The 57,671-nt window shown below is 53.5% G+C and carries 41 protein-coding genes and 2 tRNA genes (1 of these 43 running past the window's edge); 23 read left to right on the top strand and 20 right to left on the bottom strand.

The features are described from left to right. The 4 genes from fabF to CX651_RS07325 form a co-directional block, all read left to right on the top strand. Positions 1 to 661, top strand: the 3' portion of a protein-coding gene (fabF, locus tag CX651_RS07340; protein WP_101055156.1) for a beta-ketoacyl-ACP synthase II. It extends 578 nt beyond the left edge of the window; 661 of the gene's 1,239 nt are visible here — the last part of the coding sequence; the start codon falls outside the window, past its left edge; the stop codon is at positions 659 to 661. A 160-nt stretch (positions 662 to 821) separates the two neighbouring features. Next, positions 822 to 1,190, top strand: a complete 369-nt coding sequence (locus tag CX651_RS07335; RefSeq protein ID WP_101055154.1) for a hypothetical protein — start codon at positions 822 to 824, stop codon at positions 1,188 to 1,190. 70 nt (positions 1,191 to 1,260) lie between these two features. After that, a complete protein-coding gene (locus CX651_RS07330; protein ID WP_101055152.1) occupies positions 1,261 to 1,740 on the top strand; it encodes an acyl-CoA thioesterase in 480 nt (159 codons plus the stop codon). A gap of 254 nt (positions 1,741 to 1,994) precedes the next feature. Next, positions 1,995 to 2,873 carry an NAD(P)-dependent oxidoreductase gene (locus CX651_RS07325; protein ID WP_101055150.1) on the top strand — a complete coding sequence of 293 codons (879 nt, stop codon included), beginning with the start codon at positions 1,995 to 1,997 and terminating at the stop codon, positions 2,871 to 2,873. Positions 2,874 to 2,953: 80 nt separating this feature from the next. Here CX651_RS07325 and CX651_RS07320 read toward each other — a convergent pair whose 3' ends face one another. Together CX651_RS07320 and CX651_RS07315 are read right to left on the bottom strand one after the other, a co-directional pair. Further along, positions 2,954 to 6,253, bottom strand: a complete 3,300-nt coding sequence (locus tag CX651_RS07320; protein WP_101055148.1) for a DUF748 domain-containing protein — start codon at positions 6,251 to 6,253, stop codon at positions 2,954 to 2,956. Between the two features lie 280 nt (positions 6,254 to 6,533). Further along, positions 6,534 to 6,920, bottom strand: a complete 387-nt coding sequence (locus CX651_RS07315; RefSeq protein ID WP_101055146.1) for a VOC family protein — start codon at positions 6,918 to 6,920, stop codon at positions 6,534 to 6,536. 595 nt (positions 6,921 to 7,515) lie between these two features. Between CX651_RS07315 and abiEi the strand changes: the two genes are divergently transcribed. The 6 genes from abiEi (at position 7,516) to CX651_RS07285 (ending at position 11,792) form a co-directional block, all read left to right on the top strand. Next, on the top strand, positions 7,516 to 8,040 hold the full coding sequence (abiEi, locus tag CX651_RS07310; RefSeq protein ID WP_101055144.1) for a type IV toxin-antitoxin system AbiEi family antitoxin: 525 nt from the start codon (positions 7,516 to 7,518) through the stop codon (positions 8,038 to 8,040). A gap of 241 nt (positions 8,041 to 8,281) precedes the next feature. Continuing rightward, the gene (gene uvrY / locus CX651_RS07305; protein ID WP_025009635.1) at positions 8,282 to 8,926 is read left to right on the top strand and encodes a UvrY/SirA/GacA family response regulator transcription factor; all 645 of its coding nucleotides are present in this window, start codon (positions 8,282 to 8,284) and stop codon (positions 8,924 to 8,926) included. A gap of 91 nt (positions 8,927 to 9,017) precedes the next feature. Then, entirely contained in the window at positions 9,018 to 10,847 is a 1,830-nt protein-coding gene (gene uvrC, locus CX651_RS07300) for an excinuclease ABC subunit UvrC (RefSeq protein ID WP_101055142.1), read from the top strand. Positions 10,848 to 10,894: 47 nt separating this feature from the next. Then, a complete protein-coding gene (gene pgsA / locus CX651_RS07295) occupies positions 10,895 to 11,443 on the top strand; it encodes a CDP-diacylglycerol--glycerol-3-phosphate 3-phosphatidyltransferase (RefSeq protein WP_039033280.1) in 549 nt (182 codons plus the stop codon). Between the two features lie 163 nt (positions 11,444 to 11,606). Beyond that, positions 11,607 to 11,682 (top strand) — tRNA-Gly (locus CX651_RS07290). 36 nt (positions 11,683 to 11,718) lie between these two features. Further along, positions 11,719 to 11,792 (top strand) — tRNA-Cys (locus CX651_RS07285). A 215-nt stretch (positions 11,793 to 12,007) separates the two neighbouring features. Here CX651_RS07285 and CX651_RS07280 read toward each other — a convergent pair. Further along, on the bottom strand, positions 12,008 to 12,286 hold the full coding sequence (locus tag CX651_RS07280; protein ID WP_101055140.1) for an HU family DNA-binding protein: 279 nt from the start codon (positions 12,284 to 12,286) through the stop codon (positions 12,008 to 12,010). Between the two features lie 215 nt (positions 12,287 to 12,501). Here CX651_RS07280 and CX651_RS07275 point away from each other — a divergent pair, with 215 nt between their 5' ends. Further along, complete coding sequence (locus CX651_RS07275) at positions 12,502 to 13,956, top strand: L,D-transpeptidase family protein (protein WP_229839770.1); 1,455 nt, start codon at positions 12,502 to 12,504, stop codon at positions 13,954 to 13,956. Between the two features lie 212 nt (positions 13,957 to 14,168). Continuing rightward, a complete protein-coding gene (locus tag CX651_RS07270; RefSeq protein WP_101055135.1) occupies positions 14,169 to 14,717 on the top strand; it encodes a DUF882 domain-containing protein in 549 nt (182 codons plus the stop codon). Here CX651_RS07270 and CX651_RS19960 read toward each other — a convergent pair. Next, positions 14,605 to 15,108 (bottom strand): hypothetical protein, encoded by a 504-nt coding sequence (locus tag CX651_RS19960; protein WP_165564994.1) that lies wholly within the window; start codon positions 15,106 to 15,108, stop codon positions 14,605 to 14,607. The genes CX651_RS07270 and CX651_RS19960 overlap by 113 nt on opposite strands. A gap of 298 nt (positions 15,109 to 15,406) precedes the next feature. Here CX651_RS19960 and rplY point away from each other — a divergent pair, with 298 nt between their 5' ends. Beyond that, the gene (gene rplY, locus CX651_RS07265; protein WP_039033277.1) at positions 15,407 to 15,694 is read left to right on the top strand and encodes a 50S ribosomal protein L25; all 288 of its coding nucleotides are present in this window, start codon (positions 15,407 to 15,409) and stop codon (positions 15,692 to 15,694) included. A gap of 164 nt (positions 15,695 to 15,858) precedes the next feature. Here rplY and tamB read toward each other — a convergent pair whose 3' ends face one another. Beyond that, on the bottom strand, positions 15,859 to 19,857 hold the full coding sequence (gene tamB / locus CX651_RS07260) for an autotransporter assembly complex protein TamB (protein ID WP_101055133.1): 3,999 nt from the start codon (positions 19,855 to 19,857) through the stop codon (positions 15,859 to 15,861). Further along, positions 19,854 to 21,653: an autotransporter assembly complex protein TamA gene (locus CX651_RS07255; RefSeq protein WP_101055196.1), complete on the bottom strand. Its 1,800-nt coding sequence runs from the start codon at positions 21,651 to 21,653 to the stop codon at positions 19,854 to 19,856. Before CX651_RS07255 ends, tamB begins: the two co-directional genes overlap by 4 nt. 183 nt (positions 21,654 to 21,836) lie before the next feature. Here CX651_RS07255 and CX651_RS07250 point away from each other — a divergent pair, with 183 nt between their 5' ends. From CX651_RS07250 to hrpA, 3 genes are all read left to right on the top strand, one after another. After that, positions 21,837 to 22,871, top strand: coding sequence for an isoaspartyl peptidase/L-asparaginase family protein (locus tag CX651_RS07250; RefSeq protein ID WP_101055131.1), 1,035 nt, complete (start codon positions 21,837 to 21,839; stop codon positions 22,869 to 22,871). Positions 22,872 to 22,966: 95 nt separating this feature from the next. Beyond that, positions 22,967 to 23,383, top strand: a complete 417-nt coding sequence (locus tag CX651_RS07245) for a CBS domain-containing protein (protein WP_101055194.1) — start codon at positions 22,967 to 22,969, stop codon at positions 23,381 to 23,383. Between the two features lie 109 nt (positions 23,384 to 23,492). After that, positions 23,493 to 27,368, top strand: coding sequence for an ATP-dependent RNA helicase HrpA (gene hrpA / locus CX651_RS07240; RefSeq protein ID WP_101055129.1), 3,876 nt, complete (start codon positions 23,493 to 23,495; stop codon positions 27,366 to 27,368). A 202-nt stretch (positions 27,369 to 27,570) separates the two neighbouring features. Here hrpA and CX651_RS07235 read toward each other — a convergent pair whose 3' ends face one another. Continuing rightward, positions 27,571 to 28,881 carry an ammonia-forming cytochrome c nitrite reductase subunit c552 gene (locus CX651_RS07235; RefSeq protein ID WP_226564080.1) on the bottom strand — a complete coding sequence of 437 codons (1,311 nt, stop codon included), beginning with the start codon at positions 28,879 to 28,881 and terminating at the stop codon, positions 27,571 to 27,573. 622 nt (positions 28,882 to 29,503) lie between these two features. On the opposite strand from CX651_RS07235, the gene CX651_RS07230 reads away from it, so the two are divergent. The 5 genes from CX651_RS07230 to CX651_RS07210 are packed head-to-tail and all read left to right on the top strand — an operon-like array spanning position 29,504 to position 33,539. Then, positions 29,504 to 29,665, top strand: coding sequence for a nitrate reductase (locus CX651_RS07230; RefSeq protein WP_039033272.1), 162 nt, complete (start codon positions 29,504 to 29,506; stop codon positions 29,663 to 29,665). A gap of 38 nt (positions 29,666 to 29,703) precedes the next feature. Beyond that, a complete protein-coding gene (locus CX651_RS07225; protein WP_101055127.1) occupies positions 29,704 to 29,961 on the top strand; it encodes a chaperone NapD in 258 nt (85 codons plus the stop codon). Positions 29,962 to 29,963: 2 nt separating this feature from the next. Then, positions 29,964 to 32,453, top strand: coding sequence for a nitrate reductase catalytic subunit NapA (napA, locus tag CX651_RS07220; protein WP_101055190.1), 2,490 nt, complete (start codon positions 29,964 to 29,966; stop codon positions 32,451 to 32,453). 13 nt (positions 32,454 to 32,466) lie between these two features. Next, positions 32,467 to 32,943 (top strand): nitrate reductase cytochrome c-type subunit, encoded by a 477-nt coding sequence (locus tag CX651_RS07215; RefSeq protein ID WP_025888064.1) that lies wholly within the window; start codon positions 32,467 to 32,469, stop codon positions 32,941 to 32,943. Positions 32,944 to 32,951: 8 nt separating this feature from the next. After that, a complete protein-coding gene (locus CX651_RS07210; protein WP_025009645.1) occupies positions 32,952 to 33,539 on the top strand; it encodes a cytochrome c3 family protein in 588 nt (195 codons plus the stop codon). A gap of 111 nt (positions 33,540 to 33,650) precedes the next feature. Here the strand turns inward: CX651_RS07210 and CX651_RS07205 are convergent, their stop codons facing one another. From CX651_RS07205 to rmuC, 11 genes are all read right to left on the bottom strand, one after another. Continuing rightward, positions 33,651 to 34,043, bottom strand: coding sequence for a VOC family protein (locus tag CX651_RS07205; RefSeq protein ID WP_101055125.1), 393 nt, complete (start codon positions 34,041 to 34,043; stop codon positions 33,651 to 33,653). 133 nt (positions 34,044 to 34,176) lie between these two features. Continuing rightward, entirely contained in the window at positions 34,177 to 35,187 is a 1,011-nt protein-coding gene (locus CX651_RS07200) for a D-alanine--D-alanine ligase (protein WP_101055123.1), read from the bottom strand. A 215-nt stretch (positions 35,188 to 35,402) separates the two neighbouring features. Further along, positions 35,403 to 37,406, bottom strand: coding sequence for an exodeoxyribonuclease V subunit alpha (gene recD, locus CX651_RS07195; protein WP_101055121.1), 2,004 nt, complete (start codon positions 37,404 to 37,406; stop codon positions 35,403 to 35,405). Further along, positions 37,403 to 41,068 (bottom strand): exodeoxyribonuclease V subunit beta, encoded by a 3,666-nt coding sequence (recB, locus tag CX651_RS07190; protein WP_101055120.1) that lies wholly within the window; start codon positions 41,066 to 41,068, stop codon positions 37,403 to 37,405. Before recB ends, recD begins: the two co-directional genes overlap by 4 nt. Before the next feature lies 1 nt (position 41,069). Next, positions 41,070 to 44,699 carry an exodeoxyribonuclease V subunit gamma gene (gene recC, locus CX651_RS07185; RefSeq protein WP_101055118.1) on the bottom strand — a complete coding sequence of 1,210 codons (3,630 nt, stop codon included), beginning with the start codon at positions 44,697 to 44,699 and terminating at the stop codon, positions 41,070 to 41,072. Between the two features lie 51 nt (positions 44,700 to 44,750). Next, positions 44,751 to 46,814 (bottom strand): transglutaminase TgpA family protein, encoded by a 2,064-nt coding sequence (locus tag CX651_RS07180; RefSeq protein ID WP_101055116.1) that lies wholly within the window; start codon positions 46,812 to 46,814, stop codon positions 44,751 to 44,753. Beyond that, the gene (locus CX651_RS07175) at positions 46,811 to 47,911 is read right to left on the bottom strand and encodes a DUF58 domain-containing protein (RefSeq protein WP_229839771.1); all 1,101 of its coding nucleotides are present in this window, start codon (positions 47,909 to 47,911) and stop codon (positions 46,811 to 46,813) included. The genes CX651_RS07180 and CX651_RS07175 overlap by 4 nt, the downstream gene beginning before the upstream one ends. Beyond that, positions 47,799 to 48,701, bottom strand: coding sequence for an AAA family ATPase (locus CX651_RS07170; protein WP_101055114.1), 903 nt, complete (start codon positions 48,699 to 48,701; stop codon positions 47,799 to 47,801). Before CX651_RS07170 ends, CX651_RS07175 begins: the two co-directional genes overlap by 113 nt. Positions 48,702 to 48,714: 13 nt before the next feature. Next, on the bottom strand, positions 48,715 to 49,431 hold the full coding sequence (locus CX651_RS07165; protein ID WP_101055112.1) for an EAL domain-containing protein: 717 nt from the start codon (positions 49,429 to 49,431) through the stop codon (positions 48,715 to 48,717). 170 nt (positions 49,432 to 49,601) lie between these two features. Beyond that, the gene (locus CX651_RS07160; protein ID WP_229839772.1) at positions 49,602 to 51,551 is read right to left on the bottom strand and encodes a transglycosylase SLT domain-containing protein; all 1,950 of its coding nucleotides are present in this window, start codon (positions 51,549 to 51,551) and stop codon (positions 49,602 to 49,604) included. Positions 51,552 to 51,595: 44 nt separating this feature from the next. Continuing rightward, a complete protein-coding gene (gene rmuC, locus CX651_RS07155; RefSeq protein ID WP_101055110.1) occupies positions 51,596 to 53,092 on the bottom strand; it encodes a DNA recombination protein RmuC in 1,497 nt (498 codons plus the stop codon). Between the two features lie 279 nt (positions 53,093 to 53,371). Here rmuC and msrP point away from each other — a divergent pair, with 279 nt between their 5' ends. Continuing rightward, entirely contained in the window at positions 53,372 to 54,367 is a 996-nt protein-coding gene (msrP, locus tag CX651_RS07150) for a protein-methionine-sulfoxide reductase catalytic subunit MsrP (RefSeq protein ID WP_101055108.1), read from the top strand. Then, the gene (msrQ, locus tag CX651_RS07145; RefSeq protein WP_101055106.1) at positions 54,364 to 54,978 is read left to right on the top strand and encodes a protein-methionine-sulfoxide reductase heme-binding subunit MsrQ; all 615 of its coding nucleotides are present in this window, start codon (positions 54,364 to 54,366) and stop codon (positions 54,976 to 54,978) included. Before msrP ends, msrQ begins: the two co-directional genes overlap by 4 nt. Before the next feature lie 39 nt (positions 54,979 to 55,017). On the opposite strand, the gene CX651_RS07140 is transcribed toward msrQ, so the two are convergent. Together CX651_RS07140 and CX651_RS07135 are read right to left on the bottom strand one after the other, a co-directional pair. After that, positions 55,018 to 56,343, bottom strand: a complete 1,326-nt coding sequence (locus tag CX651_RS07140; RefSeq protein ID WP_101055104.1) for a GGDEF domain-containing protein — start codon at positions 56,341 to 56,343, stop codon at positions 55,018 to 55,020. Further along, a complete protein-coding gene (locus CX651_RS07135) occupies positions 56,340 to 57,338 on the bottom strand; it encodes an ABC transporter substrate-binding protein (RefSeq protein WP_101055102.1) in 999 nt (332 codons plus the stop codon). The genes CX651_RS07140 and CX651_RS07135 overlap by 4 nt, the downstream gene beginning before the upstream one ends. Positions 57,339 to 57,671 lie beyond the last annotated feature (333 nt).

Raw genomic sequence — 57,671 nt, 5'->3', positions numbered from 1 at the left:
TGTCACCTGTCCACTGGGCGTTGGGGGCTTTGCTGCAGCCAAGGCTTTGTCTACCCGTAATGATGACCCTCAAGCGGCCAGCCGCCCATGGGATAAAGACAGAGACGGTTTTGTTATCGGCGACGGCGCCGGGGTACTGGTACTGGAAGAGTATGAGCGCGCCAAGGCTCGCGGTGCCAAGATTTATGCCGAGCTGGTTGGTTTCGGTATGAGCGGCGATGCCTTCCATATGACCTCACCTCCAGCCGATGGCGCCGGCGCTGCGGCAGCCATGAAAAATGCGCTGAGAGATGCAAGCCTGGCACCCGAAAGCATAGATTATATTAACGCTCACGGTACTTCTACGCCGGCGGGCGATAAGGCCGAAGCGGCGGCAGTGAAGTCCATCTTTGGCGATCATGCCTACAAGCTGATGGTGAGCTCCACCAAGTCGATGACGGGTCATTTGCTCGGTGCTGCCGGGGCAGTGGAAACCATTTTCTCTGTATTGGCCCTTAAAGATCAGGTAGTTCCGCCTACCATCAACCTGGACAATCCGGATGAAGGTTGCGATCTGGACTTTGTTGCCCATACCGCACGTCAGACCAAGGTAGAGCATGTGCTATGTAACTCTTTCGGGTTTGGTGGCACCAATGGTTCCTTGTTGCTGAAGCGAGTTTAAGATTCAACGACTTGAAAAAGCGCCTGATGGCGCTTTTTTTAGCTTTAAAATCAGTTAGTCATATGCTCAAGGTAAACCCAGAATTAACCTTTGTTCATCTCTATTGGCATTCTTTGAATATAGCGCCAGAATCCCGCCAAATGATTCTGGAGTTTTCACTATGCTCAATCCTGCAATGTTTCCTGTTATGGCTATGCTCGGGGCGATTGCTGCCAATTTGACTGAGTTGGTACGGGGAGAAAACAGCCGCTGGCAACCGGCGATGGAGATTGGTGTTCGCACTTTCAGTTTGGCCATCGCCGCCTATACAGTGCTCTGGTTTGCCTTACTGACAGCGGCGGTTTATGCCGGTGGTGATGCCGATGTGATGGCCGGGGTAGAGGTGCTGGGTATCTTCCTGCTGGCGATGGGAATTTACTCACTGTTTCATCTGTCCCGTTTTATCAATAGCAAAGTGCAGCTGTGGATCTATCGGCTGGCCTTACTTCTGGTGATTGGCGGAAGTTTCCTGGTATCTAAGTTTGGGTGATCGCGAAATTTTCGCGTACACTTTCAGCCAAGAGCGGTCAGCAGACCGCCAAGCCTGATGAGAGGATCCTATGGCAGGAACAGAGAGACAGATAACCCTGAGGTTTTTGGCCGAGCCCGCAGACGTCAACTTTGGTGGCAAGGTACACGGCGGCGCAGTAATGAAGTGGATTGACTTGGCAGCCTATGCCTGTGCGGCCGGTTGGAGCGGTAAATACTGCATCACGGTTTACGCCGGTGGGATCAGGTTTGTCAAACCTATTCATGTGGGCAATATAGTGGAGGTGAGTGCCAAGGTGATCTATACCGGCAGTACCTCCATGCATATAGGTTTAGATGTCAAAGCCGGCGATCCCAAGGATTCAGAGCGCCAGTTAACCACTCACTGTATCGTCATCATGGTGGCGGTAGACGATGAAGGTAAACCAACGCCTGTACCTGAATGGCAGCCGACATCGGCAAGAGACATAGAGCTTAGGGATTCGGCAATCAAATTGATGGAGATGCGCAAGAAAATCGGTGCGGAAATGGAAGCACACGTTCATCCTTAAGTTTTGATTTCAAGAGCCACATTCGTGGCTCTTTTCTGTATGCGGGATGCTGAGTTTGCCTGTATCAACTTCTCCTTTACGCTGCCCCATGGCAAAATGCGGCTTAAACATCGGCTCGAATTGTCACTCTCGGCTTTGGTTTAAACTAAGAATTTTGCTTTAAACCAAAACCTTGGCTTTACGCCAAAGGTTTTGAAGCATGGCCGGCAATCGGGCCAGCCTGTTCCCGCACTTAAAACAATCAAGGAAATATCATGGCGAATGTCGCATTTCTCGGTCTAGGTGTTATGGGGTATCCCATGGCTGGGCATCTGCAAAAACAGGGACACCAGGTCACTGTTTACAACCGTACTTTCTCCAAGGCTGAGGCCTGGGCGGTAGAGTTTGGTGGGCGCTGCTGTGCAACTCCGGCCCAAGCTGCCGAGGGGCAGGACATTGTTTTTGCCTGCGTCGGCAATGATGATGACTTACGCCAGGTTGTGCTGGGAGAAGAGGGCGCTGTGCATGGTATGGCTCCGGGCAGTATCTTTGTCGATCACACTACAGCCTCATGCGATGTGGCGCGGGAGTTGGCCGCTTTGCTGGCCGAGAAGGAAATTGCTTTTATGGACGCACCTGTCTCCGGCGGTCAGGCCGGTGCCGAGAATGGGGTATTGACCATTATGGCCGGCGGCTCTGAAGCGGTATTTGCGCGGGTAAAACCTGTGATGGCTGCTTATGCCCGCTGCGCCGAACTATTGGGAGATGTTGGCGCCGGGCAGTTGACCAAGATGGTCAATCAAATCTGTATCGCTGGGGTGGTACAAGGTTTGGCCGAAGCCATGCATTTTGCCAAGAGCGCCGGGCTCGATGGCGAAAAGGTGGTTGAGGTGATCAGCAAAGGCGCGGCCCAGAGCTGGCAGATGGAAAATCGTCACAAGACCATGCTGAAGGGGGAGTATGATTTTGGATTTGCGGTGGACTGGATGCGCAAAGATTTAGGTATAGCCCTCAATGAAGCCAGACGTAATGGTTCGCATCTGCCGCTGACTGCCATGGTTGATCAGTTTTACGCAGAAGTGCAGGCTATGGGCGGCAATCGCTGGGATACTTCCAGTTTGATGGCGCGTCAGGAAAAGTGTCGCAACAAGTAATCCCCTGATAAGAAAGTCTGATCTCAGATCTGGATAAAAAGGCGCGCATGCGCGCCTGGTTCCGGGGATATCGATATTGATTACTCGGCATTCAGCGACAAAATTGCCTGAGAAGCATCCTGTTTCATCTCTGTTTTACTGTCCAGCAGGAAGACTCTTTCCGGGGCGACGGCTGCGCTGTCCACCAGGAAGGCTTTAATGGCCTGGGCCCTGGCCTGAGCCAGATTAGCCAGCTCGTTATTGCTGATCTCCTGAGCGCTGAGCAGTTGGTTGTAAAGGCCCATATGCCAGACGGTGAGCAGGGTATCTTCATCGACTTTTTCACCGTCGGCCTTTTCGGCAAGTCTTTGCTTCAATTTGTCTTTTTCTGCATCGGCGTCCAGTTTGAGCTGCTGTTCAAACAGCTCCACCAGGGTATCTGCCAGCTTACCTTGGGTAGGGAATCGACTGGCGCTCAGCTTGTCCGGTAGGGCTGTAAGCTTGCTGGCCTTGAGTAGTTGCAGCTGCAGTTTTTGCTCTGCCAGCGCCTCACTGTCTTCCCGCTGCGCCACGCTGCCTTCAATGCTCAATTGCAGCTTGGGCCTGTCATCCAGCGCCTTGGCCAGCTTGCTCAGCTTATCTTCGGCGTCAGCGTCCAGTGTGGCTATACCGGGTTGGAAAGCGACCAGGTTCAGCTCTTCATCACTGCCAACCAGACCGGCCAATAAAGAGAAGGGGGCGGTGACCGCCTTGGTGATGACATTGGTGATGGCGGTCATCACTATACTGCCGAAGCTGAAACTTGGACTGTCGAGATCGCCTGAAACCTGTAAGCCAAGATCTATCACCCCATGTCTGTCCTGCAAAAGGGCGATAGCCAAGGTAATCGGCAAACTGGTGGCCAGATCGGAATCACTGGGTTTACCCAGCTTAAGTTGATCTATCACCAGATGATTGTCTCCCTTCAGCTGGTTGTCTTCCAGTTGATAGTTGAGTGCCAAAGACAGCTGTCCCTTGTCTATATAGTAACCGGCATAGGTGCCCGAATAGGGATTCACCGAGGTCAATTCGACACTCTTGAATACCAAATCCAGATCCAGATAAGGTTTTTCCAGCAGCGGGTTCACTTCCCCCCTTAAGGTGACTGGAGCATACTTGTCTATCTTGCCCTTGATATCGACACTGGCCTTTGTTCCCGGAGTAGAGGACAGCTGGCTTATCTTGCCTTCAAGCCGCTCGATACCTGAAGCAAAGTTAGGAGTGAGGGAGTTATCGGCGAAATAGGCCGAGCCGTTGTTGATGGCAATGCTGCCGATATCCAGTTTAAATGCCTTATCAGCCGAGGCTTTGGCGTTGGTTTTTGTCTTGGCGGCCGTTTGCTGCGGCGCTTCGATTGTTTGGCTTTGCTTTGTCTGCGACTGAGCCACTGAGTTTTCACCAAGAGGTTCGGCGCGGATCAGCTCGCCGATATTAGTGCGCTTATCTTCGGTGATCATCACCTTGGCATATGGCTTATCCAGCAATATATTACTGATTTTGAGGCTGTTTGCTTCGGAATCAAAGCTCATCTCATCTATGGCCATATTCTGGCATTTCAGCAGAGGCTCAAATGCCAATCCATCCTTGATAAGCAGTTTGCCAATTGCGGCTTGTCCCTGAAAATGGGCCTTACCCTCAGCGTTGGCAATGAACTTGCCCTGAGTGCTCAACTTGCCGCTTTCAAGCTGCATATTGAGATAGGGCGCCAGATAGGGTTGGAACTGCTGTAGCTCCAACTCAGTCAGCGCCAGCTCGCCATTGACAGTGAATGCCTTGGCATCTATCGCGCCTGTGGAGCTGAACTGGCCTTGGCTGGTTTCCGGTGGGTTTTGGGCATCAGAACTCAGCGCCAGCTGCAACTGGTAGTTTATGTTTCCTTCGAAATTGGAACGCACTGGACCTGTGGTGATATCCAATGGATAGACACGCCAGTGGACACCATTGCTTTGCTGCTGCTCAAACAGATTGAGATCTGTATCTTTGAGACTGATTTTGCCAATAGTCAGCAGCCATTGCTTGTCTTGCTCCAGGGCTTTGTTTGTCTCTGAGGCTTTATGCGCTGTGGCTTTCTCTCGCGCTGTAGCATTATCTTCTACTGTGGCTTTTTCTTTCGCTGTGACTTTTTCTTTCGCTGTGACTTTTTCTTTCGCTGTGGCCTTATTTTGCGCCTCGGTTTCAGTTGCCGCCTTTGGTTGGGCTACCGCTGGTTCCACTTGAGCCTTGGCCGCGGTGTTATCTGGCTTGGCATTTGTGGCTGGCATAAAGAGCTGCTGTAGATCCAGCCCTTGCTTATCCAGGCGGGCATCGGCCCATAGGCCTTGCAGCGCCAGTTCGTCGATATCGACACTTTGGTTGTCGCCGTCCACCCGAATGTTATCCAGCGCCAACAGCGGTAACTTGACTCTGGCTCGCTGTTGGTCGGAGAACAGCAGATTTTCCAGAATAAACCGACCCTTGTGGGTACTGTAATGCAGTTGCTCTTGTTGCTGTTTCAACTGGTACTGACTTTGGAAGCTGAGTTCGCCGTCACTGAGTTTGGCAGCGATAAGCCCATCGGCAAACGGCCAGAAGGGTAGCAGGGAAATTTTGGCCAGTTGCAGCTCGCCGGTGATTTCAAGTGGCTGCAGTTGAAATTGTCCCTGAGTCTGCAATTGTCCGTTGTCGCTGCCGGTCAAGGATAGGGCATAGCGGTTGGCATCTTTCGCCAGTACAGGTTTGTTCTCGTCTTCCGGCAAACTGAGGCTATAAGCCTTGGTATCCAAAGCTTGCAGGCTGAAATTAAGCTCGTCGTAACTAAGCTCTGTATTGGCGACCTTATCCATATAAGCGAACTTACCCTCTGTTACCCGGATGTCCCGGGCAATAACTCTGGGCGGTTCGGTGGCGTCTTCTGTTGCCTCGGCTTGCGGTGCTTGATTGACTTCAAGGTGGGCAAGCATATCGCTGAAGTTGAATTGAGCTTGGTCATCCTCTGACGCAAGCCTTTGCACATTCACTTGTGGTTCAACGAGATAGATATGATCTATGGCGATGGCCCCTTGGGTCAGTGAGCGCCAAAATGCCAGTTCCAACTCAAGCTGTGTGAAAGACATAAAGACTTGCTGTGGGTTGCTCTCCTGCAGGACGAAATTATCCAGGCGGACTCTGAGAAGGAAGGGGTTGATGCTGATATCCTTCAGGCTGGCCTGACGGCCGAGCAGTTGTTGCAGTTGCTTGGGGGTTTGCGACTTTATCACCCATGGAGCAAGCCCACCAAGCAGCAGGGCGTAGAGGCTATACCCGAGGAGAAGATAGATGCTTGTCTTGATGGCGAGCGGCGCCTGGCGAAAGCGGGAAAAGAGCTGAGTCAGCACATTGGGCATAGCGGTGTGAGATCCCTTGAAGCAGGTTTGCAGCAAAAATTTGGCGTTATTCTAACGCGTATTCGGCATGCTTTGTAAGTCACTTCTGAACCTATAATCTTTGTTATCCGGCCCTGATACATATGTCATACAAAAAAGAAAATATTGCTAATTCAAGTTGCAATAATTAACAATTTTTTGCTGAACATTTCATCTGTAAGAGGGCGATACCCCAGGCCGGAAAAGTCCGGTATGTTCCGGGTCAACATAGCAAACCCAAACCATAGCTGCTGTTCGTTACTTATGCTTTGGGGCTGCTGTAAGTGATGGCAGCGATAATGGCTCCGCAGGGATCCTTTATCCAGCAAAATCGGCCTACTTGGGGAATATCTTCCGGACCAAAAAGAATATCGCCTCCTAACTCTTTGGCCTTGATAGCGACGGCGTCGATATCCTTCACGGTAATATAGCCGGTCCAGTTGCTAGGCATGGCTGGCGCCGGACTGTCAGTAATACCGCCTATGCTGATGCCGTCATTTTCTATAATGTGGTAGGGGCCTTGTGGTAACTGCATTTTTTTGAAACTCCATCCAAAAATCTCACCGTAAAACCGCATTGCCCGTTCGGAGTCACTGGCGGTTAGTTCATGCCAGCTCAAGGCTCCATGGGTGGTAAAAGGGGAGTTCATAGATAGGTTCTCCTGAAGCAGGGAGGTTGAAATCGCGCTTTTTTAGCGATTTGGTCTGGTTTATCAAACCCGTGGTGAGTTCAGTTTTGAGTTTAGCCGAATCAACCGTGTTTTGCGGTTTTCTTCGAATTGAAGTCGTAAATGTACAAGGCATCAGTGTCTTTAAGGCGTGTAATAGTGGTCGTGATATGAGTCCTGAAAGCAGATTTGAACGTGTTGGTTTTCCTGCCTGGGACGATATTTGAGACTTGGCATCAAAACATCTGTGGACCAATGTCTGAGCCAGTATCTTTGGAATTGATCAAGTGCAGCCCTTGGCCTTTTCTTGCTTTGAGGATCATCAACTGAGCCTTGATCAGCAAATAGCTGTTTGTTTTCGGGTGTCGGCTGGGATATCTATCGTTTTTGCTGCGCGTATACGCTGGGGGATTCCTGCACCATTATTCAAAGGCTGATTTAGACTGCTCCGGGCAAAGGATTGCAGCGTTCAGCGTTATAAAGAGGGCTGTTTAGTCAGGCAAGGTCAGCTACCAATAGATCTTAAGTGGACAGTTAGGTATTCTATCATTAACTTTTAAGTTGACTTGATGGCGTTATGGATATCAGTACTGCTTTGCAACGGCTACATCGTTTTGACCGTCAAGGTATCTATGTTTACACCAAAGGGAATCTTAGGCGGGTGTTTTTCGATGATACCCAGGAAGCATTTAAACAAAGCCTGCCTAGGTTGATAAAGCAGGGGATCCTGGAAAGACCCTGCCGCGGTGTATACCTGTTTGCGCTGAGCCGACGAGATTGTTTTGCGGTGGAGCATATCGCCTGTGCGCTGCGGCGTGGTGAGTATAACTATGTTTCGCTGGAATCGGCCCTGTCTGAATATGGTGCGATTTCGCAGATCCCTATCAGCTACCTTACTGTGATGACCACAGGTCGAAAGGGGGTATTCAAGACTCCCTATGGCACTATCGAATTTACCCATACCAAGCGCGATGACATGGATATTTTGCACAATACCATCAAAATTCCGCAAAGACCGCTGCGTATTGCTACAGAAGCGGCTGCCTTGAGAGACCTGAAGCGGGTTGGTCGAAACTTACATATGTTGATAGAAGAGGATTGAAGCTGGCTATGACGCTGTTTTGGATGGTATTTCATTGCATTTGCAAGCAAATTCCTCGGCAACAAAAAACAAGATTGTTGCACACTGATGACAAATGGTACCGATATACGAATGAGTTTCTTTTATAATCATAAAGTTAACTTGCGCTTTTCTATTGTTGGCAGATGGGCTAAATTATCCCAAAGGCTTCGAAGAAACAGGGCTACACAAAAAGGCCGACAATAATTAAGGTGGGTTGAAGTTGATATCCGTATATTTGGTGGATGACCATGAGTTGGTCAGAACCGGGATCCGCCGGATCCTTGAAGATGAAAAAGGCATTAAAGTTGTAGGAGAAGCTGGTGATGGTGAAGCTGCTGTGCAGTGGAGCCGGCAGAATGAAGCCGATGTGATTTTGATGGATATGAATATGCCCGGAATAGGGGGGCTTGAAGCAACCCGGAAAATTCTGCGTTATCAGCCTCATGCCAGAATCATAGTATTGACAATCCACTCAGAGGATCCCTTCCCGACCAAGGTGATGCAGGCCGGAGCTTCCGGTTATTTGACCAAGGGAGCCAAGCCGCCGGAGGTGATCCAAGCTATTCGACAGGTTGCTCACGGTCAGCGATATCTGTCACCGGAAATTGCCCAGCAGATGGCCTTGAGCCAGTTTGATCAGACGGATGAAAACCCCTTCAAATCTCTGTCTGAGCGGGAACTGCAGATCATGATGATGATCACCAATGGTGAGAAGGTCAATGATATCTCCGAGCAGTTGAACCTCAGTCCCAAGACAGTTAACAGCTACCGCTATCGCTTGTTTGCTAAACTGGGGATCAGCGGTGATGTGGAGCTGACCCGGTTGGCGATTCGTTATAAAATGCTCGATACCGGGCAGTTCTGATTTACACAGGGAGCCATGGCTCCCTCTTTCTTTTGTTGTTTTCTGTCCCTGAAATCTTTATCTCCTCAGCCGTTATTCATAGAGTGGGTTCATGCCGCAGGAATTCAATCCCAAGCTTTTTCTTAAAAATCTGACCTCGGCACCGGGCGTCTATCGTATGTACGACAGTGCCGGTAGTGTGATTTATGTGGGCAAGGCCAAAGATCTCAAGAAACGGCTATCGTCTTATTTTCGCAAGAATCTTCCTAATGTGAAGACTCAGGCGCTGGTGTCTCATATCGCTAATATCGATGTGACACTGACTCACAGTGAAACCGAAGCGCTGATCCTGGAAAACGATTACATCAAGCAGTACTTGCCGAAATACAATGTGCTGCTCAGGGATGATAAGTCTTACCCCTTTATTTTGCTGAGCCAGCACAGGCACCCCAGGCTCGCCTACCACAGGGGACCGCAGCGGGAGAAGGGGCAGTATTTTGGGCCTTATCCCAATGGTGGTGCGGTGCGTGAAAGCCTGCATTTGATGCAGAAGCTGTTTCCTATTCGTCAATGTGACGATCTCTACTACAAGGCGCGCTCGCGTCCCTGTTTGCAATACCAGCTCAAGCGTTGTAGCGCTCCTTGTGTCGGCAAGGTCTCTGATGAGGAATATCAGGAGCAGGTCAAGCTGGCAACTCTGTTTCTCAAGGGCAAGGATCAGCAGGTGCTCAGCGCCTTGGTCAAGAAAATGGAACAGGCGGCCGAGTCCATGGCTTATGAACAGGCGGCACGCTATCGGGATCAGATCATGGCGCTCAGGCGGGTGGCTGAGCAGCAGGAAGTGTCATCCAGCCATGGTGATCTTGACGTGATTGGGGTGCACTACGCCTCAGGGGTGGCCTGTTTCCATCTGTTGTTCATTCGCGAGGGTAAGATTTTTGGCAGTCGCAGTTATTACCCCAGCGTGCCGGCGCAGACCGAAATGGCTGAAGTACTCAGAGCCTTTATGCTGCAGTTTTATCTCAATGTTGATATTCAGCGTACTATCCCGCGGGAAATTCTCCTGAGTGACGGCTACGAGGAGTTGGAAGAGTTGGAACAGGTGCTGATGGAAGCGCTGAACAAGAAAGTGGCCATCCGCACCCGAGTCAGGGGTGACAGAGCCGGTTATTTGCGCCTGGCCAAGACCAATGCTACCAATGCGGTCAATACCAAGCTGGCCCACCGCAATACGGTGGAGCAAAGATTTCTGCTGCTTGAAGAGGCGCTTGAACAAAGCACCCCGATTAAACGTATGGAGTGCTTCGATATCAGTCATACCATGGGGGAGAGCACTGTGGCTTCCTGCGTGGTGTTCAATCGCGAAGGGCCGGACAAGAGCGAGTATCGGCGTTACAACATCAAGGGTATTACCCCCGGAGATGATTATGCGGCGATGAAGCAGGCCTTAACTCGCAGGTTTGATAAGGTCAGTGCCCAAGGCAAGATCCCGGATATCGTTTTTATCGATGGCGGCCTTGGGCAACTCAGAATGGCTCAGGAAGTGGTTAACGAGAAGTTTGTCGGCATAGAGGCCGTACCTACGCTTATTGGGGTCGCCAAAGGCGAAAGCCGCAAACCCGGCTTGGAAACCCTTATCTTCGGTGATACCGAAGAGAGCTTTTCACTGCCGGATGATTCGCCGGCGCTGCATCTTATTCAACATATTCGTGATGAATCCCACAGGTTTGCGATTACCGGTCATAGAAATAAACGTCAAAAGACCCGCAACACCTCAAGCTTGGAGTCTATCCCGGGGATTGGTCCCAAAAGACGCAAGGCTTTGCTGCAATATCTGGGCGGATTACAACAAGTGAAGGGGGCAAGTGTGGCAGAATTGGCAAAAGTGCCAGGGATCAGTCCAGAAATGGCTCAAACGATACACGATGCATTGCGGGGGTAGTAAAAATCAGGCAAGATTGGCGCTGCTTTTGATTATTTGGTTTTATCATGCCGTTTAATATACCCATCGCCCTTACCTGGTTTAGGTTGTTCTTACTGCCTGTTTTTGTTCTGGTATTTTACTTTCCGTACACTTGGGCGCCGTTTGTTGCTGCATTTGTTTTCTGGCTTGCAGCTATTACCGACGCCTTGGATGGGTATGCGGCCCGTAAATTGGAGCAGTCCACTCGTTTCGGTGCCTTCCTTGACCCAGTAGCCGATAAGTTGATGGTGACCACGGCTTTAGTGCTGTTGGTCGAAGATTACAACACTATCTGGCTGACCTTGCCGGCGATGTTCATGATAGGACGTGAGTTGGTAATATCAGCACTGCGTGAGTGGATGGCAGAGATAGGTAAACGCGGTGCTGTGGCGGTATCCTGGATCGGTAAATACAAGACTGCTGCCCAGATGGTGGCAATTATCGGCCTTATCTGGAAGCAAGGTGATTGGATGATATATGCCGCTTACGCCTTACTCTATGTGGCAGCTTTCTTAACCTTCTGGTCGATGATCAGCTATATCAAAGCGGCCTGGAAGGATCTGATAGCCGGTTAAAAGGCGCTAATTTGTACCTGGTTGCACAATAATGTTTCGATAAGATTATTTAGTGTCCAAGCAAACAGTTAAGCACTAATTCTTCGTTGACAGTCAGGGTTAAAAGCGTAGAATGCCAATCCGTAGTCAGGGCAGGCTCTGAATACGAAGCAAGAAAAGTGACGCGACATTAGCTCAGTTGGTAGAGCGGTACCTTGCCAAGGTACAGGTCATCGGTTCGAACCCGATATGTCGCTCCAATCTTACACGGCACTCAGATGCTGTGACCTCAAAAAGGCGCGATGGCAGAATGGCTATGCTGCGGATTGCAAATCCGTCGATCTCGGTTCGACTCCGGGTCGCGCCTCCAAATTTAATTCTCCTCATTGAATTCCCTTAAAGTCACTCCAAGCAAACTTAGCCTCTGTTCTCATGCCAAGCATACGTCTGTACCAGTTTATGTCCGTAATAGCGGCTGATTTATATCAGATCCAATCCCAGCCCCAAAGTCAGATACAAGCGTCAGTATCGTTGAAAATAAACATCGCCTTTGTGAAGGGGCAGAGAGCCTGCCCCGAGAACGGATTAATCTTGCAGCAGCGCTTGTTTCAGTGATGGGGAAGCCTTAAAGCTTGGCTGATTGCCGCCGGCAATCTCCAAGGGTTCGCCTGTTTGTGGGTTACGACCGTTGCGGGGAAGGTGGTATCTGAGCTCGAAAGTGCCGAATTGTGGCAGATAAACCTTTTCGCCTTCTCTGAGAGCCTGGGTAAGGCTGGCGAGAATATATTGCAGTTGTACTTTGGCCTGAGACATTGAGATCTGTTGTCTTTCGGCCATCTGCCGAATGAGCATTTTTCTGTTCATTATATTGCCTGTTGCTACTTTGGCAGGATTTTATATCAAAATAATCTCTATAATCACAGTCTTACGCTGATAACTGGTTGATTATCAATCGCTAATGATAAGTTGTCAGTTAAAGTCCTATATTAATCTACGGCTATTCAGCCAGTTGTCTGCAAAATATCATCGAATCACAGCGCATATTTGCCATAATTGAATTTATGTCCCGGGAGGCCGATATGACAAAGTGCGTGTTAATGCCTTTACTGATCATTCTGCTCCTCTGCAGCGCGGTCTTTACAGTGAAAGCCGATGATGCCGCGCTCAGGATCCTGAATAATCAGTTGCAGTTGCTGGCGCTGCTGCCTGAAGGGCAGGAGTTTGCCGAAGATTTACGTTCTATGAGCCGTGGAGATCTCAATTTACAGCTGGAATTGCGTGAGGGGATAGAGCAGGATATTGCCTATTTCTGGAAGCGCCACGGCGTTCCTTTGACCTTCAACACGCTACCTCCTGATGCGGATTCGCTCAGCCGAGCGCTGGCGCTGGAACCTCAGGGGGATGACTATCTGGCCACCAGCAGCCGGATACGCTATTTGATCTGGCTCGCTGAGCGGCATCAATGGCCCAGGTTGGACCCAGGTGGTTGGCTGAGCCCAGGTGACAGCCATCTGCTGATCCCGACGATTGCCAGGCGTTTATATTGGCTTGGTGATCTTGGAGAGACTCCGGGAAATGACAAGCTTTATTCACCGCAGTTGGTTTCGGCGGTAGAAGCGTTTCAGTCCCGCCACGGGCTTAAAACCGATGCCATCATTGGTCCAGATACACTGCGTTGGCTCAATACTGAACCATTGCAACGTGCCCGCATGCTGGCCGGCAACTTTGTCGCTCGCACCGTTTACAAACAGCAACTGGGGAAGCGTTACTTGTTGGTTAATATCCCGGCGTTTGAGTTGACTCTGGTGGATGACAACCAGGTGCAGTTGCGCTCCCGGGTCATAGTCGGTAAACCCTATCGGCAAACCCCACTGCTCAGCAGTGAGATAACCAACATAGTTTTGAATCCAACCTGGACTGTGCCAAGGGGCATATTGAGGCGCGACTTACTGCCGCAGATCCGTAAAGACGGTGAATATCTGCAGCAGCGGCATTTCAATGTCTATGATTATCAGGGCAATAAAGTTGAAGAGAGTGCCGAAGCCTGGCAAAAAGAGGCGAGTGGCCGTTTCCCTTATCGGTTGGTGCAGCAACCGGGTGCCGATAATGCCCTGGGGCGTTACAAATTTCACTTCAGCAATGGCTTTAATGTTTATCTGCATGACACACCGGACAAGCATCTGTTTGCCAAGGCTAATCGCGCCTTGTCATCCGGTTGTATTCGAGTCGACAAGGTGGAAGAGTTGGCGTCTTGGATGGCCAATAATCTGGTGCGGGATAAGAGAAGCTGGCAGCGGATGCAGAGTGATTATCAAACCACTCAATGGTTTGCCTTCGAACAGCGCCTGCCAGTTCATCTGGTTTATTGGACAGCCTGGATAGATGAGTGGGAAAGAACGCAATTTCGCAGCGACATCTATCAGTTGAGTCCCGGGGTTAAGGTGGCTACTCAGGCACAGATGAGATTGGATACTGAATGGGCTAACAAGCCTGAGCCGCGGTCGGGCGGGGAAGCGCATTTGTTAGGCCCTTGAGGTTTACCGACATTATCTTCAACGGATTTTTTGCCGTTTTGACGGAGCGTTAAGCCTGTTGCACTAACTTAATATGGCACAAGGGATTATCCCATTTTTCACCTATTCTCCGGGAAAAGTTTACCTGCGCTGGGTCCAAATCGGCGCTTGACCTTGGCGTTAATCCCGTATAATTTGCCGCCTTGTGGTTGTTTTTTGTGCAAGGTGAATAAGTGTCAGTAGTATGTCCTGCCCGTAGGCAGTTGTTGATGGGTCTTGGTGGCGCGGCAATGGTTTCTATGCTTCCTTCAAAAGCGATGGCGAGTCGGTCTACCAAAGGTAGTCGATACCTGAGTTTTTATAATCGCCATACAGGGGAGCGTGGCGATGGGACTTATTGGAAAGACGGTCATTATCAGAGTAGCACTCTGTCTCAGTTTAGCCATCTGCTTAGGGATCATCGGCAGAACCTCGCAGCTCCCATGGATAAACGTTTGTTTGATCTCCTGTTCAATCTGCAGCAGACGTTGTCGATTTCTGAAGAGATCCACGTGATTTCAGGTTATCGTTCGCCTAAAACCAATGCCATGTTGGCCGGTAAGAGTAACGGTGTCGCCAAGAAGAGTTACCATATGCGGGGTATGGCGATGGATATCGCGATCCCCGGTGTTAACCTTCAGACTTTGCGTGAGGCTGCCCTGTCATTAAAACTAGGGGGAGTCGGTTATTATCCGAAGTCGGGATTTGTCCACATTGACTGCGGACCGGTGCGCAGTTGGTAGGTTTTTCTACCACAGAAAAGTTGGTTTCTGCCCTGCGGATAAAGCTCTGTTCGCGGGGTTTTCTGTCTTCCAGCAGTACCATCAACTCGCTGAACTGGAATCTGAGACGTAACAGCTCACGGGTTTGCTGCCAGTCGGCGACCAAGGTGTTGAGTCTGTCATAAAAGAGGGCATCTGAGCTCAATTGCTCGATAAGATCCGGGCAGCTGCAGGCACGCATCAGGTGTAACAGATGGCCGCTTTTCTGCTGATTACAGGCAAGAAACTCCAATAAAATCAGGTCGAGCTTCTCCTGTTGAAAGGGAGCATGTTCGATCAGGTAATGGAGTTCCGCTGCTAGTTTATAGCACAGGCTATCATCCCGTATCAGTTGCTGCAGATTGGCGTTCATCGGCCTGCTTCATGTAATAAAACCAGATTACTGAAAGCAGGGTAGCAGCAGCTCGATGGAAAAATTGTGATCTCGATCAGGGTAAAACCTCTGCTAAGCAATGGCTTTTCTTAATGATTACAGATGTTACAGATGAGCAACAGCATGATAGGGGGAAAAGTAGGCTTTTCTTTTACCTTTAAAGGCCAAATCAACTTGTTTGGTTTGCTGCCTTTGTGCTAGTATTCGCCCGCTTTATATGAAGGCAGCTATTGGTCGAAAATAGTTGCCAGTTATTGACTATCTAAAGAGTATTATTATGTCTTACACTATTCCAGCACAAACCCGCACTGAGATTGGGAAAGGTTCGAGCCGCCGCCTGCGTCGTGACGGGAAAGTTCCAGGTGTTATCTATGGCGCCGGCAAAGAAGCCGTTGCCATCGTGTTTGAACACAAAGATATCATCAACATCCAAACCAACGAAGACTTTTATACCAGCGATCTGACCATAGTTCTGGACGGTAAAGAAGTTAAAGTACGTGCCCAGGCTATGCAGCGTCACGTATTTAAGCCAATGATTGAGCACGTAGACTTCGTTTACGCTTAATTTATAATTGGATGTTGAAAAGCGCCCTCAGGGCGCTTTTTTTATGTCTGTATTTGGGATTTTGAGCTGCAGGGACAGTTTAAGTCGCATTTTATATCCCGGCCAGCAGGGATAAGCAGCGGATACCCGCAAGGCGGGCATCCGCTACCATGAGAGTTTACAGCTTAAAGATCAAAGCTGTAGTAGATATCCAATGATTGGCCCAGAGTACCGGATACACTTTCCAGGTAGAGCTGCGATAACAGATAGTAGCGTACCGTCATTTCATAACCCGGATTGAATACACCGACACCGTATTTGATCATCAAGTCTTTGCCAATATAGCCACTGATGGCGACTTTACCATCATCATTGGTATCCAACTGCACATTGGAGAAACCAAACATCTCCACCAGCCCAGCGGCTGTGTCACCCAAGGTAGAAATGGCGCCACCATCAACCTGAGAGCTCAGCGATAACGCGGCGCCCATCATCAATGAGTTATTTTGCTCGTTACCTGCGCCAAAACCTTTCCCCTGAACGATATAGGAAATGATCTCCGCCTGCTCCTTGGCCGGGTTGGAGAATAACGTCACTATCGGTTTTTTGGGAGTGCCTGTAATACGTACCCCAGCGGTAATATCTTCATCGCGGATCTCCCGAACGGCTTCGATATTGAGGTTGGGGATCTGCATAGGCCCTACAAACTGTACCGCACCTGTGGCAATTTTCAGCGTCTGACCCATGAATTTATAGCTGCCGTTAACCACCTTGATATCACCAAAGAGTTGCGGCGGTTTCTGGGGCGCTTGTTGCATCCGCAAGGTACCCACCAACATCCCTTTGAGGCCCATACCATCGATAGCCAGTTTATCACCGACATCTATGTTCAGATTGGCACTCAGGGCCATGGGCGATGCTTTGACTTCCTGCTCGGAAATGGAGTCACTGAACACCACATCGGATGATACACTCACTCCGCCGGCCGGCAGTTGCACCACCTTGATGTTGCCGGAAGGCACCTTGATCTCGCCCGAAATATCGAGTGCGTCCGGGCTGAAATGCAGTTGAATATCCGGACTGATATTGACAATTGCCAGCGGCGGTTGAATAACACCGAGTTCTTGTCCCTTGAGCTGGATATCGCCACTGAATTGACCCTGTGGCCAGCGCAGTTGACCGCTGAGATTGGCTTGGCCGCTGCCCATCATCCATTGGCCCCGGAGCTCGGCCATTTGGCCGGCAAAAGCCAGATCCAGGGAGATTTGCTCCAGTTTAGTCGGGTTGGCTGTACTGGCCAGTTCACCATCTCGTAGGCTGAGTTGACCACTGAGCTCCGGGTTATTGAGGCTACCAGCCAACTTCAAGTTGGCTGCAAGTAGACCCTCAACGGTTTCGAGCTGCGGCATAAACTGACCAAGCAGTTGCAGGTTGACCTTGTCAATATTGACGTAACCACTGAGGCTGCGATCCGGGGTTACCTTGATATCCAACTGGCTTTCCCAGCGGGCCAGAGCATCAGAATTGAACAGAATATGGCTTCTTAACGCATCATCGTCCAAGGTGGCCTTGAGTGTCAGTGCCTGATAGTCGATGCTGGCGCTGGCTTGCTGTTTGCGTTTAAGGCTTACCGTTCCGGGGGCCAACTGGAAGCTGAGATTGCCCTGTGGACGCGCGCCGGGTTGCCAGGCGACGGCTGCATCCATTGAGGCTTCACCCTGCCAAGTGAATCGCTCGGGTAACAGCTTGGCCAGCAGTTGCCCGGGTTGCCCCTGATAGTGCAACTTGGCTTCGCCTTTGTCGGTGAGGATGACATTATCGGTTAAGCAGAGTTGGCTGGATGGATGACTTAAACAAAAGGCGCTGAGCTCGCCTCGGTTTTGCTTTAGATCCCAGTCCAGTGACGCAGTTTGTTCAAGCTGCCATAGTCCCAGAATGGATCCCACGTTGAATCTGCTAAGTTCTACCTTGGCCTTTTGTTTGGCGAGATCCAGTTTACTGTGGATGGCAGTATCCAGTTGCAGATCGCCCTCGGTTTCCAGCCCCAACTTCTGCTGCTGTTCATTGCCCTTGGCTCTGAGAGTGATACTATCAAGATGAATACCTGCACCGTCAAACTCACCTGTTTTCAGCGATAAGGCAAACTCATGCAGATCCAGTGGTGCATAGAGCGCCTTGAGGCGACTGCCGCTGAGATTAAAATCGCCAAATTTGATACTCTGGGTCTCGGCATTGAGCTGTACCTGCGGGTGTTTGGCATCGCCCACTACTTGGATATCGGCAGTTAAAGCACCAAACGCCTCGGGATGCCAGAGATTGAAGTCGGGCACGTCCAACGTGGCGCTGAGATCCCATTGCTCTTTGGCGCTGCCGGAAAGGTCCAGGCGGGTATTGAGTGCCCGCAGCGATAATCCTTGGCTGCTGAGCTCAAGCGAATCATCTATTTCCAAATCGCCTGTCAGTGCAAATGGCAGGCGGTCCAGTAAGCCTTGAAGTTGGGCTTGCTTGAGACTTACTCGCCATTTGCCTTCCTGCCAGCTGCCACGAGTGGCAAGCTGGCCGCTAATATCGCTGGATGGGATCACTGGCTTATCTTCAACCTGGCTTTCATCGGATTTGCTCCCGTTAGCTTGGCTTTGTGCGCTGCCAGCCTCGACGTCGCTGGTGCTTTTATTTTTGGCTACTTGGCTATTTGCTTCTTTTTCTTTGGCAGTTTGCTCCGCAGGCGGCAGATTGATCGCGCCGCTGTTGAAATGAGATAGTTCAAGCTTTGCATCCCAGGCTATGGCTTGGGCATAATCCAGCGTCCCCTGAAGCATTACTTTACCGGCGCTGCTGTCACTGCTGAACTCTTCAATCTTGAGCTTTTGGTCCTGATGTGCCAGGCGGGTATTGAGGAGTAGTTCGGGGTAGAAGGGGGTACTTAATTGTGCAACCAGATTGGCGGTTTGTTGCTTGAGATCGCCGCTGCTTTCAAGTTCTAGTCCGTTGACACTGTACTGAGCCTGGTCAAAGGGCCAGTAAAGCTCTCCTTCCGAGACATTCAGCGAATAGGGCAGTTCCGGCTTGGCAAGGTTGATGCTGGCATTGAGTGCCAGGCTCTGCTTGCCACTGAGTTTGGCCTTGAGCTGCAAGTCGCTGAAATCGCCTTTGAGGGCGAGATCCAGTTGTTGCTGCTCGAGCCCCGGCAGTTCAGATAAACGCTGTAACTCCAGTTGCGCCGTCAGTGCCATGGGCCAGTGCTTATCCAGAGTCAGTTCACCTTCCAGTGACAGACTGGCATCTGTGTGTTTGGCATAAAACTCGTTGACCCGCAGCTCGGTGCCTATGTAGCTGGCACTGAGACGCAGTTCCTGGAAGCTGTCATCCCTGCCCAAAATCTGCAGACGCGAGTTCTGCAATTCGGCATGTTTTAAATAGATGGGGAAGGGCATGGCAACCTTTGGCATGTTTGCCAGCACCCATTGTTCAGTCTCGGTTTTTTGCGCCGCTTTTTGTTGCTTAGCCGCGGCGGCTGATTTGTCTTTGTCTGCCGCTTGCGCTTCTGCCGCATTAGCCTCGGGGAGCAGCACGCTGAGCCCGCGGCTCTCAAGCTGGATGACTTGTAACCCACTTTCCTGCCAATTGGCTGCGGTATTCAATGCCGCAGCATCAAAGTGCATCTCATCGACCCGCACTTGAATATCCGTGAGGCTTGCTTGTTTCAGGCTGATGCCAAAGGGTAATACCAGTTCTTCCGAGTTGGGCGTATCTTCCTCTGCAGTTGAATCTGAGGCGAAGGCCTGAGTGTCTATGTCGACCTGGGTTGTTGTTAATTCCAGGGTGTCGACACATACCTGTTTTTGCAAAAGGCACGCAGGTTGCCAGGCAAGGGTAACGGCATCTACATCGACACTGATACCGTCCATCTGCCAATGAAGCTGTTTGAGTTGCAGCTCCCGGTTCAGGGTGCCGGAAGCATATTCCAGCTCCAGATCCGGTACTAAAGCACTGGCAATAAATACCGCCAGATGGCTACCGGGCGCCGTGCCCAGCAAGAGTGCCAACAGTACCAACAAGCCGAGCGGAATGTACAAGAGGGTACGGGTAGACCACTTCAGCCACTTGAGCCAGCGGGGAGACGGTTTCTTTGCCCTTTGTTTGTTGCTTGAGTTGGGTTCCTGCTGCATTGGGGTTTGGCTCATAATTCTGTCCCCATGGTCAGGTGAATACGCCAGGGCCTGTCTTCGGCATCGGATTCGTGCAGGCCAAAGCCCACATCCAGTTTGATGGGACCTATGGGGGATATCCAGTGAATACCACCGCCTACGGAAACCACAGGATCAAATTGATTGACATCAAAGGCGTTACCGGCATCGACAAAGGTACCCACACGCCAGCTTGGGGTCAGGTAATATTGATACTCCAGGCTACCGACAGCCAGATAGCGGCCACCGACAACTTCCCGAGACAGGCCGCCCTTGTCATTGGTGTAATCCAGGTGGGGGCCGAGTTCTTGATAGCTGTAACCGCGAATACTCTGATCACCGCCGGCAAAATAACGCAGTGAGGGAGGAATGATCGCCAGATCGCCTTCGGCCGCCAGATTGATCCCGAGATCGAGACGGGAGACAAATCTGTGCTTGTCAAAGAAAGTCTCAATCCATTTGAACTTGGCCTGCATCCGGGTCAGGCGAACATCTGAACCCAGTGAAGGGTCGGCATATTCAACGCTATAGAGTTGCCTGAAACCCGACTTGGGATCCAGACTGTTATCGCCGCGGCTGGTCTTGGAGAGGGTGGTGCCAAACAGCAGGAATTGTGGGTCATAATCAACGCCTGACTGGGTATAGCTTTCCTGAATTGCCTCCAGCGAGTAATTGAGAAGCCAACCGTTATTGAGCCGCTTGCTGCGGCCAACCCCGAAAAGCTTCTTGGTCGATTCCAACTGACCTGTATTGCTAAAGTCCCTATCCTCTGGCACATAGTCTTGAGTAACACCGTATTTGTCCCTTAGCAGGCCGACACGGATCTTGAGCTGATCATCCAAAGGGTGAGTCAGGGGTATGGTATAAGTCGAGAGGAATTTAGGTCTGTCTCTCGACCATTCTATGCTGGTTTCCTGAGAGTGGCCGTAACTGTTGAGCTGCGGAGTACGCCAAGTCACTCTGACTCTGGGATCCAGATTACTGTCTGTACTGGAGCCGATATCAGCCCCCAGACCCAGCTCTATAGAATGATCCGGTCTTGGGCTCAGTTCGACCCGCACAGGTATGCTGTCTTCCGTCAACTTGTCAATTTGAGGTAACACCTTGATATTGGAAAAATAGCCGGTATCCAACAACTCTTGATTAAGCTGTGTGACTTTGCGGGTACTGTAGGGGGCGCCGGGTTGGAATGGCAGTAAATCTTCGAGCAATTGCGGTTGTAGGCTGTGGCCCTCAAAGCTCACATCGCCAAACTTGTAGCGCTTGCCCGAGTCAAAATACAGGTTGAGTTGTGCCAGGTTGAGATCGCGATTCACGCGGATCTCCGATTTCTGATAATGGCCGTCAAAATAGCCTCGAGCCAGCGCCAGCGAGATTAGCTGCGATTTTATCCGCTCATAATCACCGTGGTTGAGAGGATCGCCTGGTTTGATCTTGATTTGGCTGAGCCAGCGATTGATCCAGGGATCGTTTAGCACTTCGCCTTCGAGGCGGATATCGATCCATTGCAAACGGGTGACTTCCCCTGGGGTAATTGTAAGCTTGAGCTCCCACGGCCCTTGTTCGTTTTCCTTGAGTTCCTGTTCCAGTTCGCCATGGTAATAGCCCATGGATTCCAGCGCGGCCTCGACACTGTCGCTGACATTAAACAGATAGGCACGGCGTTGCACCTCGGATTCAGGAAAGTTGCCCAAGTGTGCGCGGATATTTTTTTCAAGCTCACCCGATACCCCTTCGATGCGGAGATTAAGCAGAGGATCATCGGCGCTATTTGCTCGGGGGCTGGCCAGCATGATCGACGCAAAACTCAGGATATACGCGGGAAAGCGACTGTTTTTGGTCAAGGAAATCAGAACTTTTGTTTAATGTAACATTGTTGCATTGTCGCCTCTGATCTCGGCTCAGGCAAGTAACAGATTGCCATCCGGACCTAAAATGGTTACAAAGGCAGCAGTCGTTAATGTGGAAGCAATACAATGAAAACAAATATAAAAAATTTAAGTCTGAGCCTGGGACTTCTGCTGGGAGGTATGATGTCGGTCCAGGCTGCAGAGGCGCCCTTTGCGATTGCCATTCACGGCGGCGCCGGCACCATATCCAAGGCGGCTTTGACTGAAGAGCAGCAAAAAGCCTATCGTGAAAAGCTGACCGAAGCCGTCAATGCCGGTTATAAGGTACTGGATAAGGGCGGCGCCAGTATGGAAGCGGTACAGGCCGCCATCAGAGTGCTGGAAGACAGTCCATTATTCAATGCCGGTATCGGTGCCGTGTATACCTTTGATGGCAGTCATGAACTGGACGCCTCCATCATGGATGGCAAGAGTATGAATGCCGGTGCCGTTGCCGGGGTTAAACATATACGTCATCCAATCGATCTCGCCAGAGCCGTGATAGACAAGTCAGAACATGTGATGCTCTCGGGGGCGGGCGCCGAGGAGTTCGCCCTGACGTTGGGAATGGAGCTGGTGCCTGGCAATCGCTTTGACAGCGAAGCGCGCTATCAGCAGCTTCTCGATGCCAGGGCCAAAATCAACGCCGCCGAAGCCAATAAAGACTTTCAGGCGCGTCTGAGTCCTTTGGATCTCGATTACAAGTTCGGCACAGTTGGCGCAGTGGCATTGGATAAGCAGGGCAACCTGGCGGCCGGGACCTCGACCGGCGGCATGACAGCCAAACGTTATGGCCGAATCGGTGATTCACCTGTGATAGGTGCCGGCACTTATGCCGAGAACGGTGTCTGCGCCGTTTCGGCGACCGGCCACGGTGAGTACTTCATCCGTTTCCATGTGGCCGGCGATATCTGCGCCAGGGCCAAGTATCAGCAAAAGTCGATTTTGCAGGCTGCCGATGAAGTGATCAACCAGCGGCTGATCTCTGCCGGCGGCAGTGGCGGAGTGATCGCCATTGACCAAAGGGGCAATGTGGCAACGCCGTTCAACACGGAAGGGATGTACCGTGCCTGGCGCAAGAGCAATCAAGCGGCGGAAGTGATGATCTGGCGGGATAACTAAAATTTTGGATTGAGGCAATCGCTGTTGGCTTGAACCCCAAGGGCAAAATATTGGCTACACTGAACAATGAAGCCGTTTTGAACTTGGGGAAAACTATGGATTCGATAAAAATACGTGATCATATGGACCGTCAGCCCGTGCTGCTGAAGGCGGATATGTCGATAGCCACCGCGGTGGAAAAACTGCTTGAGGCCAACAAGGGCGGGGCGCCCGTGGTGGATGCAGCAGGAAGCCTGGTGGGTTTTTTGTCACAGCAAGACTGTATGGCTGCCATGCTCAAGAGCAGCTATCACTGCGATTTGACCGCCGTGGTGCGCGACTGCATGCGCGCCGATGTCCTTTGGGTCAGACCGGATGACAGCATGTTGCAGCTGGCCGAGCAGATGCTGGGGCAGAAGCCGAAAATATACCCAGTGGTGGAAGATGGCCGGGTGGTGGGCACCATCAACCGTACCAATGTGCTCAAGGCCATGAACAGCTATATGCAGCAGTGTTATTTGACCCCGGCCTGACAACTGCGCTTGATTTGACTGAAATTTGGGCATTATCAGTCAGTAAGCATACCCAAGACGGCGTATCCTTGTTAGGATCGCCGTTTTTGATCCCTAATGGACACAGGTTTTGAACGCTAAGCTGCACCCACTCTCCCGCGAATATCTGGATCTCTGCTTTCAAGCCGATGCGGCGCGCATTCGCCGCAGCTTATTCCGCTTGAAAAAAAGCCCCGATACAGAAGCCAAACAGCAAAAACTCGCCGAGCTCAGTGAAGCCGCGGTGCAGGCTTATGAAAGGGCGCAGCAAAGGCTGGCAGACAGGCCTGTCATCGAGTATCCGGATGAGCTGCCGGTGTCACAAAAGCGCGATGAAATCGCCTCGGCCATCATCAATCATCAGGTGGTGATAGTGGCCGGTGAGACAGGTTCGGGCAAGACCACTCAGCTGCCCAAAATCTGTCTCGACTTGGGGCTTGGCAGTCGTGGTCTGATTGGTCACACTCAGCCAAGGCGGCTGGCGGCCCGCAGCGTGGCCAGCCGGGTTGCCGATGAACTCAAGACAGAGCTGGGTCAGGCAGTGGGTTTTAAGGTTCGTTTCGCCGATGCGGTTTCCCAGGACTCCTATATCAAGCTGATGACAGACGGTATCCTGCTGGCAGAACTGGCATCGGATAAATGGCTCAGTCAGTATGATTGCCTCATCATAGACGAGGCCCATGAGCGCAGTCTCAACATCGACTTTATTCTGGGTTATCTGAAGCAAATTTTGCAAAAGCGCCCGGATCTCAAGTTGATCATCACCTCGGCCACCATAGATGTGGAGCGTTTTTCCAGGCATTTTGACAATGCGCCCGTGGTGGAAGTGTCCGGCCGCACCTATCCGGTGGAAACCCGCTATCGCCCCCTGTTGCAGGATGACGACGCCGACTTGGATCTGATGGACGGCATCTTTGCCGCCGTCGATGAACTCTGTCGCGAAGGCCCGGGGGACATTCTGATTTTCATGAACGGCGAGCGCGAAATCCGCGATACCGCCGAGCAGCTGAAAAAGCGTAACCTGCGCGATACCGAGATCTTGCCGCTTTATGCCCGTTTGTCATACGGCGAGCAGTCCAAGGTATTCAAGTCGCATCCAGGACGGCGTATTGTATTGGCCACCAACGTGGCCGAAACCTCGCTGACTGTGCCAGGGATCCGCTATGTTATTGACCCTGGTACTGCCAGGATAAGCCGCTACAGCTATCGCACCAAGGTGCAGCGTTTGCCGATTGAGCCCATCTCCCAGGCCAGTGCCAATCAACGCCAGGGACGTTGCGGTCGGGTTGGGCCGGGGATCTGTATTCGCCTTTATGACGAACAGGACTTTATCAATCGGCCAGAGTTTACCGATCCTGAAATTCTGCGTACCAACCTGGCATCCGTGATCCTGCAGATGCTGGCCATAGGCCTGGGTGACATTGAGGGTTTCCCTTTTATTCAGCCTCCGGATCCGCGCCACATACGCGACGGTTTCTTGCTGCTCGAAGAGTTGCAGGCGGTGAGCAAGCACAAAGGGGCGCTGAAACTGACCCCGCTCGGGCGCGATCTGGCGAAGATCCCGGTCGATCCCCGCCTGGCCCGCATGGTGCTTGAGGCCAATAAGCTGGGCTGTCTGCATGAGGTGATGGTGATTGTCGCCGGGTTATCGATTCAGGATCCCCGTGAGCGGCCACATGAGAAGAAACAGGCCGCCGATGAGGCCCATCGCCGTTTTGCCGACAAAGACTCCGACTTTGTTGCCTGGCTCAATCTGTGGCAGTACCTCAAAGAGCAGCAGAAGAGCCTGTCATCCAGCCAGTTCCGCAAGCAGGTGAAGGCCGAGTATCTGGCCTATTTGCGTATTCGCGAATGGCAGGATCTCTATGCCCAGCTGCGTCAGAGTGTGCACGACCTCAAGTGGCGCCTCAACAGTCAGGCCGCCGAATATGAGCCACTGCACCAGGCGCTGCTCTCGGGGCTGCTGAGCCATATCGGCTTCAAGGATAAAGACAACGAGTATCTGGGGGCCCGCAACCGGCGCTTCTTTGTGTTTCCCGGCTCGCCGCTGGCCAAGAAGGGCCCCAAGTGGATTATGGCGGCCGAGCTTACCGAAACATCACGCCTGTTCGCCCGTACCTGCGCCCGTATCGATCCTGTATGGCTCGAGTCTCTGGCGGCGCATCTGGTCAAGAAGCAGCACAACGAGCCCCATTTCGAAGCCAAACAGGGCAGTGTGATCGCCCTGGAAAATCAGGTGCTCTATGGCCTCACCATAGTCAACCGCCGCCGGGTACAGTTTGGCCCGCTGGAGCCGGTTAAGGCTCGGGAAATCTTTATTCGCTCGGCTCTGGCCGAGGGTGAGCTACGCTGCAATGAAGCCTTCTTCAAGGCCAACCAGGCGTTGCTCGAAGAGGTGGAAGATCTCGAACATAAGTCGCGGCGGCGCGACATTCTGGTGGATACAGATGCCTTGTTCGCCTTCTACGATGAGCGCATTCCACAAGGGATATACAACCAGCCCAAATTCAACACCTGGTGGAAACAGGCCAGGAAAGAGACCCCTGAGCTGCTCAATTTCAGCCGCGAACTCTTGATGCAAAGGGATGACACCCATGTATCGGCATTGGACTTCCCCGACAGCTGGCAGCAGGGCAATCTCAGCCTCAAGCTGAGTTACCATTTTGAACCGGCGGCCGAGGATGACGGCGTCTCTGTGCTTATTCCGGTGGCGCTGCTCAATCAGTTGGATGATACCGATTTTGACTGGCAGGTGCCGGGGCTTAGGGAGGAGAAGTGTGTTGCCCTGATCAAGTCCTTGCCCAAACCGCTGCGGCGCAATTTTGTGCCTGCGCCGGATTATGCCCGCGCCTGTGTGCAGGCGATGGAACCTTTTGCCCAGCCTTTGTTGCCCTCCCTGTGCAAACAGCTGTTGAGAATGAGTGGCACCCGCGTCAATCCGGAGGATTTCGATCTTAACGCCATTGCCGACCATCTGAAGATGAACTTCAAGGTGGAAGACGACAAGGGCAAGCTCTTGGCCCAGAGCCGGGATCTCGACAGCCTCAAGGCATCATTGCAGGGGCAGGTAAACCAGGCGATACGCAAGGTTGCCGACAAGGGCATAGAGCAAAACGCCCTGACCGAATGGAGCTTTGGCGATCTGCCGAAGGAATATCAAAGCCGCAAAGGCAGCTATGAGGTGAAGGCCTTCCCCGCCTTGGTGGATGCCGGTGATACAGTTTCTATCAAATTATTTGATGACGAACAGCAGGCGCTTTCCAACCACAGACAAGGGCTGAGAAAGCTGCTGCTTATCAATATTCCATCGCCGGTGAAACATCTACAGCAGGCCTTGCCCAACAAGGCCAAACTGGCGATGTATTTCAATCCGTTCGGCCAGGTGCAGATACTGATAGATGACATTATTGCCGCGGCAATTCAGCAGCTTTTGGATGAGCAGCAGTTGAATGTCCGCAGTGCCGATGACTTTGCCAAAGCCAAGGAGATCGTCAGGGCTGAGCTCAATGAAACCGCAGCGGCCATCGCCCTTAAGGTGGAGCAGATTTTGACCTTGCACCAGAAGATCCGTAAGCGTCTCAAGGGTAAAATCAGCCTGGATATCGCTTTTGCCATGAGTGATATTCAAAGCCAATTGGACGCTCTGGTGTTCAAGGGATTTGTTGAAGCTTCCGGTTGGCGCCGTCTTGGGGATCTGATCCGCTATCTCAAGGCGATTGAGCTGCGCCTGGACAAGCTGCCGGTGGATCCCAACCGTGACCGTTTGCACCTGCACAGCATTCACAACGCCGAGACAGAGTTCAAGGCCGCGCTTGCCAAGGTGCCGCGCAGCCAGGCGGTACCGGAGGCGCTGGCCGAGGTGCGCTGGATGCTGGAAGAGTACAGGGTTAGCTGTTTTGCCCAGAGTCTGGGCACTGCCTATCCGATATCGGAAAAGCGCATCCTTAACCAGTTGCAGCAGTTTTAACTGGACAGCTGCAGCTGGCTCCTAAAGTGGACGCGATAAAAAAACAGGCGGGCCCAGAGCACACACAGTGCCTGCTGGTGCCCGCTTGGTAAACGGCCATATTTCCTACCGCGGCTATTGTCGAACGCCGCTTATTCCCAATCAAATTTGCATGTTTTGATTAAGGCTTGGCTCTCATTCCGGCAATTGTTCACCTTGCCGCTCAATAGCCGAAGTTTGCAGCCTTGGGCCAATGTTTTTTCACTTCAGTCTTGATAAAGGCCTGCTTCTCCTCGGTCAGTTTCTCCAGCTCCACGCCTATGGCTGCCTGCGCCTTGGCCTTGGTGCTGTAGTCCGGATAATCGACTCGGGTTACGCCAAGGTCGGCATTCAGCTTGCTCAATATCTCTCTGGCAGCGCGGATCTGCTCTAAGCCCTTGTTCAGCAGGGCTTCACCCTCTTTGGCGTTGTGGGCGTGAATACCGTGGGAGGACATGGCAAAGTCCCAGCGCCACTGCGCATGGCGTATCCCCATAATGGCCTCTCCTATCTGTTGCCATTGGGCACCGGCCTTCCAGGCGGCACCGGCTTCATAGTGGGCCTTGATAAGCAGTTCCTGTAACTGTTGCGCCTTGGTCTCCAGTAGCGCCTTGTTGTCGGCAATCAGTTGGGTAATGTGTTGCTGACTCTGGTGACAACTGCTGCAATTGGCCGCTTCAAAGTCCGGCAGATGGTTGGTTATCTTGTGGTTGGTGAAAGATTTGCCGTCGGCGCTGGTTTCCTGGGTCATATGACAGGTGACACAACTGATTCCAGCCTCGGCGTGGACGCTGCGGTTCCAGTGCTCAAACTCGGGATGGCGCGCCTTCACCAGCGGCGTTCTCGATATCGGGTGTACCCACTCGAAAAACTGCCGGGCATCATAGTACTTTTCTATCTCATCGGCGCTGTTGCCGAAGATCCAAGGGATATTGACCTTGTCCTGGCGCTCAGGCTGGAAGTAGTAAGTGACATGGCACTGGCCGCAAACCTGTGATTGCTGCATAGACTGATTTTGTTCGCCAAAGGGTTTGTGCACTTTGGCCATGGCATCCTGGGCATGAGGTCTTGGCAGTGTCAGTTCAGCTGAGCCTTGGGTATGGCAATCGGAGCAGTACACAGGATTTTGGATTTCCGGACCCAGCTCGGCAAAGCTCTTGGCAGAGAAGCCTTCTACACCCAGCTCTTTCATCAGCCTGGGCGCATCCGGCGTTTTGCAGGTCCAACAGCTGGCCGATAGGCCTGTTTCACCAGCCTTGGGGCTAACACCACTGCGTAGACTGTGACTGACATCGGCGACGGCAAAGTGGTGCCCTCTGGGGCTATGGTACTCCTTGGCATAAGCCGAGCCGGCCCAGAGGATCACGCTGGCGGGGTTTTTCTCAAGCATATCTTCCCGTTGCATCTCCTCAGAGGTTTGCGCCCAGGTCTGATATTGCAGGCTCGATGTTTTATCTGCTGCGACAACGGAAAATGACAGACTCAAACCGAGCACTAAGGGCAATGTAGTAGGGTGGGTAAAGGGGTTCACGACAGGCTCTCCTTGGTTGGGACGACGCACAAACAGGCGTTTGAAATTTGGTCCCTGAAATCAAAAAAGATATAACTAAAATGCATGATAATGCTAAGGAGCTCTGTCTGTAGTTGCAACCGCAAGATATTGTTTTTACTGAATTCTGTGACCTGAAACAGGATTCAGTTTCTCCTTATATAGCCGTTTTATCGCTTTAAAGCCCGCCCAGCCTGGACACTACTCCCTAAGGGATATTTTGCTTATTTCGTTGGTTTTTTAACCGTTAGTTATTGGCGAAATAGCCACTTCTTTGCTGTATTTCATGTGAGCCTGAATAGCTAAAAGTGGAAAATGTCGAAATTACAATCGATTGAGGCGGTTGAAATAAGTGATATCCGTCTTTTACCGGCTATTTATATGATCCAGATCAACAGTATCAGGTGTTTACCAACTTGGGGGTATACAGTTTGTTAACACTTTGCCTTTATGATTGAAACCGAAAAATAAATCGCATTTAAAAGGCGGCTTTAATCTGCCGGGCTTGGCGGCCGTTGCCCTGGAATAGCACAGCAGCAAGCCATCTTCATAGCGCCTAGGAGGAGCCATGAGCGAGACACCGAATACTGATGAAAAACGTCTGGAGCTGAAGATATTTATCTTCCTGACGGTTTTTTTGGCGCCGCTGTTGTCGGTTTTGCTGGTCAGCGGTTTGGGCTTTGCCATCTGGTTTAGCCAAATTTTAACCGGTCCACCGGGAGCCGGTTAACGCAAATATAACGAGAGTCCTTAAAACAGGGGAACCAGATGAGTAGGGAATTGCATGTCAGCAGCCTGATCCTTCAGGTGATGCCACCCAAGATGGCCGGCGTTCGTCAACAAATTCTGTCGTTCGGCAATGCCGAGTTGTCGGTTAACGATGAAAGTAAGCTGGTTGTAGTGCTGGAAGGCCCGACCGAACAGGCGATCCTCGCCACCATGGACAGAATCAATGCCCTCAAGGGCGTGATCTCCACCGCTATGGTGTATCACCAGTGTGAACAGCTCGAAGAGGAAGAGCAATGAAAATGAACAGACGCGAATTCATGAAGGCCAATGCCGCCATGGCGGCAGCCGGGGTCGCAGGATTGGCTTTACCTGCCACAGCCAGCAACCTGATCACCAGTTCAGAACACACCAAGCTTGATTGGAACAAGGCGCCGTGCCGCTTTTGCGGTACTGGCTGCTCTGTGATGGTGGCCACCCGCGAAGGCCGGGTCGTGGCGACTCACGGCGATGCCAACAGTGAGGTCAACCGCGGCCTAAACTGCATTAAAGGCTACTTCCTGTCGAAGATCATGTATGGCCATGACAGGCTGCAGACTCCCATGCTGCGGATGACAGACGGCAAATATGACAAGCACGGTGAATTTACCCCTATCAGTTGGGATCAGGCCTTTGACATCATGGCCGAGAAGTGGAAGCACACCATCAAGACCAAAGGGCCGACGGCGGTGGGCATGTTTGGTTCAGGCCAGTGGACGGTTTGGGAAGGTTATGCCGCTTCCAAGCTGATGAAGGCAGGTTTCGGCTCCAACAATATTGATCCCAACGCCCGTCACTGTATGGCCTCGGCCGTGGGCGGTTTTATGCGTACCTTTGGTATGGACGAGCCCATGGGTTGCTACAACGATATTGAAGCTGCCGACGCCTTTGTGCTTTGGGGCTCCAACATGGCCGAGATGCACCCAATCCTCTGGAGCCGGGTCACAGACAGACGCCTCAGCGCGCCCCATGTAAAAGTCTCTGTGATGTCCACTTTCGAGCACAGAAGCTTTGATTTGGCCGACTTGCCGATTGTCTTCACGCCGCAAACCGATCTGGCCATACTCAACTATGTCGCCAACTACATCATCAGTAATGACAAGGTTAATTGGGACTTCGTCAACAAGCATGTGAACTTCCGCAGAGGTACAACCGATATTGGCTATGGCCTGCGGCCCTCACATCCGCTGCAGCAAAAAGCCAAGAACGTGGCCACCGCCGGTGAATCTACCCCGATGGACTTTGAGCAGTTCAAGGCCTTTGTCGCCGATTACAGCCTGGAGAAGGTCAGCAAGCTCTCGGGCGTACCCGAGCATAAATTGCTGGAGCTGGCGAAACTCTACGCCGATCCCGAGGTGAAGGTGACCTCCTTCTGGACCATGGGCTTTAACCAGCATACCCGAGGGGTTTGGTGTAACAACCTTATCTACAATATCCATTTGCTGACCGGCAAAATAGCCACCCCGGGCAACAGTCCGTTTTCACTCACAGGTCAACCTTCAGCCTGCGGTACTGCGCGGGAAGTGGGCACCTTCTCCCATCGCTTACCGGCGGATCTGGTGGTGAATAATCCAGAGCACCGCAAGATTGCCGAGACCATCTGGAAAATCCCTTCCGGGATCATTCCGCCCAAGCCCGGCTACCACGCGGTAGAGCAGAACCGGCGCCTGAAAGATGGCGATCTCAACTGCTACTGGGTGCAGGTGAATAACAATATGCAGGCCGGCCCCAATATCAACGAAGAGGGCTTGCCAGGATACCGTAATCCGGAAAACTTTATTGTGGTGTCCGATGCTTACCCAACGGTTACCACCCAGGCCGCGGATCTCATTCTACCCACCGCCATGTGGGTGGAGAAAGAGGGCGCCTATGGTAACGCCGAGCGCCGTACCCAGTTCTGGCATCAGTTGGTGTCAGCGCCCGGACAATCGCGCTCGGATCTCTGGCAGTTGCTGGAGTTCTCCAAGCGCTTTACCACAGACGAAGTCTGGTCCGAGGCTGTGTTGGCGGCCAATCCCGAATACAAGGGCAAGACCTTGTATGAAGTGCTGTACCAGAACGGCAATGTCAATAAGTTCCCTCTCAGTGAAAGCGACAACAAGTATCTGAACGACGAGGCCAAGCACTTTGGTTTCTATGTGCAAAAAGGGCTTTTTGAGGAATACGCCACCTTTGGCCGTGGTCACGGTCATGACTTGGCTCCCTTTGAAATGTACCACCAGGCCCATGGTTTGCGCTGGCCTGTGGTTGACGGCAAAGAAACCCTCTGGCGCTACCGTGAGGGCTCGGATCCCTACGTTAAACCCGGCAAGGGCTTTGAGTTTTACGGCAAAAAAGACGGCAAGGCGGTTATCTTCGCGCTGCCATACGAGCCGGCGGCAGAATCCCCGGATGCAGAATATGATCTCTGGCTCTCCACCGGGCGGGTGCTGGAACATTGGCACTCAGGCTCCATGACCCAGAGGGTACCCGAGCTCTATCGCGCCTTCCCGGATGCCGTGTGCTTTATGCATCCGGATGATGCCAAGAAACGCGGCCTGCGCCGAGGGGATGAGGTCAAGGTAGTGTCCCGTCGCGGCGAGATACTGACCCGGGTGGAAACCCGCGGCCGCAACAAGCCACCGGTGGGTTTGGTGTTTGTCCCCTGGTTCGACGCCAGTCAGTTGATCAACAAGGTGACTCTGGATGCCACGGATCCGCTGTCCAAGCAGACTGATTTCAAGAAGTGTGCCGTGAAAGTGATGAAGGCCTGAGGAGGATAAGAAGATGAAATCGAATCATACCCTGTTGGCCTTTGCTGCACTGATGACCGCGCTGTCTGTCAATGCTGCCGGCATTCCCGAGGATAAGGTGGCGACTTTGCGCCAGGCGCCGCTCAATAGCCAGCCGACGCCACCTGTGATGCAGAAGGTGAGAAATACGGATATCAAACAGACCCGTAACTACCCGATGCAGCCGCCGGTTATACCGCACAAGATAGACGGCTACCAGCTGGATCTTAAGGTCAACAAGTGCATGTCCTGTCATGCCCGCAGTCGCACCGGTGAATCGCAGGCGCCTATGGTGAGCGTGACTCACTATATGGACAGAGACAATAACTTCCTGGCCGAGCTGTCACCCAGACGTTATTTCTGTACCCAGTGCCATGTGCCGCAACTGGACGCCAGATTGATGGTGGAGAATGACTTTGTCGATATGGATCACTTGCTCAAGTCCGGGGCTGAGAACCCATCCAGCCACTAGGAGTCGCTATGTTTGAGAAACTGAAACAGATATGGCGGGTGCTGAACCGGCCCAGTGTTCACTTCAGTCTGGGTTTTTTGACCCTGGGAGGCTTTGTCGCCGGGATCATCTTCTGGGGTGGTTTCAACACTGCCCTGGAAGCCACCAACCAGGAGGCCTTTTGTATCGGTTGCCACGAGATGGAGAACAACGTCTATCAGGAGTTGAAGACCACCATACATTTCACTAACCGCAGCGGGGTGCGGGCGACCTGTCCGGACTGCCACGTTCCCCATAATTGGACCGACAAGATAGCCCGTAAGATGCAGGCTTCCAAAGAGGTTTGGGGCAAGGTGTTCGGCACCATCAATACCCGGGAGAAGTTCGAGTCCAAGCGGCGCGAACTGGCCGAGCATGAGTGGGCCAGACTCAAGGCCAACGACTCGCTGGAGTGTCGAAACTGCCATAACTTCCAGTATATGGACTTCACCCGTCAGTCACAGCGGGCGGCCAATATGCACTCCACCTCGCTGGCAAGCGGTGAGAAGACCTGTATCGACTGCCACAAGGGGATAGCCCATCACCTGCCGGATATGCAGGGAGTGGAAGGCTTCTGAGCCCAAAGCTCTGGGCATAGCCTATTGCTTCATGAAAAAGCGCGCCGAACTTTCCCGGCGCGCTTTTTTATCTGTTAAATCGCCAGTCAAAAACCATGATTAAGCAACGCCTTATTGGCCGCTCTGCTGTTGCCGACTCAGGAGTTTAAGCTCTACTTGATTGCCGTCAGGATCGTAAATATAGATAGAGCGGCTGTAACCCCGGGCGCCATATTTTTCCGAAAAGCCTTCATGGTGCACGCCGTGTTGCTCCAGGTGTTGCAGCACTGAGGCTTCATCCTTGGCGGCAATATTGAGGCAGAAGTGCGCCATATTGAGGCCTAAAGGTTGATCGCTTCTTGGCACCAGATCGATAAGGGCACTGCCGAATCTCAGTTGCAGCAGGCGAGGGGAGTCGAGCCGCCGCTCGGGATGAGCCCCCAGTACTTGGGTATAGAATGCTTGGCTGGTTTCCAGACTGCTGCAGATCAACACCAGATGATCTATATCTATCGCACTGAACATAAGCTCTCCTGCATGCCGTCACAACTATTGTCAGCTTAGCAGGATAAAGAACACCCGCGCGAGTGGCGGGTGTGGTTTTGCGTTTGTTTCAGTCCGGTTGGTGCTTGGTTCAACCTGGAACTTTACTGGTGCTTTACTTGAGCGGTTCGCTCAGCTGGCGTCTTATGTTACTCACCAGCCACTCGCTGACATCATGGCCATTGTTGCTGAGCATCTTGGGGAACATGGAGATGGGCGTCATGCCCGGGAAGGTATTGATCTCGTTGAGCAGTATCTCGCCTTCATCGGTAAGGAAGAAGTCGATACGCGACAGGTGGGACAGCTTCATGCCCTTAAAGGCACGAATGGCATAATCGCGTATGGTATCGATTTGCGCTTGGCTCAGTTCGGCCTCGACCTTGGTTACCGCCTTGCTCTTGGCATCATACTTCTCATCGAAGCTGTAAAAGGTGTTGTTGGCGCAGATGATTTCACCCGGCACTGTGGCTATCACTTCACCCTGGTATTCATATACGGCCACTTCCAGCTCCCTGGCTTTGATGGTCTTTTCCACCACCACGTAGGGGGAGTAACTGAAGGCCTGCTCCAGCACCGAGGGGATATCATCGCCGTTGTCCACCCGGTAGCAGCCGACGGATGACCCTTGGGATGCCGCCTTGATAAACAGTGAGCCCCATTCATTCAAGGCCTCACGGCAGCGGGTGTTGGCCACTTCACCGGCTTCACTGAGAAACAGATAAGGGGTATTGGGGATGCCGAGCGCACTGAACCACATCTTGGCCGTGACCTTGTTGAAGCAGTTGCTGCTGGGTTCGGAGCCGCAGCCGAAATAGGGCAGGTTGATCAGATTGAAATAGGACTGAATATCGCCGGTCTCACCCGGATAGCCGTGAATGCAGGGGATCACATAGTCCACCGGCCAGCTGGGCTCGGCCTCATCGAAGCGCACTTCACGGCGATTGGTCAGCTCGCAAACCTGGCCCTGCTTGGTGTGGTAGTGGCCGGCGGCGTCCAGCTCCAACCTGAGCACTTCCATGTCGGGAATATTTGCCAGGCAACTTTCGATATAGTCAGCCGACATCAAAGAGATACTGTGCTCGGCGGCCCCGCCGCCACAGAGTAACAAGATATGGGTTTTGCTCATGAATTCTCCTGACTGAGCGGCCTGATAAATAACCTTGGCCGATATTATGCCTGCTTAGACAGGCCTTGAGTATAACGGCAGCTGACGCAGGCTCTCATCTGGTTATTTTGCCGCCAGAGCGAAACGGGGCCGTATGGCATCTGGCCCGGTTGCTGTTTTCGTTATAGTCATGGCCACAGTCATAGTTTCTGCCATAGCCATAATCTCTGCCACAATCACTGCCACAGCCTATCTGCCAGCCCCGAGGCCCGGCGCGTGAGGCGACGACAGGCGCCGTCAAACACTGAGCTGTTGCCCAGGCAGCAAAAATGTTGTTTGGCGCGGGTAATGGCGGTGTAGATCAGCTCCTTGGTGAGCAGTTGCAGCTGCGCCGGGCTCGGGCTCGGCGGCAACACCAAGGCCACAGAATCAAATTCACTGCCCTGGGACTTGTGCACTGTCATGGCAAAACAGGTCTCGTGGCCGGGAAGACGCGCCGGCAACACCTTGAGCACACTGCCGTCGGCCTGAATAAAGTGCGCCAGCAGCCTGTTGCAGTCACGATCGGGCAGAATAACGCCGATATCGCCGTTAAACAGCCCCAGGTTGTAATCGTTGCTTTGGATGATCAGCGGCCGGCCCGGATAAAACTCCTGCTGCGGAGCGATCAGTCCGGCCTGTTTCAACACTTGTGTCAGTTGCCGATTGATCCCCTCGACACCGAAATCGCCGCCACGGGTGGCGCACAGCAGTCGAAAGCGGTTGTAACGGGCGATGATCTCCTCGGCGCTGATGTCCGGCCTGTGCACCACTTCCAGATAGTCGCGGTAGTGCTCACAGGCTTGGCTGAGAAGCTGAGCCAGCCCCTGCTGCTGTTTACCGATTTCCAGCCACTCAAGCTCCTGATAGCCGCCATTCCAGGCATCAGTTATCGCGGTGCCATCACTGAGGTTGACCGCCTTGGCCAGCACGCCTATGCCGGCATCGCCGCGGAATCTGTGGCTGTGACGCAGCATACAAAGATTATTGCCTATGCCGGGGGCGAGATTGACGCAATCGCTGAGGTCAAAGCCGGTGAGCCTTGTCAGTGTTGCGGCAAACTCGGCGCTGTAACGCATGCGCCAGTCCTGCTGGTGGCGCAGACCGGCGCAGATATCGGCGAGCACGGCGCCGGCTTCCACCGAGGCCAGCTGATCCTGATCCCCGAGCAGTATCAACCTGGCATTGGCGGGCAGGGCATCGAGCAGCCGGTCCATCATAGGCAAGTCCACCATGGAGGCTTCATCGACAATCAGCAGATCCAGATGCAGCGGGTTGTCCTGGTGATGACGGAATTTGTGCGAGCCGGGGATCACCCCCAGCAGACGATGCACAGTGGCGGCTTCTTCGGGGATCTTGTCTATGGCGCCAAGGTCAAGCTCGGCGGCAAAGGGAAGAAGTTCTTTGGCCAGGCGCTGTTTGGAGGCCTTTATCGATTCGGTCAGGCGCGCAGCCGCCTTACCCGTGGGGGCCACCAGACGTATGTTCATCTCACTGCCGAGACACAGGAGCATCAGCAGCTTGGTGACTGTGGTGGTCTTGCCTGTGCCCGGGCCGCCGGTGATCACCGCCAACTGGCGACAATAGGCGGTGGCGGTGGCGACTTTTTGCCAATCGCGTTTGCCGGAATTTTCTCTATTAGTTAGAGTTTCACCATCAGTTTGAGCTTCACTATCGGCTTGAGATGCATCAATAGTCGCTTGGCCAGTATGGCTGGCGGGCGGCAAAAACAGGCAATCGAGCGCGCGTCGCACTTCGTCGGTGGCGGGGTATTCAGTGGCGGCCATGGCGGTGAGGCGCCGAGCGACCCGGCACTCAAAATCATAATAGCGTTTGAGGTAGAGGCGGCCAGCGTCGAGGATCAAGGGTTTGTCTTCACCCGGGGCGCCGACGGCGGCAAAATTGGCCACCGCCAGCTCAAGGCTTGCCGGGTCGGTATTGAGGCGCACACTGGGGTGGGGCTCTGCCAGCGGATTATCAAAAGCTATGCTCCCCAGTGGCAGGCAGGCGTGCTGCGATGATAACTGGCGGCTCAGCAGGGCGCACAGCAGCAGAAACAGCGGCGATGGCTCTTGGTGAATGGCGGCCATCTGCAGCGCAAAGTGGCGGTCGAGTGCCGTCAGCAGCCGCTGCTCTTCCCATTGCTTGAGCAGCGCAGTAACAGCTTGGCTGCTTTGCAGTATTGATGGGCTATCTGTCATAGACTCAACTCCAACTGAGGGGCGCTCGAGGGCGACTCGCCCTTGAGTAAGGCATCCAGGGCCAGGATCACGGCTTCATCCGGCCTGTCCACAAACACCCCGGCGCCGGGATGGGCCGCGGACATGCCCCGTAAAAACAGATAACAGCAGCCGCCGAAATGGCTTTGATAACAATAGTCCTGCAGTTTGAGGCTCAGATATCTGTGCAGCGCCAGGCTGTAGAGCAGGTACTGGAGATCGTATCTGTGCTCGCTGATGGCGGCGGCCATCTTGTCCTGGCGGTAATCGCTGAAATCGTCCCCCAAATGGTTGGATTTATAATCGGCAATATAGAAACGGCCCTGATATTCAAAGGTAAGATCGATAAACCCCTTGAGCATGCCCTTGAAGGCATCGAAGCGCAGTTCACCGCCATAACCGTGCTTGGCCAGCAAGCGACTGAGCTCGGTATCGATAAGCTGGGTATCGCCGCCAAGGGGCAGATAAAACTCCATCTCCACCAGCTTTTGGCGCTTGCTGAGGTCGCCAAGGCGCAGACTCTGCCCCTGGGGCAGAGCGATTTCGGCGTTAAGCAGATCCCGATACCAGTCATAAAGCACATCTTGCCAATCGCTGTCGATGCCGTATTGCTGCATCGCCTGGGGCAGATGCAGCAAGAGTTCCTCCTCGGCCTGGGTAAAGTCGATTTTCTCCAGCACCAGGTGCATAAAAGAACCGGCATTGGCGCCGCGCTCGAAGCTGAAGCGGTTGGCCTGCAAGACATCCTGCGGCTCATAGACAGAGGCCGGCTCGATTTCAAACTCCTCATCACCGGCGCCCGGCAACACCCGCTCGTGGGGCAGATGTTTGACCAGGCCGGAATAGCTGCCGACCCGCCAGGGCGCGCCTTGACGCGCCGCCGGCACCTGGGCACAAAGTGGGCTTGGAGAGTGGTTTTCAGTGCCTTGAAGGTGACTTGGATCTGCATCGCCTATCCCGGTCAAGGAGATGGCCTCGCAAACAAGGGAGGCGGCGGCGCTTTGCAACCTGTCGCCGTCACAGTCCTTGTCTTCAATGCCGAGCAGATAGCCTATGGCGGTATCTTTCAAAAAGCTGTTGATGCCCGTCTTGTTCATGCGGCAGTGATTGGCCAGCCCCAGATAACAGCGATATACGGGCCGGGTCAGCGCCACATACAAGAGGCGCAGATCTTCGGCCAGCGTCTCGCGTTTACAGGCTTCCCAGCCTTCGTCACTGGCGTCCAGATCCCAGACTAATTGATTGTCTTTGTGGTACAGCATGGGCGAGGGGCGGCGACTGCCGTCGCGGGCCAGGCTGACAAAGGGGATGAAGCACACAGGATATTCCAGCCCCTTACTCTTGTGGATGGTGACTATCTGCACCAGGTTTTGTTCGCTGGCGAGCCTCAATTGCTGCTCTTCACGGCTTTGGCCGGAGAGCAGTTCCTGCTCAAACCAGTTGACCAGGGCGCTCATTCCTTCGAGTTCGGTGGATTTTTGCTGCAGCAGTTCCGCCAGATGGCGAAAATCGGTAAGACGCCGCTCGGCGTTGGCCTCTCGGCCGAGCCGTTCCAGCAGTTGCCAGTGATCAGCGAGATTGAGCAGCGCCGGCATGATGCCGCGGCGGCTCCAGAGCTCATGCAGCGACATGAAGGTATCGAGCACCTCGGCGCGCAGTGTCTCAGATTGGTTGAATTCATGGATCTTATTGGCGCTGAAACCCAGCAAGCGGCAGGCCAGTGCCGAGCGAATCGCCCGTTCATCCCTGGGGCTGGCGAGAGCCTTGAGGATAAGGGCGATTTCCCGCGCTTCCTCAGTGACCATTACCGAGTCGCGGCTGAGGAACACGGCGCCGATCTGGCGATTATTGAGCGCTTGTTGCATGACGGCGGCTTCATTTCTGTCGCGCACCAAAATGGCGATATCCCGGGCGCGCAGCGGCTGCTCACTGCCGGTGAGGCGGCACTCGCCGCGGTTGGCGGCATTGAGCAGGCGCACGATTTCGGCAGCAGCATCTTCGGCCAGCAGTTTACGGGCCTGGGTCTTGTTGAGACCCTTGTCCGGATCTTCCTTGAGCAGCCTGAGCTGCAGCGCCGCCGAGTCTCTGCCGGGCGCGAGCAGCTGTTTGCTGCCTGCGTCCTTGGCCTTGACCGGCTCGAACGGGATGGCGTCGCTGATAAAAGGATCGCTGCGGTTGGCAAACAGGCGATTGACTGCTGCAATCATGTTGCAGGCCGAGCGGTAGTTGGTGTCCAGATTATAGTGATCGGCGGTATTGCGCCTGGCCTCAATATAGGTATAGATATCGGCGCCGCGAAAGGCGTAAATCGCCTGCTTGGGATCGCCTATCATCAACAGCGTGCGACTTGGCTCAGGCTTGGGTTCAGGCTCGGGCTCGGACTGGGCGCCGGCATCCGCTTCCTGCTGTGGCAACTGCGCCGGGTAGATGCCGGAGAAAATTGCAAACTGCAGCGGATCCGTATCCTGAAATTCGTCGATAAGCGCCACCGGGAAGCGTTTGCCTATCTCCTGCTTGAGCTGCTCACCTATGGCAAGGCCGCTATCCGGCGCCGTCTGGGTCAGGCCGCCTATGGCCTTGGCCAGGGTCAGCAGCAGATCGTCCGGGCTCAGCAAGTTGCGCTCGGCCTTGAGCTCGGCAAAACGCTCGGCTATCTGGGCTCTTGCCTGATAGAGAAATGCCGGAATAAGCGAGTCTACGCTGTCTCTGAGCGCTTCTATCTGCGCCAGTAGCGGCGCTTGTTGTGCTGTAGGGATTTCGCCGCCTTTTCTCAGTTTCAGTGACCCGAGAGCCAGGCTGTCCAGGAGTTTCGGGGTCGGCAGCCCCTGATGATACTTGGCCCAGTTGTCCATCTGCTCCAGCATGGCCGTGAGCTTGGGGTAGCCATCGGCCTGCTTGCCATAGCTGGTGCCGTTGAGCGGCAGGCTGTGGAGCAGGGCCTCGATGGTGTCCCTTTCTCTTGGCCAGCTCAGTCGCAGCCTTGCGAGCTGAGTCTGCAACTGCTCGGCATATTGGTCGAATTTCCCCGGGTCGCGGTTGGCGCTCGCTTGACTGGCGCCGAGCAGCGGTCTCAATTCGCGCCCCAGCGCATCCGGAGTGGCGTAATGGGCGGCTATCGCGGTCGCCAGCGCTGTTGGCAGCCGATAGCAGACATGGCGCCAGAAATCGCGCACACTCTGGCGCAGATATTCGCTGTCATCCAGGGTAAATTCCGACTCGAACAGCAGCGCCGACTCAAAGGCCATATCCGAGAGGATCCGCTGGCAAAAGCCGTGAATGGTAAAAATGGCGGCTTCATCCAGGCTCTTGAGCGCCAGATCCAGCTGCTTGAGGGCGGTTGCACGCTGCGTTGGCGGGCAGCGCTGATAAAGCTGCTCGATAAAATCGTCTTTGACGCTTAAGCCGATAAAGCGCTGATAACAGCTGCGGATCCTTTTGCGTATTCTGTCGCGCAGCTCTTCGGTGGCGGCGTTGGTAAAGGTGACCACCAGGATCTGCTCACAACCGAGGCCCGGGCGCTCAAAATCACCCAGCAATAAGCGCAGATAGAGGCCGGAAATGGTGTAGGTCTTGCCGGTTCCGGCACTGGCCTCAATCAGGCGCCGGCCGCTCAGCGGTAAACTCAATGGCTCCAGTGCTTGCATATTATTCCTGTCCCATCTGGGTAAAATCGGCCAGGGCGGCCAGTTTGTCTTTGTGGTAAAGGCTGATAAGCGGCGCCAAAATCCCCTGGGCCAACCCCGGGAAACTCAGGCTTCGCTTGAGTCTGAGTTGCCAACCGCCTGGCAACCCCGCACTCATGTCGCTCAGGGTAAACTCATCTTCACTCAACTCATTTTCACTCAGCTCATTTTCATTCAGCTTAGGTTCGCCAGCTTTGAGCCCAAAATCCGCCGCCGTGGCAGCATAGGTACTGTCATCAAGGGTTAAACCGAAGTCTTCCGGAAAGCGGAACAGGCGGGCGTTATGGGGATCCTGGCCGTCACCGAACCCGGCATCATCCAACCAGGCGCTCTCGGCCTCAGCAAGCCGCAGCTGATGTTCAGTGTCAATGGGCAAGCCATCTTCTACCTCGGCGCTGAAGTACGCCATGGAGGTTTGCGCCATAAAAGGCAGCGGCCTATGTTGCCCCAGCTCAAACAAGGCGGCCAACTGACCCAGCAGGGCCTTGGCGGACTCGGCCTTGAGCGGCGCCATGGCGTGGAAGTGACCGGCATCCAGCAGATAGCTGTGCCTGTGAATGCCGCTGGCATTGAGGCATAGATGGCGAATATAGAGGCTCAACAGATCCTTGGGCTTGGTGGTACCCGGCCTTAAGTTGACCAGCCCCTTGGGGTAGCAGTCTTCGATGCGGCCACTGAGCAGCAACTCGCGGCCATTGACCTCGAGCTTGAGCGCTATTTCAACGGCATCCGGCTTGGGCAATTCGGCGCGAAGAAAACGGGTGCGCTCTACCGCCGGGGCGATATCGCGGCGGTATTGATCCAGCAGCAGATCGTCAAACGGCGCCATCGGCAGCAGACCTTCGGCCTTGAGCTTGTCGAGCAGGGTTTCATCCAGCTCTCCGCGCTCGTCTTCCAGCGCATCCTGCATCATCAGCAGCTGCAGCTGATAGCGTTGCAGGGCGTTGAGCTCAAAGGGCTCATCATTGTCCTGACTGTCGATATCCAGCCTCAAGTCCAGCTGCAGCACCCGCTGGCAGAAATACTGCGCCGGGTTGCGGAAAAAGCGGATCAGCGCCGAGAGTTCCAGCTCCGGCTCCTTGAGGCCGGTTTCCTCGCCCAGCTCATGTTCAATAAAGGGCGCAGGACTTTGGGCGGCAAACATCTCCCGGGGGCACCACTGGGTTGCAAAACTGCCGGGCAGCTCGCTGTCACTGTAGAGCCGGGCGTCGAAGGGCTGCAGCGGTTGCTGAATGATGAGGCGCTGCATCAGCGCATCGGCCGCCAGATCGCCAAGGGCGGCAATCTCATCGGCATCTGTGGGCACTGATGACGGCGTAAATTGCGCCTCGTCCGGGCGGTAACACAGCTGAATGTATTCCAGCAATTCCGATACCAGCATGGAGGGAATACGTTCACTGTTATCGCGCTCGCTATGGCCTATGTAACTGATATAGAGCTGATCCCGGGCCGACAGCAAGGCTTCGAGAAACAGGTATCTGTCATCCAGGCGTCTTGAGCGGTCGCCGCGTCTTGGCTTTTCATGGGCGGTGAGATCGAACCCCACAGGATGTTGCACCCTGGGGTAGACGCCATCGTTCATTCCCAGCAAACACACCTGGCGGAAGGGAATGGAGCGCATCGGCATCAGGGTACAGAAGTTGACGCTGCCGGCGAGATAACGCTGACCGACCCTGGACTCACTCAAGGTAGAGTTGAACCATTGCCAAACCACTGTCAGCGGCAATACCCCGCTAAAGCCCGACAGTCGCAGCTCTTCGGCGAATCTGTCTATGGCCTGGCGAATGTCGTTGATCTCTTCCCTGGCATCGTCTTCCTGGGCCAGATAAAAGGCATCGAGCAGGGCGTTAAGCTGCGCCACCCGCTCATCCGGAGGGGTTTGCTGCTTGAGCTCTTCCCTGAAGTCATCGAGCGCTTCAATAAAATTCAACAGCTTGCCGAGCGCTTGCGCCGACTGGCCTTCAATACCGGCCAGCGGCAGATCGCCCTGATACAGCTCGGCATCATCACCCAGGGCATAGCCCAGCAGCATGCGGCGGATCCCAAAGGCCCAGGAGTGTTTGTCAAACCCGGGCAAGCCCAGCTCTTCGCGGTTGTGACTGTCGCGGCCCCAGCGAATACCGGCGGCCTTGAGCCAGCCCTTGAGCTGCTCCAGCTCCTCCTGGGCTATGCCAAAGCGGGCCAGCACAGCAGGTACTTCGAGAATACTGATGATGTCTGTCAGGCCAAAGCGGCTCTTGTCCAGCGCCAGCAGGTTGAGAAAACCGGCAATTAAGGGGGATTCCTGGGCCGCGCCGCGATCGGCTATGGCATAGGGGATGAAATGATCGCCGCTCTTGGCGGAAAACACCGCATCAATATAGGGGGCGTAGGCGGCCACATCGGGCAGCATCACCATGATGTCTTTGGCGGCCAGCGAAGGGTCGCTGCGCAGGCGATGCAGCAGATGATCGTGCAAGGTTTCCACTTCACGCAGCGGGCTGTGACAGCTTCGCAGTGTGATGGAGTCGTCGGTGGCGGCCAAGGGCCTGCGCCGGGCGATATTCAGGTATTTGCTGACATCCGGCCCCAGAGGCTCGCCTAAGGTTTCCATCTCCAGAATGTCATTTTGAATGCCGCCGAGCAGGGTATCTGTGTTGCCTGGGTGAAACAGCTCTTCCAGTTCCAGCCGCTCGGGTGGCAGCTCCAGCACCATATCCAGCAGCTCGCGGCCGAGACGGCCGTTATTGGCCAGAATGGGATTGCCCACTTCCAGCTTGTCTTCCCAGAGCTCGGGCAACTGTTTCTTGCCCTCAAAAGCCAGCGCCATTCGCGCTCGCGCCCTGGGCTCTATGATATCGCCCCAATAGTGACGACAGGGGCTGAGGCTCAGCATCACTACTTCGATGCGACTGGCGAGCGCATAGAGTACATCCAGTGTTTGCGGCGCCATCGAGGAGATCCCGAACACGAATAATCTGGGCGGCAGGTCTTCCAAGGCATGATCGCTGCCGCCTGTCAGCGTTTCTATCAGCGCTTGGTGCAGATTGGCCCTGTGGTAATGGCTCTGCTGCAATTCCTGATTGTTGTAACGCACCAACTCGCGCCAAAGCTCGGGTTGCCAGGCGTGCTGCGGCGCTATCTCCAGCGGGGATTCATTTTGCTCCCAGCCGAGGATCCATTCCGGACGGTATACCAGATATTGATCGAAAATATCGGCGATACGGCCGCTGAGTTGAAACAGTTTGAGCTCGACATCGTCGCCCAGATAATGTCTGAGCGGTGCAAAATTGTCTCTATCCAGAAGGGAGGGCAACAGCGCCATCAGTTTCCAGGTCATCGCCGCCTTGGTAAAGGGGTTTTCCTTGGGCACGTCATCGAGCAGCAGATAACAGAGCTGCCAGATAAAGCTGGACGGCAGCGGAAACTCCTGCGCCGCCGCCACGCCATTGTGGCGTGCCAGCTCAAGGCGGAGCCAGGTGGACATGCCGGGGCTTTGCACCAGAATTTGCTCGCAGCTAAGCGGCGACATGCCGGGCACGCCATCGCGAAGCCGGTCTGCCAGGGTGGCCGACAGCAATTCCATCTTGTTGGACTGGATAAGAGTAAACATAGGCAGCAGGGTTACCTGGCTTTGGGCCGTTTATTGCTTTGGTGCTCTATTCTAGGTGCTTGATTTATCGGGTTGCAAATCTTGTTTCAGCAGTTTGAACCACAAAGTGCGGGACTGACGGATAAAGCGGCGTTTATATATTGCCGACTCCTTGGAAGCGCCTTGATACTTGAGCTGAATATAGAGTGAGGTCCAGCTTTCTATCTCCTCTGTCAGCGCCGGCCAGCGCGCAACAAGCGCCGCGGCGTAATCCACAGGCCCCAAGGAAGCTGGCTTTGGCAGCCCCAGTCTGGCTGCCTGGCGGCATACCTTGAGATAGTGACGGTTGATGCTGTCCGGGCCTCTTTTAAGCCGCAGCAGGCCAGTGTTGAACATAATGGCGATAAAGGTAAGGGTCATCACCCCGAGGACCAAGGCTGCCAGACGGCCGATACTCACTTCTCCCAGCAGCTTGGAGAGCACTTGTTGCTGGCGCTCGTTGTCAAAACCCAGCACCCAGACGCTCCAGTAGTAGTCCAGGCTGGCGAGTCTGAGTCTCAGGCTGTTGTACCAGTCGCTGGCCCTAACCCCGGCGAAAGAACGGTCGGAAAGATAGCTTTCTTCAGGGCTGAACAGGGAGTCGAAACCCTGCTCAATTCGTTCGGGCGCTATCATGGCGGTGGGATCGTAACGTACCCAACCTTTGCCTTCGAGATAGACCTCACTCCAGGCGTGGGCCATATATTGATACACGCTGAGATAACCGGCCTGCGGGTTGTATTCGCCGCCCTGATAGCCGGTGACGATGCGGGCGGGCAAGCCGGTGGCTCTGGCCATGAAGGTGAATGCTGAGGCGTAGTGAACGCAGAAACCGGCACGATTTTCAAACAAAAAGTCGTCCAGTTGCTGCGGCCCCACCGGCGGGGGCGTCAGGGTGTAGAAAAACGGCTGACTGTTGAAATACTGCATCATGGCCGTCAAGCGCTGCTCGGCTTGCGGGTAACGATGGGCAAAATCGGCGGCAAGTTTGCGGCTGCGGGGGTTGATTTCATCGGGGAGGCTCAGATTGAGCTGCCGCAGCGGCGCTTTCAAGCGGTTATCCAGCGGGGCATCAGGATAGCTCATCACCCGGTATTGCAACTTTTGTTCTACCGGCCTTATGGCATAGAGGCGAAAGTCCGGTAGATTCACCAGGCGTGGATCCATGCTGTAGGCGAGATCCAAGCCGAACAGCCAATGCTGGCCGCTCGGCTCGGCTATGATGCTGTAATCGATAAAAGGCCCTTTGGGGACGCCGGGTTCGGGGCGGCTATTCATGATAAAGCTGTCTTGCTGCAGCGCCTTTATTCCCCGTGACTGCTGCCAGCGTTTGCCGTCATATTCTTCCAATACCAGTGCGCGCCAATACCTGTCTTCGGGAGCCGGTATCTGGCCCTTGAAACTGGCGCGAAATGCCAGCTCGTTGGATTTGGTCAGGCGCGAGATATCACCAAAGCTAAGCTCATCGGACAGCCCTGTGGTACTGCTTTTCATCTGCGGCACCATCCAAAGCGGACTGAAACGCGGCAGCACCACAAAAAGCAGCAGCGCCAGCGGCAGACTCTGTGCCAGCAGCATCAGGGTTAGTTTCAGTTGGCGATTGAACGAGGCCTGTTCGTGGTAGAGGCTTGCCAACACACAGGTGTTGAGCGCAGCCACCAGCGAGAGTTGCAGGGCGTCGAGCATCTGTTGATGGTCGATAAAGGTGAGGGCGATAAGAAAGTAGCCCACCAGTACCACGGCTTTGACATCGCGGCGACTGCGCATTTCGATATATTTGAGGGAATAGCCGAGGATCAACAAGTTGACCAGGGCATTTAGCAGGCCAAGTTCGCGACTCACCAGCGCCAACGTCAGCGCCGCAGCAATGGCCAGCACAGTCACCAGCACTCTGGGGGGCCTGGCGACCTTGCCAAGATAGATCCCCAAGCGCCAGACAAAACAGATGGCGCAGATCCCCAGGGTTCCCAGGGTGATTTTGCTTGCAAGCGGCGCCAGCACTGCCAGATTGGTGATCAGCAGCCAAAGCAAGGTGCGGCGGGCGATGATCTCCTCCGAGGTCTCCTTGAGCGCGGTTTGCAAGCGAGCGGCTTTCATCGGCCGGTACCTTCAGCCTTTGCCGGATAGAGCGCCAGGGCTTTGAGGCATTCCTGACGCCGAGGTTCGCCTTGAGAAGGCGCTATAATCCTGCCCGCTAACTTAAGCCCCCAGGTTTGGCCTGAATGGGCCAATTGATTGACCTGATAACTCAGCTCACCCAGGCGCTTTTCCAACTCATCGCCGGTTAACTTGCTATTAAGCTCCAGCCACAAGGGCGCCCCCTGAGGCTCGGCAAACTCCTTGCTGAGCATGCCTCGGCCCTGAGCCCACTGTTTCCAGGCCACCTGTTTGAGCGATTCACCCGGAACATAGCTCTTAAGCCCGGCGTATTCATCGACGCCGCTGAGCCACTCGCCACTGTCTTGGGATTCGGGGACGTGTTCACAGCGGCCCAGTTTAGCTGTGCTGACCACAGGCGCTGGAAACACCCATTGACTGGTGTCGAGATCCAGATGAGACCAGGCGCGGCAGAGCCCCAGAGGATAGCAGGACTCCACCTTGAGTCTACCTGGATGCCAAAGGCCTCTGGGCCTTGGCTGCATGGGCACCAAAGCCGTCTGCTCCTGGTTATCGACACAGGAGATAAAGACTTGCCGCTCTCCTGGGTAGCTGAAACCGAGCCGAAACAGGCTTCTGTCGGCGCTGACGGTGACAGGGAAGGAGAGGGTGTCACCGGCGTAGGCTTGGGGAGGCTTACGGGCACTGAGTCTCAATCCCGCCAGGTTGCGGTAACTGTGAATGATGCAGGTGTGAAACACGCTGGCCAATACTATGGCCAGACCGATCACCAGGTTGTTTTGATAGTTGGTGCCGAACAGAAACAGCAGCAGTACCAGCGCCAGCCAGATAACGCCAAAGCCGCTGGGAAGAATAAAGATGCTTCTGTGGCTCAAACGTTGCTCTTTGGCGGCGGGAATACGCCGTGACAACCAGCGGTTGAGCCGCGCAGAGAAGAGGGAGGTCACAGAGGCCATCTCGTTGTTACCGAATGGGATTAATGGTGCCGAGTAACTTGGCCGATAACTGCTCGCCCTGAAGTTGGCTCGAATGCCGCAGGCGGTGCTCGGCAACGGCGCCAAACACAGCTTGCACATCTTCGGGCACCAGATATTGACGCCCCTGGATATAGGCCCAGGCCTTGGCAGCCGCCAGCAGCGCCTTGGTGGCTCTGGGGGAAAGGCCATAGCCTTCGTTTTGGTTGCGGGAAGCCTCCACCAGCGCCAGAATATAGTTAAGCAGGGCGTCGGAAGCGGCCACCTGTTCGCACTCCTGCTGCAGTTGATCCAGCTCGAGCGCACTCAGACACTGGGGCAGGGGCTGGTTGCGCTCCTGTCCTTTGAGCATGGCCAACTCGGCGTCCTGGTTGGGATAACCAATGGAGAGGCGCATCATAAAGCGGTCCAGCTGGGATTCCGGCAGTGGAAAGGTGCCTGATTGGTCTGTGGGGTTTTGGGTGGCGACCACAAAAAAAGGATGCGGCAGCCTGTGGGTCACACCGTCGACAGTGATCTGCCGCTCTGCCATCGCCTCGAGCAAGGCGCTCTGGGTTTTGGGGCTGGCGCGGTTGATTTCGTCGGCCAGCACCATCTGTTTGAAGATGGGGCCAGGGTGGAATACAAACTCAGATTGCTGCTTATCAAAGATGGAAACCCCGAGAATATCTGCCGGCAGCATGTCGCTGGTAAACTGTACCCGCTGATAACTCAGGCCTAAGGTTTGCGCCAGCGCGTGGGATAAACTGGTTTTGCCCATGCCCGGCAGATCTTCAATCAGCAGGTGACCGCGAGCCAGAATGCAGGCCAGTGCCAGCCGTATTACCCTGGGCTTGCCTATCAAAACTTGCTCGAGCTGCTGCAGTACCTGGGTTATCTGGCTCCTGGACACATTGGCTTCCTTGTTAGATGGTCACTGAAATCAGTTCCGGCTCGGTTTGGATGAACTGAGGTCTGAAGTAGAAACCTTGCACCAAATCCACATCCAAAGCCAGAGCCTGAGACAGGTGCTGCTCGGTTTCTATTCCTTCGAGTATAGTTATTTTTTGGCAGGACTTGGCAAAATTAAGCAAGTTTTCCAGAAGCTTAGCCATGAGTGGTATCTGGATGGCACTGAGCCAGTGACGGTCGAGCTTGATGCAGTCTACGGCGGTCAACAGTTGTAGCGACACCATGGCATGGGGTGCGCCGACGTCATCGAGCGCTACGGTGATCCCGCGCCGGTGCAGCTCCTTGAGTAATGTTTGTGCCTTGTCGGCATCGTTGACGCAGGTGTTTTCTATCAGCTCCACCGTCAAGCCTCCGGTTTGCTGCTGATACTTATCCAGTGCCTGCATCATGTACTGACAGTTGCTGCTATCGAGTGCGTGAGGATCCAGGTTGAGGTTGAGTCTGGGAGTCTTGGGCGCCTGACTGAGTTGCAACAGCTTGGCTTGCAGTTCTACCGCCGCCAGAGCACGGCTGTCTCTATGCAGCCAGTCGAATACCAGATTAGGTGCCAAGGAGGCTCCTTGGTGATCGTAAAAGCGGGCCAGGGCTTCATAGCCTTGAATGGCCAGAGTTCGGGGACAGACAAGCGGCTGATATTCACAGGCAATGTGCCGCGGAGGGGAAAGATCCATGTAGTTATCAACGGAGTTAGCTAAATGAATGCTAATTATTCCCATTATGGGGCCAAGATAACAAGTCAATTTACCCCACTAAAGCGTTGAGCGCTGAAAAATACGTCTAGGAACAAGCTCTTTAATATCAAAGTGTTGGGAATTTGACTCAGTGCCAATTCACCGCCGCCTCAATAGCGGCGGTCTAGTTCTGCTTCGCTGAACTGTGGCCGAGTTTGCTGTTGACGCAGTTCATAAATTTGCCGGTAGGTGAACACCGCCTGCACATAGGCGCGGGTTTCGCTGAAAGGGATAGTTTCAATAAAGCTCATCACATCCAGTTTGCCATCGCTCTGCTTCAACCAGCGTTTTACCCTATGTGGACCGGCATTGTATGCGGCAACGGCCAGTACCCGATTGTTGTCGAACTGTTCCAGCAGCTTGGTGTAGTAGGCACTGCCGAGTGGCACATTGATGGCCGGGTCGTACAAACTGCGATTGCCGTTGAACGCCAGTTTAAACTGTTTCGCGGTTTGCTTGGCGGTGGCTGGCATCAATTGCATAAGGCCTCTGGCACCCACTGACGAAGTCGCGTAGGGGTAGAAGGCGCTTTCGCGGCGGGAGATTGCGCGAATTTCATTGACATTGACCTTGAAGTCTTTACCTGCCTGGGTAAAGAAAGGATCGGCGGCATAGGGAAAGCGCATCTCCATATCATTCCAGAGCTTGGCCTGAATACTGGCTTCAACCGCCAATGCATCCCATCCTTGCTGTTGAGCATAGACCCCATACTGGGCACGCATCTGTTTGTTGTGGCGGGCGAGCATTTGGCTCCATTCGATTCTGGCATCGACCAACTTATCCAGCGCCAGCAGCTCAGATACCCGGGCAAGCGCCTTGTCATCGGCAAGCCTTGCCTGCATCTGTGCCTGTGGTTGAGTCGGCACATGCGCCAGATTGGGGGCGATACCGAGTTCGGCGGCGGCCCAGAAACCATAGAAATTACGTTCTTTGCTGAGCGCTTCGAGCACAGCATCGTCCCGGCCATTGACTCTCAGATGCCAGTAGCGCCAGCGGGCATCGTTGCGGCCTTGGTCGCTGAGTAAGGGGAGAAAACGGCGGATATCGGCGTCATTTTGCTCGGCAATGGCCCAGCGCAAACGGCGCTCGGTCAGATCGTCGGCTTCGAGCAGCGGCAACATAGTGTCGATATGATCCCTAAGCCCTTCGTCCTCGACGATAAGCGCTCGCCTGACCAGATAACGGTTCAGTTGTCGCCCCTGGAAGTCGCTGAATCTACCGGCCTTTTCATACTTAACGTACAAACGCACCGCCTGACGAAGATCTTTACGGGCCAGGCGCTTGAGTCCGGCAGAAACGATATCGCTGTAGATGGGGGCCGCGCCATCAAACTGGTTCATGTGTCTAAGGCGATTGGGATCTTTGTATACCGCCTGCAGCAGTTTGGCCTGATTCTGATGTTGGGTGACTTTGCGTCCCAGATACTGCAGCAGACCGCTTTGGCCGGCGTCAAAGGCCAGCAACATTCGCGACCAGATCAACTCCTGTGAGCGAAGCCCGGCTTTGCTCCAGGCATTGAACAGGGGATCGCACTCCTTGGGACGGGAGCGACCATAGAGCCAGAGTTGACGGGCACCATCCCAGGCGACCTGTTTATTCCCTTGCCCAAGCTGGGCCCGGTAAAAGTAACATTGCAGCTCAGTGGCTCGGGGCAGTTCCGGGGAAATGGCCAGAAAGTCCTGCCAGCGTTTGTCGGCGCCGGCTCGCAGCAGGTACCTGTGACGGGCGCTGCCATGCAGGGGCGAATGCTCAAATTTGTCTATCGCCTTTTGTGCTTCTGGGCCTGCAAGCGCCATTATGTCATCGAGCTCGGCGTGAAAATCCAGATAGATATTGAGCGGGTAATCCTTGAGTTGGGCCCTGAGCTTGCGATAATCGGCAAGTTGGCCCTTGTCCAGCGCTTCTCTGGCCTTTAGGTAGCTTTGGCGTTGTTGCTCCAAAGCGGCAGGTGCCTTGGCCGCATGGCCTATCCCGGGAAACAGCATCCAAGGGATGGATACTGTCAATGCACTCAAGGCAACGCTGCCGGCGAGGGCGATTCGGGTCAAGGCTCTGCGCATCTAAAACTCCTTGTTGATGGCCAGTTTCACTTGAGAGGCTGAATTCAGGAGGTGAGTTCGCCGTCCTTCTCTGTATTTTCTATGGCATCAACCTCCTTGCCTACTGGCAAGGGCGTTTCTGTCATCGCCTTTTCAAGTAGTTGTTTATCCAATTGTTTACTGGTTTCAACGCCCAACTGTTGCATCTGGTGAGCCTGGCGGACAAGGTTACCCCTGCCGGTAGCCAGTTTATTCATGGCGCCGTTGAAACACTTCTCTGCATTGTCCAGCGCGCGCCCGAGTTTGTCCATATCTTCCAGATAGCCACAGAGTTTATCGTAAATTTTACCGGCTTGCCTGGCGATCCTTTGTGCGTGTTGGTTTTGGTATTCGTAGCGCCAGATGTTATTGATGGTGCGCAGTGCTACCAAAAGATTGGTTGGGCTGACGAGCATGATGTTGTTTTCGAGCGCGAAATTCACCAACTGCGGCTCTTGTTCCAGTGCCAGCAGGAAGGCGGGTTCCACCGGAATAAACATTAATACATAATCGAGGCTCTTGATGCCGTGCAGTTGCTGGTAGTCCTTCTGGCTCAGGCCTTTGATATGACCGCGGATAGAGTTGATATGTTCACGCAGCGCCAGGGAACGCTCTTCATCGGTTTCGGCGTTGTAGTAGCGTTCATAGGCGAGCAGTGACATCTTGGCATCTATTACCACATCCTTATTGGCCGGCAGGTGGACGATGACATCGGGTTTAAAGCGCTTGCCGGCATCATTTTTCAGATCCTGTTGCACATCATACTCGTGCCCTTGTCTGAGGCCACTTTCCTGCAGCACACGCTCCAGGATCACTTCGCCCCAATTGCCTTGCTGCTTGTTGTCACCCTTGAGCGCCTTGGTGAGATTGACCGCATCTTGGCTCATGCGCAGGTTGAGTTGTTTGAGATCTTCCAACTGGTGTTTCAGTGAGGAACGTTCACTCTGTTCTTGTGAATAGGATTCATGAATTTGTCTTCTGAAGCCTTCGAGCTGTTGCTTTAGTGGCCCAAGTACGCCATCGAGTTGCGATAAATTCTGGGATTTTAGCCTTTCGCTTCTGTCTTCAAAAATTTTGTTGGCGAGATTTTCAAACTGTTCTTTTAAGCGGGCTTCACTGCGTTCAAGCAGTTCAATCTTATCGTTGAGCGCCTGTTGCTCGGCGTCGAAGCGGGCGCTGATTGTCTGCTGCATCGCATTGGATTTTGACAGGTTAAGCTGGGTTTCCAACTGTTTGCGCTGAGCATCTTTGAGTTGCTGTTCCAGGTCAGGCACCCGCTCGGCAATAGCCTCTGCTTTACCGAGTTGTGACACCAGCCATTCGGCTTTTTCCTGACTGCTGCTGAGTTGTTCGCTGAGCTCGCTGCATCTTTGTTCATGTTGCAGTATTAACTGGTCTTTAATCTGTTGCCAGCGGCTACGGGTCATGCGTTGATTAAAGAGGGCGCCAAGCAAGATACCCAGCAGTAATACGGCTGCGGCGGCAATGAGTTGAGGCGCGGAAATTGTGGTGGCCAAGTCCATATCATGTCCCTTGAGTGCAAAAAGAGGAGCGGAAAACCCGGATAGAGTCGCAGAATGAGTCAGGGCCTTCAAGGGCCAGGGCATGCAGACTCAGGATAAATGGCCAAGAGTTGCCCATTTTGTACCCCTTGTCAGCCAATGTTCAGCCAATGGAGTTGCTGGAATTATTCCAGCAGGAAATTTTTCTTTGCCTGCCTGGGTCTTATAAACTGAATTGACTGCAGCTATTGAGAGGTCACTGTGAGCAATAAAAAATTTAAACTAGGGATTGGTAGGCAAATGCCCTGGGAGTTGCCGGCAACTGAAGTCACGCCGGAATCTGTGTTTCGCGATCGGCGCAACATAGTCAAGGCGTTGGGGCTCGGCGCTATAGGTGCCAGTATTCCCGGCCATGTTCAGGCTGGCCTGTTTGACCTTTTTGGTGAAAAGCGCGAGAACGAGGCATTTGTGACCTCAAATCTCAACTATCGCAGCAACCCTGAGTTTCAATTACCGGGGAGCCTGACCCCCCTTGATAAGGTGATCCACCATAACAATTTTTACGAGTTTGGTACAGGTAAACAAGATCCCTTCGAAAACAGTCAGGGCCTCAAGGTTAATCCCTGGATGCTGAAAGTCGAAGGCGAGGTCGAGCGCCCTTTGACGCTGGATTATGACGATTTGCTCAAGTTGCTTCCTCTGGAGGAGCGTCACTATCGTTTGCGCTGTGTCGAGGCCTGGTCCATGGTGATCCCCTGGGTCGGCTTTCCGCTGGCGGCTTTGCTGGCCAAGGCCGGAGTCAAATCCTCTGCGACTCATGTGGCCTTTGAAACCCTGTTTGATCCCGAGCAGATGCCTGGGCAACGCAATCGCCTGATGGGCGGCGGCATTCATTATCCCTATGTGGAGGGATTAAGGCTCGATGAGGCGATGAACGAGTTGAGCTTCCTGTCGGTGGGCCTCTATGGCAAGACGCTGCCGCCGCAAAATGGTGCTCCCGTGCGTTTGGTGGTGCCCTGGAAATACGGTTTCAAGAGCATTAAATCTATCGTGAAAATTAGGCTTTTGGACAAACAGCCGCCGACCAGTTGGAATCAATTGGCACCCAATGAATATGGTTTTTATGCCAACGTGAACCCCAAGGTGGATCACCCGCGTTGGTCACAGGCGACAGAGCGGCGGATTGCCGAAGGCGGGATCTTCTCTGCCAAACGGATCCCGACCCAGATGTTCAACGGCTATGGCGAGCAGGTTGCTCATCTGTACCGGGATCTGGATTTAAGGAAATATTATTGATGCGTCTAGCTCCCAAGCAACTGCCTTGGTTAAAGGCGTTGTTGCATTTGGCCGCCGGTTTGCCACTGCTTTATTTGGTTCTGCAAGTGGTGACAGATAGCGCCGGTGGTGATCCTGTGCAATATATTATCCATTTCACCGGCAAAGGGGCACTCAACGCCTTGGTGGCAACCTTGTTGGTATCGCCTGTGGCCAGAAAATTCAAACTGGGGTTGTTGATGCAGACCCGGCGTTTGCTCGGACTCTGGGTATTTGCCTGGGCCTGCTTGCATATTCTCAGCTATTTCAGCCTGGATCTGCTGTTTGCCTGGGAGCTGCTACTCAGTGAAATTATCAAGCGTCCCTATATTTTGGTGGGGGCCAGCGCCTGGTTGTTGCTTGCTGCGCTGGCGCTGACCTCGTTCAAGGCATTGCAACGCCGGATGGGAAGGCGTTGGCAGCAACTGCACTACAGTATTTATGCCATAGCCCTGTTGGTACCTGTGCATTATTACTGGTCGGTGAAGTCTGAAATCATCGAACCCGGTCTTTATCTTGCTGCCATGTTGCTGTTGTTGGCGATAAGATTACCGAGATTTAACTGGTTTCGGCGCCTGTGGCCGTTTGCTTGAAGAAAGACGCAGAGACTGAGCATGAGACGGTAGGCTTTGTCAGGCGTCGGCCAAGGGCGAGGCAAAGCTGTATTGCTTCTTTGCTGCAAACTCCTTGGAAGTTTGCAGGGGTGCCTGCTTAGCCTGATACATGGCGCTGTCGGCAGCGTTGATAAGCTCGGCCAGGGTATCGCCATGCTCGGGATAAAGGCTGATGCCGGTACTCAGGCCAACCTGAAGTTGTTGTCCTTGCCAGGGGATATCGCGGCCGAGGGTATTGATTTTTTCCAGCACAGTGCAGACTTCTTTACGGTCGGTTATTGGCTCCAGCCAGATGATAAATTCATCACCGCCGATGCGGGCCACCAGATCAGAGCGTCTTAATGTCTCCTTCAGCCTTTTGGCTATTTCCACCAGCACTGCGTCACCGGCGTTGTGACCAAAATTGTCGTTGATGGGTTTGAATTTATCCAGATCAATGAATAGCAGCGCCGCCTTAAGCTGTTGACGCTGGCAACGCACAATGGCGTGTTCCAACTCGGTGGTGGCGGCGCCGCGATTGAGTGCGCCGGTGAGATCGTCATGATCTGCCAGATAGCGCAATCTATCTTGCTGTAGTTGCAATTGCTGGGTTTGTTCCTCTACTTCCTGCTGTAATTGATCTTTTCGCTTTGTCGCTTCCATCAATGCCTGCTTCATATTGTTGAACTCATGGGCCAGCTCCGAGAGTTCATCTTGTTGTTCCAGTCTGATACGGCTATGAAGATCGCCCTTGGCCAGATCGCGAATGCCGCGTTTTAAACTGCCCAAATGGCGGCGAAAACGCCTCAGAGTATGCAGAGTAAAGCCGGTCACCAGCAGGGCTATGGCCAACAGCAGGGCACCGTTGAGATAGAGATGACTGAGCTGCAGCACACGGGCTCTGTCCATGGTGTGATGTTGAAAGCGAAACAGGTCTTCGCTCATGGATTGAATGCTCATATTATATCTTGACAGCAACATACTACTGACCAATTGATCATCTGCTATCAGAGACAGCTTGGGCAGAGAATGCTCCAACAGGGTGCTGATGTTGTTGCTTTGGCGTTTGAGGTTAGCCAACAGCTGTTGTTGCTGCTCATCATCGACCTGAGTGGTAGTCAAGAGGGCGTTCAGGCGCAGCAGATCCCTTTGGGTGTTTTCCACCGCTTGGGTGTCCCTGTATTGTTGCAGCAGCCATAAGTTGGATCTCAGCAGATCCAGGTGTAGTTGCAGTTCCACCAGTTTGTGCATCTGTTGGAACGTCTGCTGGGAGAAATGACGTTGCTGCAGCAATGACAGCGCTAGTACCAGTGTCAGAGTAACACAGAGAATGACCAGGATATTGAGGCGGCTGGATAATTTCATCTCTGTTCTACCAATGACATATGTTGTATCTGATCCAGTGCTTCGGGTGCGATAACATTTCTGAAGTCGGGCAACTGCTGGGCTTCTATGGTGCCGCTGGTCATGGCCCAGCGTGCCTGTGATTGCAGATTGCTGAGCAAGCTATTACCCAATGACAAACGAAACAGATAGTCTGGCCATAGGGCGACGACTTCTTCAGTGGGCAGGTGCAGATATTCGGCAACCAACTGACGGGCTTCCTGCGGGTGCAGAACAATAAATTCACTGGCGAGTTTCAACGCCTTGAGGATCCGCACATGGTGTTCGTAGTACGCCTGATTGTCGCCCTTACGACTGATGAGATTAAAAGATAGGCTATACAAACCGCGGCTGGGAAATTCGTTTATCTTGCCAGGTTGATGTTGCGATAGCTGAAATCCGTATGGTTCCCAAACCGAAATTGCATCCACATCGCCTGCAAGCAGCGCCGGTGCTAAAGCGGACGGGCGGATATCCACCCGAACCGGCGCTAAGGACGGGTGTCCGGCTATGTTGAGTATGGTATCAAGAAAATACTCGCTGGCGCTGCCGGCGACGACGCCAACGCGCTTACCTTCCAGTTGGGCCGGAGTGGTGATACCGCTCTGATGTAGGGTTAACAGTTTGATGTCGTTATCCGATTCGGCAAAGCTTGCCAGTACGGTGAAGTCGGTTCGCTTGAAGCTATTAAACATCACTACGGATTCAGAGCTGGTGGCCAGATCAGCCCTGTTATTGAGCATAGCCTCGAAGCAAAGATCACCTCCTTGAAGTGGTTGCAGCACTACATAGACGCCTTCGCGGGCAAAGAGTTCGAGCTTGTCGGCAATAATGACAGGGGCCGAAAGCAGTGAGGTGGATACGGCGATGCGAACCGGCGTCTGGTTGAGCAAAACTGGGGAGTTTGGCTGTCTGGGCATGCTGAGCCAGATAAACAAGAATAGCAATAGAGCCAAAGGCACTAGCATCTTTCCCATGGTTATTGCTGTCCTCCATTAGTCATAGTCTGAAGCCCGTGTTTTGTTCAATCCAGATGATTTCAACTTTCTTAAGTGTAGTGCAAACGGAAGGGCGTGCTATAAAAGGCTCATATTTTTCATGGGATTATTTGTGGTATTCGGTTGGAAAGTGAAACCGATAGCGGAAGACAGTTATTTCTTTTGTTAATTGTAGCAAGCGAACAATAATGCAATAGGATTCAAAAAGTGAAATAAGTTGTGAAATACTATCTGGGGTGATAACGCACATCCTTGTCGGTAGTGTTCATAAATCTGTGTCATTTGAGTAATATACACCCAAAAGGATATTCA

It is taken from the genome of Shewanella chilikensis (assembly GCF_002836945.1).
In the GTDB taxonomy this organism is placed as follows: Bacteria; Pseudomonadota; Gammaproteobacteria; order Enterobacterales; family Shewanellaceae; genus Shewanella; species Shewanella chilikensis.
The sequence above is the reverse complement of the archived record's forward strand: the minus strand, read 5'-3'. Positions and strand labels throughout refer to the sequence as shown.

Excerpts from the sequence above, each read along its gene's own strand:
- CX651_RS07245 (WP_101055194.1), top strand. The coding sequence starts at position 22,967 with ATGGATTCGATAAAAATACGTGATCATATGGACCGTCAGCCCGTGCTG.
- CX651_RS07330 (WP_101055152.1), top strand. The coding sequence starts at position 1,261 with ATGGCAGGAACAGAGAGACAGATAACCCTGAGGTTTTTGGCCGAGCCC.
- napA (WP_101055190.1), top strand. The coding sequence starts at position 29,964 with ATGAACAGACGCGAATTCATGAAGGCCAATGCCGCCATGGCGGCAGCC.
- CX651_RS07255 (WP_101055196.1), bottom strand. The coding sequence starts at position 21,653 with ATGCTGGCCAGCCCCCGAGCAAATAGCGCCGATGATCCTCTGCTTAAT.
- CX651_RS07275 (WP_229839770.1), top strand. The coding sequence starts at position 12,502 with ATGACAAAGTGCGTGTTAATGCCTTTACTGATCATTCTGCTCCTCTGC.
- msrP (WP_101055108.1), top strand. The coding sequence starts at position 53,372 with ATGCCCTGGGAGTTGCCGGCAACTGAAGTCACGCCGGAATCTGTGTTT.
- recD (WP_101055121.1), bottom strand. The coding sequence starts at position 37,406 with ATGACAGATAGCCCATCAATACTGCAAAGCAGCCAAGCTGTTACTGCG.
- recC (WP_101055118.1), bottom strand. The coding sequence starts at position 44,699 with ATGTTTACTCTTATCCAGTCCAACAAGATGGAATTGCTGTCGGCCACC.
- CX651_RS07205 (WP_101055125.1), bottom strand. The coding sequence starts at position 34,043 with ATGTTCAGTGCGATAGATATAGATCATCTGGTGTTGATCTGCAGCAGT.
- CX651_RS19960 (WP_165564994.1), bottom strand. The coding sequence starts at position 15,108 with ATGAACGCCAATCTGCAGCAACTGATACGGGATGATAGCCTGTGCTAT.
- CX651_RS07175 (WP_229839771.1), bottom strand. The coding sequence starts at position 47,911 with ATGTGCAAGCTGTGTTTGGCGCCGTTGCCGAGCACCGCCTGCGGCATT.
- rmuC (WP_101055110.1), bottom strand. The coding sequence starts at position 53,092 with ATGGACTTGGCCACCACAATTTCCGCGCCTCAACTCATTGCCGCCGCA.
- CX651_RS07165 (WP_101055112.1), bottom strand. The coding sequence starts at position 49,431 with ATGGATCTTTCCCCTCCGCGGCACATTGCCTGTGAATATCAGCCGCTT.
- CX651_RS07335 (WP_101055154.1), top strand. The coding sequence starts at position 822 with ATGCTCAATCCTGCAATGTTTCCTGTTATGGCTATGCTCGGGGCGATT.
- tamB (WP_101055133.1), bottom strand. The coding sequence starts at position 19,857 with ATGAGCCAAACCCCAATGCAGCAGGAACCCAACTCAAGCAACAAACAA.
- CX651_RS07225 (WP_101055127.1), top strand. The coding sequence starts at position 29,704 with ATGAGTAGGGAATTGCATGTCAGCAGCCTGATCCTTCAGGTGATGCCA.
- CX651_RS07200 (WP_101055123.1), bottom strand. The coding sequence starts at position 35,187 with ATGAGCAAAACCCATATCTTGTTACTCTGTGGCGGCGGGGCCGCCGAG.
- CX651_RS07210 (WP_025009645.1), top strand. The coding sequence starts at position 32,952 with ATGTTTGAGAAACTGAAACAGATATGGCGGGTGCTGAACCGGCCCAGT.
- CX651_RS07325 (WP_101055150.1), top strand. The coding sequence starts at position 1,995 with ATGGCGAATGTCGCATTTCTCGGTCTAGGTGTTATGGGGTATCCCATG.
- CX651_RS07140 (WP_101055104.1), bottom strand. The coding sequence starts at position 56,343 with ATGAAATTATCCAGCCGCCTCAATATCCTGGTCATTCTCTGTGTTACT.
- CX651_RS07280 (WP_101055140.1), bottom strand. The coding sequence starts at position 12,286 with ATGAACAGAAAAATGCTCATTCGGCAGATGGCCGAAAGACAACAGATC.
- CX651_RS07250 (WP_101055131.1), top strand. The coding sequence starts at position 21,837 with ATGAAAACAAATATAAAAAATTTAAGTCTGAGCCTGGGACTTCTGCTG.
- CX651_RS07315 (WP_101055146.1), bottom strand. The coding sequence starts at position 6,920 with ATGAACTCCCCTTTTACCACCCATGGAGCCTTGAGCTGGCATGAACTA.
- abiEi (WP_101055144.1), top strand. The coding sequence starts at position 7,516 with ATGGATATCAGTACTGCTTTGCAACGGCTACATCGTTTTGACCGTCAA.
- pgsA (WP_039033280.1), top strand. The coding sequence starts at position 10,895 with ATGCCGTTTAATATACCCATCGCCCTTACCTGGTTTAGGTTGTTCTTA.
- CX651_RS07230 (WP_039033272.1), top strand. The coding sequence starts at position 29,504 with ATGAGCGAGACACCGAATACTGATGAAAAACGTCTGGAGCTGAAGATA.
- CX651_RS07135 (WP_101055102.1), bottom strand. The coding sequence starts at position 57,338 with ATGGGAAAGATGCTAGTGCCTTTGGCTCTATTGCTATTCTTGTTTATC.
- rplY (WP_039033277.1), top strand. The coding sequence starts at position 15,407 with ATGTCTTACACTATTCCAGCACAAACCCGCACTGAGATTGGGAAAGGT.
- recB (WP_101055120.1), bottom strand. The coding sequence starts at position 41,068 with ATGCAAGCACTGGAGCCATTGAGTTTACCGCTGAGCGGCCGGCGCCTG.
- uvrC (WP_101055142.1), top strand. The coding sequence starts at position 9,018 with ATGCCGCAGGAATTCAATCCCAAGCTTTTTCTTAAAAATCTGACCTCG.
- CX651_RS07180 (WP_101055116.1), bottom strand. The coding sequence starts at position 46,814 with ATGAAAGCCGCTCGCTTGCAAACCGCGCTCAAGGAGACCTCGGAGGAG.
- CX651_RS07160 (WP_229839772.1), bottom strand. The coding sequence starts at position 51,551 with ATGCGCAGAGCCTTGACCCGAATCGCCCTCGCCGGCAGCGTTGCCTTG.
- CX651_RS07320 (WP_101055148.1), bottom strand. The coding sequence starts at position 6,253 with ATGCCCAATGTGCTGACTCAGCTCTTTTCCCGCTTTCGCCAGGCGCCG.
- CX651_RS07215 (WP_025888064.1), top strand. The coding sequence starts at position 32,467 with ATGAAATCGAATCATACCCTGTTGGCCTTTGCTGCACTGATGACCGCG.